Annotated in this window: 60 protein-coding genes, 1 pseudogene and 1 riboswitch (1 of these 62 only partly in view); of the genes and pseudogenes, 44 read left to right on the top strand and 17 right to left on the bottom strand. The window is 38.3% G+C overall.

What is annotated here, in order from left to right; translation table 11 throughout:
- Positions 1-32: 32 nt before the first annotated feature.
- The gene (locus tag MUN88_RS14935; protein ID WP_244716401.1) at positions 33-254 is read right to left on the bottom strand and encodes a KTSC domain-containing protein; all 222 of its coding nucleotides are present in this window, start codon (positions 252-254) and stop codon (positions 33-35) included.
- A gap of 169 nt (positions 255-423) precedes the next feature.
- On the opposite strand from MUN88_RS14935, the gene MUN88_RS14940 reads away from it, so the two are divergent.
- The gene (locus MUN88_RS14940) at positions 424-1,119 is read left to right on the top strand and encodes a YrrS family protein (protein WP_244716403.1); all 696 of its coding nucleotides are present in this window, start codon (positions 424-426) and stop codon (positions 1,117-1,119) included.
- Between the two features lie 27 nt (positions 1,120-1,146).
- Positions 1,147-1,842, top strand: a complete 696-nt coding sequence (gene mtnN / locus MUN88_RS14945; protein WP_244716405.1) for a 5'-methylthioadenosine/S-adenosylhomocysteine nucleosidase — start codon at positions 1,147-1,149, stop codon at positions 1,840-1,842.
- 26 nt (positions 1,843-1,868) lie between these two features.
- Here the strand turns inward: mtnN and sigK are convergent, their stop codons facing one another.
- From sigK to MUN88_RS14990, 9 genes are all read right to left on the bottom strand, one after another.
- Positions 1,869-2,567, bottom strand: coding sequence for an RNA polymerase sporulation sigma factor SigK (gene sigK, locus MUN88_RS14950; protein ID WP_244716407.1), 699 nt, complete (start codon positions 2,565-2,567; stop codon positions 1,869-1,871).
- Between the two features lie 877 nt (positions 2,568-3,444).
- Positions 3,445-4,665 (bottom strand): ISL3 family transposase, encoded by a 1,221-nt coding sequence (locus tag MUN88_RS14955; protein ID WP_244716409.1) that lies wholly within the window; start codon positions 4,663-4,665, stop codon positions 3,445-3,447.
- Positions 4,666-4,818: 153 nt separating this feature from the next.
- Positions 4,819-5,187, bottom strand: a complete 369-nt coding sequence (mnhG, locus tag MUN88_RS14960; RefSeq protein WP_244716411.1) for a monovalent cation/H(+) antiporter subunit G — start codon at positions 5,185-5,187, stop codon at positions 4,819-4,821.
- A complete protein-coding gene (locus tag MUN88_RS14965) occupies positions 5,168-5,458 on the bottom strand; it encodes a Na(+)/H(+) antiporter subunit F1 (protein WP_244716413.1) in 291 nt (96 codons plus the stop codon). Before MUN88_RS14965 ends, mnhG begins: the two co-directional genes overlap by 20 nt.
- On the bottom strand, positions 5,455-5,931 hold the full coding sequence (locus tag MUN88_RS14970) for a Na+/H+ antiporter subunit E (RefSeq protein WP_244716415.1): 477 nt from the start codon (positions 5,929-5,931) through the stop codon (positions 5,455-5,457). Before MUN88_RS14970 ends, MUN88_RS14965 begins: the two co-directional genes overlap by 4 nt.
- 6 nt (positions 5,932-5,937) lie before the next feature.
- Positions 5,938-7,422 carry a Na+/H+ antiporter subunit D gene (locus MUN88_RS14975; RefSeq protein WP_244716417.1) on the bottom strand — a complete coding sequence of 495 codons (1,485 nt, stop codon included), beginning with the start codon at positions 7,420-7,422 and terminating at the stop codon, positions 5,938-5,940.
- Complete coding sequence (locus MUN88_RS14980) at positions 7,415-7,753, bottom strand: Na(+)/H(+) antiporter subunit C (protein WP_244716419.1); 339 nt, start codon at positions 7,751-7,753, stop codon at positions 7,415-7,417. Before MUN88_RS14980 ends, MUN88_RS14975 begins: the two co-directional genes overlap by 8 nt.
- Complete coding sequence (locus MUN88_RS14985) at positions 7,754-10,090, bottom strand: Na+/H+ antiporter subunit A (RefSeq protein ID WP_244716421.1); 2,337 nt, start codon at positions 10,088-10,090, stop codon at positions 7,754-7,756.
- Between the two features lie 327 nt (positions 10,091-10,417).
- Positions 10,418-10,558, bottom strand: coding sequence for a sporulation histidine kinase inhibitor Sda (locus tag MUN88_RS14990; protein ID WP_244716423.1), 141 nt, complete (start codon positions 10,556-10,558; stop codon positions 10,418-10,420).
- 379 nt (positions 10,559-10,937) lie between these two features.
- Here MUN88_RS14990 and MUN88_RS14995 point away from each other — a divergent pair, with 379 nt between their 5' ends.
- The 9 genes from MUN88_RS14995 to MUN88_RS15035 all read left to right on the top strand — a co-directional run bounded on the left by MUN88_RS14995 (position 10,938) and on the right by MUN88_RS15035 (position 17,308).
- The gene (locus MUN88_RS14995) at positions 10,938-11,456 is read left to right on the top strand and encodes a YqeG family HAD IIIA-type phosphatase (protein WP_244716425.1); all 519 of its coding nucleotides are present in this window, start codon (positions 10,938-10,940) and stop codon (positions 11,454-11,456) included.
- Positions 11,457-11,458: 2 nt separating this feature from the next.
- A complete protein-coding gene (gene yqeH / locus MUN88_RS15000; RefSeq protein WP_244716427.1) occupies positions 11,459-12,559 on the top strand; it encodes a ribosome biogenesis GTPase YqeH in 1,101 nt (366 codons plus the stop codon).
- 21 nt (positions 12,560-12,580) lie between these two features.
- A complete protein-coding gene (gene aroE / locus MUN88_RS15005; protein ID WP_244716429.1) occupies positions 12,581-13,429 on the top strand; it encodes a shikimate dehydrogenase in 849 nt (282 codons plus the stop codon).
- A complete protein-coding gene (gene yhbY / locus MUN88_RS15010) occupies positions 13,426-13,719 on the top strand; it encodes a ribosome assembly RNA-binding protein YhbY (RefSeq protein WP_244716431.1) in 294 nt (97 codons plus the stop codon). The genes aroE and yhbY overlap by 4 nt, the downstream gene beginning before the upstream one ends.
- 15 nt (positions 13,720-13,734) lie before the next feature.
- Entirely contained in the window at positions 13,735-14,298 is a 564-nt protein-coding gene (locus MUN88_RS15015) for a nicotinate-nucleotide adenylyltransferase (protein ID WP_244716434.1), read from the top strand.
- 41 nt (positions 14,299-14,339) lie between these two features.
- Entirely contained in the window at positions 14,340-14,909 is a 570-nt protein-coding gene (gene yqeK, locus MUN88_RS15020) for a bis(5'-nucleosyl)-tetraphosphatase (symmetrical) YqeK (RefSeq protein WP_244716436.1), read from the top strand.
- A complete protein-coding gene (gene rsfS / locus MUN88_RS15025; RefSeq protein WP_244716438.1) occupies positions 14,902-15,246 on the top strand; it encodes a ribosome silencing factor in 345 nt (114 codons plus the stop codon). The genes yqeK and rsfS overlap by 8 nt, the downstream gene beginning before the upstream one ends.
- Positions 15,247-15,972, top strand: coding sequence for a class I SAM-dependent DNA methyltransferase (locus MUN88_RS15030; protein WP_244716440.1), 726 nt, complete (start codon positions 15,247-15,249; stop codon positions 15,970-15,972). It abuts the gene before it with no gap.
- 214 nt (positions 15,973-16,186) lie between these two features.
- A complete protein-coding gene (locus MUN88_RS15035) occupies positions 16,187-17,308 on the top strand; it encodes a DUF4145 domain-containing protein (RefSeq protein WP_244716442.1) in 1,122 nt (373 codons plus the stop codon).
- A 14-nt stretch (positions 17,309-17,322) separates the two neighbouring features.
- Here the strand turns inward: MUN88_RS15035 and MUN88_RS15040 are convergent, their stop codons facing one another.
- Positions 17,323-18,042, bottom strand: a complete 720-nt coding sequence (locus MUN88_RS15040; protein WP_369809997.1) for a YqcI/YcgG family protein — start codon at positions 18,040-18,042, stop codon at positions 17,323-17,325.
- Between the two features lie 167 nt (positions 18,043-18,209).
- On the opposite strand from MUN88_RS15040, the gene MUN88_RS15045 reads away from it, so the two are divergent.
- Positions 18,210-18,866: a type 1 glutamine amidotransferase domain-containing protein gene (locus MUN88_RS15045; RefSeq protein ID WP_244716446.1), complete on the top strand. Its 657-nt coding sequence runs from the start codon at positions 18,210-18,212 to the stop codon at positions 18,864-18,866.
- A gap of 73 nt (positions 18,867-18,939) precedes the next feature.
- Here the strand turns inward: MUN88_RS15045 and MUN88_RS15050 are convergent, their stop codons facing one another.
- The gene (locus tag MUN88_RS15050; RefSeq protein WP_244716448.1) at positions 18,940-19,143 is read right to left on the bottom strand and encodes a zinc ribbon domain-containing protein; all 204 of its coding nucleotides are present in this window, start codon (positions 19,141-19,143) and stop codon (positions 18,940-18,942) included.
- A 174-nt stretch (positions 19,144-19,317) separates the two neighbouring features.
- Here MUN88_RS15050 and MUN88_RS15055 point away from each other — a divergent pair, with 174 nt between their 5' ends.
- From MUN88_RS15055 to MUN88_RS15070, 4 genes are read left to right on the top strand one after another with little or no spacing between them, the layout of a single operon-like run.
- A complete protein-coding gene (locus MUN88_RS15055; protein ID WP_244716450.1) occupies positions 19,318-20,166 on the top strand; it encodes a patatin-like phospholipase family protein in 849 nt (282 codons plus the stop codon).
- 14 nt (positions 20,167-20,180) lie between these two features.
- On the top strand, positions 20,181-20,885 hold the full coding sequence (locus MUN88_RS15060) for an HAD family hydrolase (protein ID WP_244716452.1): 705 nt from the start codon (positions 20,181-20,183) through the stop codon (positions 20,883-20,885).
- Between the two features lie 22 nt (positions 20,886-20,907).
- The gene (locus MUN88_RS15065; RefSeq protein WP_244716454.1) at positions 20,908-21,636 is read left to right on the top strand and encodes a class I SAM-dependent methyltransferase; all 729 of its coding nucleotides are present in this window, start codon (positions 20,908-20,910) and stop codon (positions 21,634-21,636) included.
- Between the two features lie 46 nt (positions 21,637-21,682).
- Entirely contained in the window at positions 21,683-23,008 is a 1,326-nt protein-coding gene (locus tag MUN88_RS15070) for a CoA-disulfide reductase (protein ID WP_244716456.1), read from the top strand.
- A 762-nt stretch (positions 23,009-23,770) separates the two neighbouring features.
- Here the strand turns inward: MUN88_RS15070 and MUN88_RS15075 are convergent.
- Entirely contained in the window at positions 23,771-24,886 is a 1,116-nt protein-coding gene (locus MUN88_RS15075; RefSeq protein ID WP_244716458.1) for a DUF2515 family protein, read from the bottom strand.
- Positions 24,887-25,075: 189 nt separating this feature from the next.
- Positions 25,076-25,166: riboswitch (SAM riboswitch) on the top strand.
- 100 nt (positions 25,167-25,266) lie between these two features.
- Here MUN88_RS15075 and MUN88_RS15080 point away from each other — a divergent pair.
- Together MUN88_RS15080 and MUN88_RS15085 are read left to right on the top strand one after the other, a co-directional pair.
- Positions 25,267-26,373, top strand: coding sequence for a 5-methyltetrahydropteroyltriglutamate--homocysteine S-methyltransferase (locus tag MUN88_RS15080; protein WP_244716460.1), 1,107 nt, complete (start codon positions 25,267-25,269; stop codon positions 26,371-26,373).
- A 388-nt stretch (positions 26,374-26,761) separates the two neighbouring features.
- Positions 26,762-27,595 (top strand): metallophosphoesterase, encoded by an 834-nt coding sequence (locus MUN88_RS15085; RefSeq protein ID WP_244716462.1) that lies wholly within the window; start codon positions 26,762-26,764, stop codon positions 27,593-27,595.
- A 19-nt stretch (positions 27,596-27,614) separates the two neighbouring features.
- Here the strand turns inward: MUN88_RS15085 and ligD are convergent, their stop codons facing one another.
- Positions 27,615-29,351, bottom strand: a complete 1,737-nt coding sequence (ligD, locus tag MUN88_RS15090; RefSeq protein WP_244716464.1) for a DNA ligase D — start codon at positions 29,349-29,351, stop codon at positions 27,615-27,617.
- 105 nt (positions 29,352-29,456) lie between these two features.
- Here ligD and ku point away from each other — a divergent pair, with 105 nt between their 5' ends.
- From ku to MUN88_RS15105, 3 genes are all read left to right on the top strand, one after another.
- On the top strand, positions 29,457-30,305 hold the full coding sequence (ku, locus tag MUN88_RS15095) for a non-homologous end joining protein Ku (RefSeq protein WP_244716466.1): 849 nt from the start codon (positions 29,457-29,459) through the stop codon (positions 30,303-30,305).
- A 170-nt stretch (positions 30,306-30,475) separates the two neighbouring features.
- Positions 30,476-30,643 carry a hypothetical protein gene (locus MUN88_RS15100; RefSeq protein WP_244716468.1) on the top strand — a complete coding sequence of 56 codons (168 nt, stop codon included), beginning with the start codon at positions 30,476-30,478 and terminating at the stop codon, positions 30,641-30,643.
- Positions 30,644-30,725: 82 nt separating this feature from the next.
- Positions 30,726-30,905, top strand: a complete 180-nt coding sequence (locus tag MUN88_RS15105) for an H-type small acid-soluble spore protein (protein ID WP_244716470.1) — start codon at positions 30,726-30,728, stop codon at positions 30,903-30,905.
- A gap of 323 nt (positions 30,906-31,228) precedes the next feature.
- Here the strand turns inward: MUN88_RS15105 and comER are convergent, their stop codons facing one another.
- On the bottom strand, positions 31,229-32,050 hold the full coding sequence (gene comER / locus MUN88_RS15110) for a late competence protein ComER (RefSeq protein ID WP_244716472.1): 822 nt from the start codon (positions 32,048-32,050) through the stop codon (positions 31,229-31,231).
- A 77-nt stretch (positions 32,051-32,127) separates the two neighbouring features.
- On the opposite strand from comER, the gene MUN88_RS15115 reads away from it, so the two are divergent.
- From MUN88_RS15115 to MUN88_RS15125, 3 genes and pseudogenes are all read left to right on the top strand, one after another.
- Positions 32,128-32,727: a helix-hairpin-helix domain-containing protein gene (locus tag MUN88_RS15115; protein ID WP_244716474.1), complete on the top strand. Its 600-nt coding sequence runs from the start codon at positions 32,128-32,130 to the stop codon at positions 32,725-32,727.
- A 65-nt stretch (positions 32,728-32,792) separates the two neighbouring features.
- Positions 32,793-33,245: pseudogene (locus MUN88_RS15120) on the top strand (ComE operon protein 2); the annotation flags it as partial.
- A 32-nt stretch (positions 33,246-33,277) separates the two neighbouring features.
- Complete coding sequence (locus MUN88_RS15125; RefSeq protein ID WP_244716478.1) at positions 33,278-35,545, top strand: DNA internalization-related competence protein ComEC/Rec2; 2,268 nt, start codon at positions 33,278-33,280, stop codon at positions 35,543-35,545.
- 104 nt (positions 35,546-35,649) lie between these two features.
- Here MUN88_RS15125 and MUN88_RS15130 read toward each other — a convergent pair whose 3' ends face one another.
- Positions 35,650-35,784, bottom strand: a complete 135-nt coding sequence (locus MUN88_RS15130; protein ID WP_244716480.1) for a YqzM family protein — start codon at positions 35,782-35,784, stop codon at positions 35,650-35,652.
- A 365-nt stretch (positions 35,785-36,149) separates the two neighbouring features.
- Here MUN88_RS15130 and holA point away from each other — a divergent pair, with 365 nt between their 5' ends.
- Entirely contained in the window at positions 36,150-37,187 is a 1,038-nt protein-coding gene (holA, locus tag MUN88_RS15135; protein WP_244716483.1) for a DNA polymerase III subunit delta, read from the top strand.
- Between the two features lie 297 nt (positions 37,188-37,484).
- On the opposite strand, the gene rpsT is transcribed toward holA, so the two are convergent.
- Positions 37,485-37,751: a 30S ribosomal protein S20 gene (rpsT, locus tag MUN88_RS15140; protein WP_244716485.1), complete on the bottom strand. Its 267-nt coding sequence runs from the start codon at positions 37,749-37,751 to the stop codon at positions 37,485-37,487.
- Between the two features lie 233 nt (positions 37,752-37,984).
- Here rpsT and gpr point away from each other — a divergent pair, with 233 nt between their 5' ends.
- The 19 genes from gpr to yqfD form a co-directional block, all read left to right on the top strand.
- Positions 37,985-39,028 (top strand): GPR endopeptidase, encoded by a 1,044-nt coding sequence (gene gpr, locus MUN88_RS15145; protein WP_244724561.1) that lies wholly within the window; start codon positions 37,985-37,987, stop codon positions 39,026-39,028.
- 74 nt (positions 39,029-39,102) lie between these two features.
- Entirely contained in the window at positions 39,103-40,284 is a 1,182-nt protein-coding gene (gene spoIIP / locus MUN88_RS15150; RefSeq protein ID WP_244716487.1) for a stage II sporulation protein P, read from the top strand.
- Positions 40,277-40,606 carry a hypothetical protein gene (locus MUN88_RS15155; RefSeq protein WP_244716489.1) on the top strand — a complete coding sequence of 110 codons (330 nt, stop codon included), beginning with the start codon at positions 40,277-40,279 and terminating at the stop codon, positions 40,604-40,606. The genes spoIIP and MUN88_RS15155 overlap by 8 nt, the downstream gene beginning before the upstream one ends.
- Positions 40,607-40,698: 92 nt before the next feature.
- Positions 40,699-42,519, top strand: coding sequence for a translation elongation factor 4 (lepA, locus tag MUN88_RS15160; protein WP_244716491.1), 1,821 nt, complete (start codon positions 40,699-40,701; stop codon positions 42,517-42,519).
- An 85-nt stretch (positions 42,520-42,604) separates the two neighbouring features.
- Positions 42,605-43,750 carry a radical SAM family heme chaperone HemW gene (gene hemW / locus MUN88_RS15165; RefSeq protein ID WP_244716493.1) on the top strand — a complete coding sequence of 382 codons (1,146 nt, stop codon included), beginning with the start codon at positions 42,605-42,607 and terminating at the stop codon, positions 43,748-43,750.
- A 113-nt stretch (positions 43,751-43,863) separates the two neighbouring features.
- Positions 43,864-44,886: a heat-inducible transcriptional repressor HrcA gene (gene hrcA, locus MUN88_RS15170; RefSeq protein ID WP_244716495.1), complete on the top strand. Its 1,023-nt coding sequence runs from the start codon at positions 43,864-43,866 to the stop codon at positions 44,884-44,886.
- Positions 44,887-45,001: 115 nt separating this feature from the next.
- Positions 45,002-45,562, top strand: coding sequence for a nucleotide exchange factor GrpE (grpE, locus tag MUN88_RS15175; RefSeq protein WP_244716497.1), 561 nt, complete (start codon positions 45,002-45,004; stop codon positions 45,560-45,562).
- 31 nt (positions 45,563-45,593) lie between these two features.
- Positions 45,594-47,432 (top strand): molecular chaperone DnaK, encoded by a 1,839-nt coding sequence (gene dnaK, locus MUN88_RS15180; RefSeq protein ID WP_244716499.1) that lies wholly within the window; start codon positions 45,594-45,596, stop codon positions 47,430-47,432.
- 273 nt (positions 47,433-47,705) lie between these two features.
- Positions 47,706-48,833 carry a molecular chaperone DnaJ gene (dnaJ, locus tag MUN88_RS15185; RefSeq protein WP_244716501.1) on the top strand — a complete coding sequence of 376 codons (1,128 nt, stop codon included), beginning with the start codon at positions 47,706-47,708 and terminating at the stop codon, positions 48,831-48,833.
- A 43-nt stretch (positions 48,834-48,876) separates the two neighbouring features.
- Positions 48,877-49,827, top strand: a complete 951-nt coding sequence (gene prmA / locus MUN88_RS15190; RefSeq protein ID WP_244716503.1) for a 50S ribosomal protein L11 methyltransferase — start codon at positions 48,877-48,879, stop codon at positions 49,825-49,827.
- Between the two features lie 4 nt (positions 49,828-49,831).
- Positions 49,832-50,584 (top strand): 16S rRNA (uracil(1498)-N(3))-methyltransferase, encoded by a 753-nt coding sequence (locus tag MUN88_RS15195; protein ID WP_244716505.1) that lies wholly within the window; start codon positions 49,832-49,834, stop codon positions 50,582-50,584.
- A gap of 4 nt (positions 50,585-50,588) precedes the next feature.
- Complete coding sequence (gene mtaB, locus MUN88_RS15200) at positions 50,589-51,926, top strand: tRNA (N(6)-L-threonylcarbamoyladenosine(37)-C(2))-methylthiotransferase MtaB (RefSeq protein ID WP_244716507.1); 1,338 nt, start codon at positions 50,589-50,591, stop codon at positions 51,924-51,926.
- Between the two features lie 176 nt (positions 51,927-52,102).
- Positions 52,103-52,279: a 30S ribosomal protein S21 gene (gene rpsU / locus MUN88_RS15205; RefSeq protein ID WP_018931586.1), complete on the top strand. Its 177-nt coding sequence runs from the start codon at positions 52,103-52,105 to the stop codon at positions 52,277-52,279.
- An 18-nt stretch (positions 52,280-52,297) separates the two neighbouring features.
- Positions 52,298-52,744: a GatB/YqeY domain-containing protein gene (locus MUN88_RS15210; RefSeq protein ID WP_244716509.1), complete on the top strand. Its 447-nt coding sequence runs from the start codon at positions 52,298-52,300 to the stop codon at positions 52,742-52,744.
- A gap of 261 nt (positions 52,745-53,005) precedes the next feature.
- Positions 53,006-54,307, top strand: coding sequence for an NfeD family protein (locus tag MUN88_RS15215; protein WP_244724563.1), 1,302 nt, complete (start codon positions 53,006-53,008; stop codon positions 54,305-54,307).
- Between the two features lie 21 nt (positions 54,308-54,328).
- Positions 54,329-55,333: a flotillin-like protein FloA gene (gene floA / locus MUN88_RS15220; RefSeq protein ID WP_244716511.1), complete on the top strand. Its 1,005-nt coding sequence runs from the start codon at positions 54,329-54,331 to the stop codon at positions 55,331-55,333.
- Positions 55,334-55,371: 38 nt separating this feature from the next.
- A complete protein-coding gene (locus MUN88_RS15225; RefSeq protein ID WP_244716513.1) occupies positions 55,372-55,848 on the top strand; it encodes a YqfB family membrane protein in 477 nt (158 codons plus the stop codon).
- A gap of 429 nt (positions 55,849-56,277) precedes the next feature.
- On the top strand, positions 56,278-56,556 hold the full coding sequence (gene yqfC, locus MUN88_RS15230; RefSeq protein ID WP_369809998.1) for a sporulation protein YqfC: 279 nt from the start codon (positions 56,278-56,280) through the stop codon (positions 56,554-56,556).
- Between the two features lie 18 nt (positions 56,557-56,574).
- Positions 56,575-57,671, top strand: the 5' portion of a protein-coding gene (yqfD, locus tag MUN88_RS15235; RefSeq protein WP_244716517.1) for a sporulation protein YqfD. It continues 118 nt past the right edge of the window; the window shows 1,097 of its 1,215 coding nt (coding positions 1-1,097); it begins with the start codon at positions 56,575-56,577; its stop codon lies beyond the right edge, outside the window.

Below are 57,671 nucleotides of genomic sequence, written 5' to 3' on the forward strand. Positions count from 1 at the left end.
ATGTCTTGCCTAGACATCCATTTTATGTTTTTCTACGTTGTATATTGTAATGGTTTCAGTTTTGTTTCAATGAAATAATCTTTGTTCGTCGTTAAGATAAATTCAAACACCAGGTTTTCAGGGATAGAATCGAACTTTAGCGTGGTCTCATCGAGAAAGTGAATTATTAAAATTTGTTCCTCTTTATCATAGCTTATCGATTCGAAGGTTGTTAACTGCCATAGATTTCGGTCAAATGTAGTGGTTCTCAACATTGCGCACGCTCCTTACATTTTCGATCTTAGTTATTATATTCCATGTATATGGACAAACTCCTGCAAGTATGACAAAAAAAGAAAAAAATCGATCTAATTACCCAATATACCATTTGGTTTGGAGATATCCATCATTTTTTAGTATAATGACGGTGGGGAGGGTGAGAATATGTCAGATGAATTTGGAAAAATTACGAGGAAAAATCGCTTCGAAAAGAAAAGAACAAATACGAAAGCAATCACGTGGTTAACCGCAATTGGTGGCGTATTGGCAGTTCTTATTATAACGCTTGTAATGGTTGGTGGTGGAAATCAAGTGGAACCAACTGCATCAGGAGAGAACAGTGCTGACAATGAACCAGACAATCATGAATTGGATAACCAGTCTGATGAATCTACTGACATGTCACCTGACGAAGAGGCAAGCGAAGAGGAATTAGCAGTCGTAGAAGATGAAGAAAGTCAAAATCAAAAAGATGCAAATGAAGAATCAGACGAAGAAGCATCTTCTAATGAAGAAACAGAAACACAACAAGTAGAATCAAATGACAGTAATGTTAGTGAGGCATACGAAGGGAATTGGCAACCAGTTGACTCAGAACAAACAGAACCAGCGATGACGTTTGAGAAAGGATCTGTAGATTGGCAAGAGATGAAAAAAGCGGTCGAAGTAGCGACGGGCATACCAGTTGGAGAACAAGTAGTATGGTATCTCGGAAGAGCAGGAAATCAACAGGCAGAAGCTACCGTATCGCCTACTTCTAATCAGGACCAAACGTACCGAGTCTCCCTGAAATGGGCAGAAGGACAAGGCTGGCAGCCAACATTGGTAGAAGAATTAATGGAGAACGATAAAAAAACATAGAAAAAAGACACCTGAGGAGGATGAACAATGATTGGTATCATCGGGGCAATGGATGAAGAAGTTGAGCTGTTAAAAAGTAAAATGGAGATTAAGGATACGGAACATATAGCGAATGGTGAATTCTATATCGGTCAGTTAGAAGGAAAAGAAGTGGTGCTCCTGAAATCGGGTATTGGAAAAGTTAATGCTGCTATATCTACTACTATTTTATTTGAAAGATATCAACCTGATTTTGTTATCAATACAGGTTCAGCAGGAGGGTTTCATAGTGATCTAGAGGTCGGCGATCTTGTTATTTCGACAGAAGTCGCGCACCATGATGTGGATGTTACAGCCTTTGATTATAAGTACGGTCAGGTTCCAGGTTTACCTGCCACTTTTCACGCTGATCCTGTATTAATTGAAAAGGCCATGCTTGCTGCAAAGCAATTAACAGATGTTGCAGCAATGAAAGGCTTAATTAGTACAGGTGATACGTTCATGCAGGAGGCAGAACGTGTTCAGTTTGTAAGGGAGAAATTCCCTGACATGATTGCTTCTGAAATGGAAGCAGCAGCTGTCGCGCAAGTATGTTACCAATATAAACGACCGTTTGTTATTATTCGTGCCTTGTCAGACATTGCTGGTAAAGAGTCCTCCGTTTCTTTCGATGCATTCTTGGAAAAAGCAGCCACACATGCTGCTACTATTATTATTGATGTTGTCAAAAATATAGATGAATAAGGAAATAGCTGTCGAGTAATCGACAGCTATTTTAATTCGTTACGGTAATATTCATGAAAGACTTTCATTAAAGCTCTTTTTTCAATACGGGAGACATAGCTGCGTGATATTTTTAGTTTTTTCGCAATTTCACGTTGTGTTAATTCATCCGTTTTGCCCAATCCAAACCTAGCTATGATTACTTCTTTTTCACGTTTATCAAGTACACGTAAGTATTTTTGAATTTTTTTCAATTCCATATGAAGTTGGATAGCCTCAGTAATATCTTCATTTTCCGCTTCTAAAATATCAATTAAACTAATTTCATTGCCTTCTTTATCCTGGCCAATTGGATCTTGCAATGAGATATCCTTCTTCGTCTTCTTCATGGCTCGTAAATGCATCAGTATTTCGTTCTCAATACATCTAGCGGCATAAGTGGCTAGTTTGGTTCCTTTGCCACTAGAATAGCTCTCAATGCCTTTTATGAGACCGATCGTTCCGATGGAGATCAAATCCTCTGCATCTTCACCAGTGTTCTCAAATTTCTTAACGATATGAGCCACTAATCGTAAATTATGTTCGATTAATGTGTTGCGGGCGTTTTCATCGCCATCTTGCATTTTTTCAATCATTTCCGCCTCTTCTTTAGGAGAGAGTGGCTGAGGAAACGTATTGTTTTTAACGTAAGCAACAAAGAATAGTGCTTCCTTGATAATCGCTAAAATGCCAAATAAAATTGACAATATGACACCTCCTAGATAGTAGGTATTCGCCCATACTTCAGTTTATGCCGCACGTTTGTCCATTGTGTCATATGGTCAAGCTAATTATTCAGATTGCAGTTAGCAGTTCGTTAATCTTAAAAGTGAGTAGCTTAATTAAAAAAATAACTACTTAATAATATGGAATATGTAAGGTGAAGCTGTGTTACTGTGTGGACATTTTGAAATGTTTTATACAATTGGCAAAGCTCCGGGTATATGCTCCACGTCCTGTGGGGCACGGCTTCAGCTAGGCTACTACTTGAACAACTTCTTTGCTGCCTTGTGCCGAGGAAACCCACTTCGAAGCAATGCTTGTAGACACAGGCAAAGACAAAGTGGATCTTTAACTCGCCCTGCCGCATGCGGAGTCTACGCATATTTCCTACGCTTCAGTGAAGTGCTACAACGTATGGAACAGCTAAAAGCAGTAGTGCTAGGCATAATATTTTATAGGAATTATATGATAATTATTTATAAATACGGTGATTACCACTCCGTATGCTAACTCTTACATAAAATGTAGAGTCTGCACCTTAGTGCAGGCCAACCACGTAGACTCCCGCGGGATTGTGCAGGTGCTGAAGCTAACTTTGTAAAGAAGACCGCTTTACAAAGTTAGCTTCAGCCGTGCCCCGCAGGACGCGAAATGGTTGGCCGGATCGGTCTCCCAGCAAATGAATCATTTCAAAATTACCAGCAACTTGACATAATCCATATTATAAGAACCTACACTTTTATTTCATCAGTGCGAGTGGAAATTTTGTAAAGGAAAGGGTGGGGGATTATATATTTTCTTCGTTTCAAGAAAAAAAGGTTCTGCGTCAAATGTTGGGGTAGGAATCTTTGCTCCTATCCCTTAACCAACTTGAAAATCTAGGTTTTTAAATTGATGATGCAGTAATACACGTAACCTTAATCGATCGTATCGTTTAAAGCCAAATGCATTACGTTTAATAACCTTTGTTTGGTTATTTAGGCCCTCCACAAATCCAGTGTTGTAGTCAAAGGCAAAACTATTTAAAACTTCTGCTTGCCAGTTCTTGAGTGTACCAGCGGCTTTGATGAACTCATCTAGTCCTGCTTTTTCTACCTGTTTGTAATAGTTATACAGTCCTTGTTTTACTTCACCTAAATCTTTTGTTCCAACCTTTTTCGCTCCTTCAAACCAGGAGCGGAATGCTTCCTTTAAACCATAGGCCTGTCGTAAATCCTCCGACAAGCCTAAATATCTGTCTAAATACCAGTGTTGCTTACTACTCAGTTCTTCATATCGTTTATAAAAAATGTGTTTCATACGCTTGCACTTTTTGCGGTCGTAATCATGGAATTCTTTTTGAACACGTCTTCTCACTCGTTCTAAAGCCCAATAAATATACCGACAAAAGTGGAAGCGATCTGCAATGATGATGGGGTTCCCCAAAGCCTTTTGAACTGCTGACTTAAAGCTATAGCTCATATCCATGACAACCATCTTTACTTGAGATCCTTTTTTGGCTAAGTACTTTTTAATCGTACGTACAGAGCGATTCGGTAATATATCAAGCGGGACACCTGTTTCTCCATTTGCGATGATTACTTGGTATTTACCTTCTGTTGTATCCCCTTTATATTCATCGATAGCTATTACTGGTGGTAACGTGTCCACTTCTTTTAAACTAGTAGCTGCTAGTTGATCAAATCGACGAATAGCTGTTGTTTGAGAAGTTCTGAACTGACCAGCAGTATCTTTAAAGTTTTTCCCCTGGATAACACGAAGCCCTAGGGCTTGATTCCATTCCTTTGAATGTCTTTGATATCGCCCTACAACTTGGTTTTTCTCAGGAAACCTCTTTCCACAAGTACAAACGTATCTTCGCTTCCTATAAAACAGATAAGATGTTCGTTCAAAGAGCTTTAAGTGTTGTACCTTTTGTATTCTATAGTCATGGACGTGGCTTGTTCTTTCCCCACAAGCAGGACAACGGTGTTTCTTAACAGGCAACTTTATATGTAAGTAAAAGTCCCCCTCCAACTCCTCCATCTTAGTAACAATAACACTTTCTAATCCTGGTAAATTCATGTTAAACTGCATGTACACGCATCTCCTATCCCTTTGGTTTGTTTCTAGTCCATTCAAGTGTAAAGGATATAGGAGCTTGCGTGTTTTATTATGCTTAATTTTTTCAAACCCCAACATATATAATAGAGCCGAAAAAAATCAGTAAGATCAAGGTTGATCTTACTGATTCTTTCATTTGTCTTTTAGTGCGTCTGCGTATTCGTCTTTTGTATTACCATCCTGGCTCCATGGTTTTATGCCGATGGAATGGGCGGCGCGGCCGATCATATGGGCGGATACGGGAGCGGTTAGCAGTATGAAGATGATTCCTAAGATCAGCTTACCACTGACAATCTGATGCTCAACATATAAGAAGATAAAAGCACCGATCATGATTCCTGAAATACCAAGTGTTGCTGCTTTGGTCGAAGCGTGCAGCCTTGTATAAATATCGGGAAACCGAATCACACCAATAGATGCCGAGATGACGAAAAAGGTACCAGCAATTAAAAACACAATCACCAAAATATTCATAATGAATTCAGTCGTCGTCCCTGTCAATGATAACACCCTTTTCTAAATATTTTGCTAAACCAACTGTTCCAACAAATAACAGGATCCCGATTAATAAAATAACGTCATTCAGCCGAGTTGTGACGAGCAGAATAGCGCTTAGGCCAGCCATTCCCATTAAGTTAATGCCAATCGCGTCTAACGCTACAGCACGGTCGGGGTTAGTGGGTCCTTTTATTACGCGATATAATAAGAGTGCAATGGAAATGGTAACGACAATCATACAGACGATCGCAATCGTATTAATCAGTTCATTCATCTCGTCACCTCCATAATCGCCTGTTCAAATGTTGTTTTAATCGCTTCAATTGCTGTTTCGTTCGTGTCAATATCCATTGCGTGAATATAGATCACACTGTTATCGTTTGAAACAGCAACCGACAATGTACCTGGCGTCAAAGAAATTAAAGAGGTTAGTATCGTAATCTCCCAGTTGCTCTTTAATTCCGTAGGTAAGGCAAAAATGCCAGGTTTATAATCTTGTTTTGGTTTGTACACCCATTTTAAAATATCCCAATTCGCAATCAATAACTCTTTGATAAATAGAAAGACCAGTTTTATGATTTTCCATACACGCTTGAAATAAAACGTATCAGGAATAAACCGTCTTAACAGGAACAATAGCAGTATCCCCATGATATAACCTGACAAAAAGGATACGAAGGTATAGGTCTCCGTTAAAAACATCCACATGATAGCGATAATGACATTTAATACAATTTGAAGAGTCATATAGATTTACTCCTTTAATACAGATTGAATATATGTTTCCGGGTTCATCAGATAATCCCCGATTGACGCAATGCTTGGATAGAACCATTCTGCACCGACACCAAGCAATATAGAGAAAAATAGTAGAAAGACTACAGGTAATGCAAATCCTCTTGCAGCTTTTTTGTCAGGGATTATTGATTCGTCTTTCTCACCCCAGAAACCACGGACAAATATTCGCATCACAGATAATAAAATTAATAAACTACATGCTAACCCAATTAAGGCAACGATAATCTTATCAGCTTCTATCGCTCCTTGTAATAATAGCAGTTTGCCAATAAATCCGCTAAATGGCGGAATTCCAGAAAGCACCAATGCTGCGATGAAGAATATCCAGCCGAGGAATGGATAATGATGTATTAATCCTCGTATCTTGCGTAAATCGCTCGTTCCTGCCAGATAGGCAATCGCCCCAACTAGTAGAAAGAGGGCGGCTTTAATAATCATGTCACTTAATAAATAATAAACTGTTCCAGCATAACCTGTACTGTTGTAGACACCGATGCCGAGCAACATAAATCCAACTGCTGGAATAATATTATAGGCAACAATTAATTTAATGTTCTGCGTAGACATTGCTCCAATTGCACCAAAAATCAAAGTGAGTGCAGCAATCCAAATAAATAATTCATGGGTCACATCACTCTTGTGAACGAAAATTATCGAAAATACACGTAACAACGAGTAAATACCTACTTTTGTTAGCAGGGCACCAAACAATGCGGAAACGACCGGATTTGGTGCAATATATGGCTTAGGGAGCCAATAATAAAGTGGGAACAGTGCAGCCTTCGTACCAAATACGAAAAACAGCAAAATTCCGATCGCAGTTAAAACGCCAGTCTGTTCTACTTCGCCGACACGTTGTGCAATTTGTGCCATATTTACCGTACCAACGACGGAATATAAAAACGCGACTGTTGTGACAAAAAGCATAGACGAAAACAGGTTGATCAATACATATTTAATCGATTCACGCAATTGGACCTTATCTCCACCTAATACAATCAGTCCATAAGAGGCCATCAGCAGTACTTCAAAGAACACGAACAGGTTGAATAAATCACCTGTAATAAATGCTCCGGACACCCCTGATATCAAAAGGAAGTAGAACGTGTAAAAGTAAAATTCCTCTTGTTGATCACTTAAAGACTTTGGTGCATAAAATACACAAGCAAGAGCGATGATATTGGTGGTAAACACTAATACCACCGATAAGAGATCGGCAACGAGGACGATGCCGAATGGAGCCATCCAATCACCTGCTTCTAAAATGACGGCACCATTCTGACTGACATAAAATAATATATAACCGACTACAATCGTATTAACGGCTGTCAATATCTGAGCAAAACGTCTGACGATTGTCAGTTTACGGTTAATGAGTATGGCTATGACACCTGCGATCAGCGGTATGACTATTGGTAAAACAGCTAAGTTACTAATCATTTTCGTTTCCCCTTAATTTCTCCATATTATCTGTTCCATTCTCTTTGGAGGCACGATAAGCCAGCACGAGCAATAGACTTGTGACACCAAAGCTAATTACAATTGATGTAAGGATTAATGCTTGTGGAAGCGGATCGCTATAATTTACGATATCGTCACTAAGAACTGGTGGTTTCCCACGCTTTAGTTCACCCATTGTTAAAATAAATAAGTGAGCTCCATGGGAAATCAAAGCAGTACCAATAATAATCCGCAGCATCTGCTTTTGTAACAAATTGTAGATACCAGTTGTGAACAAAATCCCTGCTAGAATCGACATGACGATTTCCATTTATTTTGCCCCCTTTTTGTTGCGAAGCTTGATAAGACCATAAATGGCTAAAGCAGCTATCCCTAATACGACAATCTCAAATAAAGTATCAATCCCACGCATATCGACTAATATGACATTTACGACGTTATCACCGCCACCGATATCATGAGATGTCTCGAGAAAGTAATCTGATATTTTTTCAAAAAGTTTTGTACTGTGTGCTGAAATTGCAATGATCGTCATCATCGCACCAAAACCAACAGATATGATCAGATTGCTAAGTTTCTTCGTCTTGCTTTCGTTTCTTTCTCGAAGTTTCGGTAAGTGATAAAAACAAAGCAAGAATAAAGCTACCGTTATCGTCTCGACAACGAGCTGTGTTAAGGCTAAATCCGGTGCACTATAAAGAATAAATAACAAGGATAAGCCATAACCGACGACACCTAGGACTAAAATAGAGGCAACCTTATTTATTGTAAATATCGTAAAGATAGCAGCAACAGCCATGGCAGCAGCAATCAGTATCTCATGTAATGTAATTTCTGCCAGGTTGCTGGTATCCCAGGCAAATCCATCTGTAATCCAAAGTATTCCGAATGTACAGACGACAATCGCAATTAAAATCAGTGACATGTAACGGTTCAATGAACCATTCATATAACTGTTCGTAATTCTTGCTGACGTTTTCTCAAATTGATCTACGAGAAAATCGTATACTTTATTTAAACTTAGCTTACCAGGCAAGTACTGATAAATATTGCTCCAATGTTTGATCGTGAGTGCAAGCACTGTACCAAACCCGACAACCACTAATGACATATACAATGGTGGGCTGTTCCAGCCATGCCAAAATTGGACATGCTTTTCGACAGGAGCACCGTAGATTGCTTCCGCAGTATGAGCTAAAAAGGTACTGTTTACGAGATTCGGGAATAAGCCGATAATGACAACTCCTACGACTAGTATTATCGGTGAAATCAACATGCCAACAGGCGCTTCATGCGGCTTGGCTGGTAACTGATCTAACTTCTTTTTGCCCATAAATGTTCCAAACACTAAATACATGGAATAGACAAATGTGAAAATACTTCCAAAAACAGCTAAATACGGTATAGCCTGTGCTAAAACATTGGCAAATGCAATAGAGGATTCGTGTAATTCTAAGGAAGCATCAAAAAACAATTCCTTACTATAGAACCCATTTAAGAATGGTAATGGTACACCTGCCATAGAAAACGTACCGAAAAAGGCTAATGTTGCTGAAATAGGCATCAAGGTTGCCAGACCACCTAATTTGCGAATATCACGTGTCCCAGACTCGTGATCAACGATACCTGCTATCATAAATAAACTGCCTTTAAAAGTAGCATGGTTTAATATGTGAAAGACTGCTGCGTAAATTGCAAGTTTGGTACCAAAACCGAGCATCGCCATAATCATACCTAACTGGCTGATGGTAGAAAAGGCTAGAATACCTTTCAGATCGGTTTGACGAACCGCCATAAATGATCCCCAAATTAAGGTTATAATTCCAAAACCGCTAACCAATACAAAGAACCAGTCGCTTTCTGAGAAAATAGGTGAAAAGCGGGCAACAAGGAATATTCCGGCTTTTACCATTGTAGCGGAGTGCAAGTAAGCACTAACTGGCGTTGGAGCTTCCATCGCATCTGGCAGCCAGATGTGGAAAGGAAATTGAGCAGATTTTGTAAAGGCACCTAATAAAAGCAGTGCTAAAATTAATCCAAAATATGGACTGGATAGAATCGTGTCAGTTTGCTCGATCATTTCTTGAATACTTGTTGTACCTGTTATAGAGGTAAGTAAAATAAAACCACCAAACATGCTTAAACCACCAAAAATCGTGATCAACATTGATTTTAAGGCACCATAACGGGAACGTTCTTTATAATTCCAATATCCAATCAGCAGGAAAGATGAAATGGAGGTAAGCTCCCAAAATGCATAGAGCACAAATACGTTATCGGATAAAACGACACCAAACATGGCTGTCATAAAAATCAGGAGATAGACGTAAAATTGGTCCAGTCTTTCAGAGGTATGCAGATAAAAGATTGAATAAAGTGTGACTAGTGTTCCGATACCACTTATTAATAAGACAAATAATAAACTTAGGCCATCCAGATAAAAGTCAAAACCAATATCCATTGATGGAATCCAGTTGAAAGACTGGATAATGGGCGTAAAATCATTACCGATGTGTGGAATAAAATAAAGGAATACAGCGAGTGGCGCTAGTAATACAAAATAGCCTGTATGTATATTCTCCTTCCATTTACTTAAATATGGGATAAAGATTGCCAGCAATACTGGCAAAAAAACTGCGAACAACATCTAACGAGGTTCCCCCTTATGTTCAAATTAATAATAATGTTTTGTAAATTGCAGCATCTACTCTATTTTAATCTATAAAGTTCGTGGAATACAAGAGACGTGAACTGTTCTTTCTACTTGTTATTCCAAATTAGACGAGTAATATCCTATTTAAATATAAATTCAAAAAAAAATTTTGTGCGAGTGGAAGATAGAAAGTTATAATTGCTGCAAAAGAAAAAGAATGAAGTTTGTCGAAATGAGGGAAAATGGCAGATTAGATAAGGATGCAAATAAAAGAAAAAAACCTAGTCGTTACGCGACTAAGTTGATATTACTTAGGTTCATTTAATTAGTGTACTCTAGAAAATCCATTAATGAGCGGCGGATCATCTCTTCTTCCATTAGTTGTATAAATTCATAGCTGAGTTGAAGCTCGGTAGCTTTTTTGTAGGATTCAATTAGTAATTCATCGGATAAGTTTTCCAAAGCTTGTCCCTCCAATAGTTAGGATGTCTGCTACGTGTTATAGTAAATGTAGCATGAAATCAACATACGGACAACTGTTAACTTATCTACATACACCTGTTTATAACTTGTGTGTAAGTGGTGCATAAATGCTCAGGAAGTTGATGGAATAAGTGTGGATGATGTGCACAAAGTTATCCACAGGAAAAAGTTTGTAATAATTTGTCGAACGATTTTACGAATATAATACTTTTTTACTGTTATTTTAGGATCTATTGTCACATTTTATGTTATAATTTCGTCTTATCACAGATTTCTTTGAACAATAGGTGAAAATTGTTTATGATAGGAAAAGATATGTATATTTATAAGAAGAGATGATTGTAGAGGTGGACTACCATTGCTGACTAAATTTTTACCAAATGAACATGTAAAACGTGTTTTAGATATAACACCGGCGAAGCTCCGTGAGATGGGTATTAAAGGAGTAATTACTGATCTTGATAATACACTCGTTGCCTGGGACGTGAAAGATGCAACGGAAGAGGTCATAGAGTGGTTTAAAGAAATGAAAGAAAATGAAATAAAAGTTACAATAATTTCAAACAATGATAAGGAAAGAGTAAGTGTCTTTTCTGAACCATTGGAAGCACCATTCGTCTATAGTGCGAGAAAGCCATTAGTACACGCCTTTAAGCGGACGGCGAAGCATATGGAGTTGAAAAAAGAAGAAATCGTCGTGATTGGGGATCAATTACTGACAGATGTACTTGGTGGAAATTTTGCTGGATTTCATACCATTCTAGTTGTACCTATTGTAGAGACAGATGGTAAAATAACAAGGTTTAATCGTATGATTGAAAGGCGAATACTGAATTGGATGCATAAAAAAGGTATGATTACCTGGGAGGACAAATAATAATGGAGAAGTTATATTGTGAAGGCTGTGGAGCAGAAATACAAACAGAAGATAAGACAAAGTCAGGTTATGTTCCGCAAAGTGCATTGTCAAACGAACATATTATATGTCAACGTTGTTTTCGTCTAAAGCACTATAATGAAGTACAGGAAGTTGAATATACTGACGATGATTATTTGCGGATGATTCATCAGATCAGTGACACAAATAGTTTAGTCGTAAAAATTGTCGATATATTTGATTTTAATGGCAGTTTTATTTCTGGTTTACAACGTTTGACAGGTAAAAACCCAATTATATTGGTCGGAAACAAAGTGGATTTATTACCGAAATCAACGAACCACAACAAATTGATTCACTGGATGAAAAAAACAGCCAGTGATTATGGATTAACTGTACAGGATGTTTTTCTTGTTTCTGCATCAAAAGGGCAAGGTTTTGAGCAAATTGAAGCGGAAATCGAAGCAAGACGCAATGGTAAGGATGTTTATGTCGTAGGCTGTACGAATGTTGGAAAATCCACGTTTATTAATCAGTTGATTAATCGTTCAAATGGGGTGGAAGACGCGATTACCACATCGTACTTCCCTGGAACAACACTTGGTTTTATTCAAATTCCTTTAGATAAGAATTCGTTCATGTACGATACACCTGGTGTTGTCAACCGTATCCAGCTTGTGCACTATGTGACAGATAAAGACCTTAAATTGATTACACCAAAAAAAGAAATCAAACCGAAAGTATATCAGTTACAAGACAAACAGACCTTGTTTTTAGGCGGTTTTGCTCGTTTTGATTTCGAAAAAGGAATGAAACAATCCTTTGTGTGTTATGTTTCAAACCTTATGATGATTCATCGTACGAAATTAGAACAAGCGGATTCCTTCTATGAGAAGCATGTCGGGGATTTATTGCAGCCACCTAGTCCGGAAACACTGGAGATGCTGCCGCCATTAGTAAAACAAACGATTAAGATTCCACACGAAAAAACTGATATTGTCATCCCGGGTCTTGGCTGGATAACCGTACCTGAAGGAGGCGTTACGGTTTCGATTCATGTACCTAAAGGTGTCAATATTTCGTTACGTGCTGCTTTAATATAAAAAATAGGGGAGGAGAAGTAATTGGATTATAAATTAGGGTTAATTGGCCATCCAATCGGTCATTCGCTTTCACCTTGGATTCACGCACAATTTTTGGATTTAGCAGGATTAGATGGGGAATATAAATTATATGAAGGGGATCATCAACAGCTTCCCAAGGTTTTAAAACATTTAAAGCAGGAAGAATTAGATGGTTTTAATGTCACTGTCCCTTATAAACAAGTAATTGTTGACTTCCTCGATGAAATTGATGAGGATGCAAAAGTACTCGGTGCTGTCAATACAGTTGTATCAGTTAATGGAAAGTGGAAAGGGTACAGCACGGATGGTGCAGGTTATATCCGTTCTTTAACTGAACCATTTCCAAATCTTTTAAATAAAAACACATCTGTGTTATTATTAGGTGCTGGTGGAGCAGCCCGTGGCATTTATCGTGCATTGATTCAACAACAAATAGGACGTGTGGACATAGCGAATCGTTCTGCAAATAAGGCGGAACAATTAATTGCTTCCATGCGATTACCAGATATCGACTCACAAGTACTGTCCTTTCAAGAAGCGGAAGAACAGTTGGCCAATTATGACCTTATCATACAAACAACTTCTGTCGGCATGAAGCCGCACATAGCTAAGCAAGTAATTTCGCTAGCCAATCTATCTGCTGATGCTGTAGTAAGTGATATTGTGTATCAACCAATTATGACACAGTTGCTACAAGATGCATCTGCTCGCGGTGCAGCTATCCACCACGGGCACGCGATGTTGTTATATCAAGGACAATTGGCTTTCGAGAAATGGACCGGACATACGCTTGAAATTAATCATCTTGTAGATGAATTAGAGAAAAAATTAAGAGGTGAAAATAATTGAATTTAACTGGTAAACAAAAACGCTTTTTACGAGCGCAAGCACATCATTTGAACCCGATTTTTCAAGTCGGTAAAGACGGTGTCAACGATAATATGATCAAACAAATTTATGAAGCATTGGAAAAGAGAGAATTGATTAAAGTATCAATCTTGCAAAACTGTATGGAAGATAAAAACGACGTAGCAGATGCACTGGCTGAAGGTGCAGAGGCATTTGTTGTGCAACTTATTGGCAACACTATCGTATTATATAAAGAATCACAAGAAAACAAACAAATTACTTTACCTTAAAAGCAGGTGACCAGCATGAAACGAATTGGTTTATTCGGCGGCACCTTTGATCCGCCGCATTATGGTCATTTACTCATGGCGGAGCACGCTTATCAACAGATGGATTTAGACGAGGTTTGGTTTATTCCATCTTTTAAGCCGCCGCACAAAGAAGAAGCAAATACGACAGCAAAAGACAGAGTGGAAATGACACGAATCGCGATACAAGATCATCCTGCTTTTTCCGTTAACACGATAGAAGTAGACAGAGAAGATAAATCCTATACGGTTCATACCATCAAGTTACTGCAAAAACAGTATCCTGACTTCCAATTTTACTTTATCATTGGTGGCGATATGGTGGAATATTTGCCGAACTGGTATCGAATTAATGAATTAATGAAGCTAGTCCCTTTTATTGGCGTGAAACGGCCCGGATATACGTTAGATACGATTTATAAGGTAGAAGAAGTGGAAATGCCTTTAATCGAAATCTCATCTACCATGATTCGTGATCGGCTCCAGTCTGGTGAGTCTATAAGGTATTTGACCTCTCCGGAAGTCATTGCAATGATTAATAAATATCAATTATATTCATAAAATGTAGTAATCCTTTTTTTAGTAAAAGGGAGTGCAAAGAAATGAACAGAGCAGAAGCATTGAAAATAGTAGAGAGACAATTAACAAAAAAAAGGTACGAGCACACGGTTCGCGTGATGGAAACGGCATTAGACATAGCAGGCCATTATCAAGTTGATCGTCAAAAAGTTGAACTAGCTGCTATCTTTCATGATTACGCAAAATACCGTCATCCAGAAGAAATGAAAAGATGGATTATACAAGAAAAACTGCCTCATGATCTGTTAGAATACCACCAGGAATTATGGCATGGACCGGTAGGATCTGTCATGATCGAACGTGAAGTGGGGATCTCGGACCCTGAAATACAGAGCGCTATTTATTGGCATACTACTGGTAAGCGTAATATGACCTTAATGGATAAGATTATTTTTATTGCAGACTACGTAGAGCCTGGCAGAGAGTTCGCGGGTGTTGAGGAAGTCAGAGGGCTGGTATTCGAAAATATCGACAGGGCATGCTGGTTAGCAGCCAGGAATACCATTCAGTTTTTAATGGGAAAAGAACAACCGGTTTATCCTGATACATTTCAATTATATAATGAAAAAATAGGGAGGAACATGAATGGATAGTAAACAATTAGCTGATCAAGTAGCAAAAGCATGCGATGACAAAAGAGCAGAAGACATTGTTATTATGGATATGAAAAATGTTTCGCTAATCGCTGATTATTTTTTAATTTGTCAGGGAACAAACGAACGCCAGGTACAAGCAATTGCTCGGGAAGTGAAAGATCTTGCACAAGAAGAAGAAATTGAAGTGAAACGATTGGAAGGTTTTGATCAAGCGAGATGGGTATTGGTTGATCTTGGCGACGTGGTATGTCACATTTTTCATCGTGATGAACGGCAATATTACAATTTGGAGAAATTGTGGGGAGATGCTCCACAGCTTGAAGTGAAATTATAAATGGTTTACTCTAAATTAGCTTATATTTACGATATGTTAATGGATGACGAATTGTATGACAATTGGCAGGCTTTTGTTGAACAATTCATTAAAGGTGGCCAACTTCTCGATTTAGGATGTGGTACGGGAAGAATGAGCAAGCGCTTTGCAAATGCTCATTTTTCTGTAACTGGTGTAGACCTTTCGGAAGATATGCTGGCATACGCGCAATCCAGTTCATCTGGAATTCAGTATATTCAACAAGATATTCGAGAATTAAATGGATTACATGGATTTGATGCTGTGGTCAGTTTGTGTGATGTCATCAACTACATTACATCCACTAATGATTTAGAAACAGTTTTTAGAAATGTCCGGCATTGTCTTGTGGATGGTGGTTATTTCATATTTGATATACACAGCCTTAAGCATTTTGCCGAGGATATGATTGGTCATACATTTTCTGAAATATATGAAGACATTACCTATGTCTGGTTATGTGAACAAGGTGAAGAGGTGGGGAGTGTCGAGCATGATCTCACCTTTTTTCTGCTGGATGAATTGACCGGTCAATATCAGCGTTTTGATGAACAGCATGTTCAACGTACGTTTGCAGTAGACACGTATGTTCAATTATTAGAGCAAACAGGGTTTGATTTGCAAGGCATTTATGGCGATTTCTCAGTAACAGAAGCAGAGAATCCAGAAGAAAACGAACGAATTTTTTTCGTTTGCAAGAAGAACTAAAAGCTCTCCATACCGTCATAGATAAATGTGCCTGCGGAATTTCGGAGGAGGAGTTGCTCGGATATGCCCCCGGTATTTCAAATTGCTCAAACGACAGTACTAATTGCAAGTAATAAACGAGGTAGAAGGATTACTTTCTGACCTCGTTTTCTCATGTTTTCGTGAGAAATTCATTTGGACTGAAAAAAGACAACAAGAGAGGTAACGAATCAAGATGGAAGATGTGAAACAGAACTATTTTTATTATTTTCTTAACGAATTATCCCATGATTTAGCGGCAATTGCACGGGAATTAGAATTTAGCGTATTTTCCAGTCCGAGAACGATGTTGACTCATTCACGAGCATTTATCGAGAATCTTGTACAACGTGTATTACGAATAGAAGAAATTGATGCTGGGGAGTCCAACAATCTAAACGACCAAATCAAGTTATTGCAAACGAATGGATTGTTAACCGAGAGCCCATATGAAGCGTTGGATAGAATTCGACATTTAGGTAACCAAGCAGCTCACCAATTACGCGCATTTCGTTATCGTGAAGCACTGGAAGCTTGGGAAGCTTTATATGTTGTGATGAAGTGGTATGTGGAGGTGTATGGATCACCTTCCATTACCGTCCCAACCTATCAGGAGCCGAGCCTTACAACAGATCATAAATACGACATTCAAGAACTAGAACTGAAATTACATGCATTGGAACAACGTCTTGTCGACCATTTTCAGTCTATGACAGAAACAGAGGTTCAAGAAGAGCGTCATTTCACTGAGCAAACTGTCAGTCTGCCTGGTGAAACAATTATTAGAACAATTACCTACAAGCAACAATCCATTGACATTCCCTATTTTTTGCGAGATGCATTCTTATTGCCACAGCGATTTGAAAATTCTACCAGATTTATGGTAGCTTTAGGAGGTGTCCAGCAAGCACGGATTATGAGTGAGCTTCCAGAAGACTTGGAGGGCATTTCAACTTTCGTAAAACGATATAAGGCCGAAAATGAGCAGCAGATGTATGATGATTTAGTTCGATTTGTCAAGCAGGAATGGACCAGAAGAAAAATAGCACATCAACGTCCTGGAGAGCTTTTATTGTTTTTCCGAAATCAACACCTTATTATGACGGAACGTTTGGCCAACATTCCTTTAACTGATTCATATTTCACGGGCTTTCCTTATTTCTTGCGGCAAATGCACCATGATGGAATCGAATATGTCGGACAATTGCCTCAGGAATTATTCATATTGGCTAAATACGACCGTGTCGGCTCCACAACAGTTGAAAAGTTCTTTACCCAAATACAAGCATTGGCGCAGGCAAACAACGAACACAAATAGTGAAGTCCACCATATTATCGATGGAAAGGACATTTTGATAATGAGCTGTTGTCATCTCGTAAAAAATATTGCCTCCATTCAAAGTTATCAGATTCACCGTAGCTATTTAATGCAGAGTGAATAGTGAGTTGGTCATAGTTATCTATCCGTTTTCTGATTTGTTGTTTTATCTTTTCTGCATGCTTTGGACTACTATTAAATTGCTCTAATACCCATCGAGGGGTGATAGCGAGCATGAAACTATCAAATTGTCTGCTCATCCGATTTTTATGTGCCGGTGTAGCGCAGAACATGAAATACCGCTCACCATGAAAACAATACTCCCAAGCGGGATGGTGGGGGTCTGTTGGAATATCTGATGGCCATTCCTTCTCATCGTATTTATTTAGTCGTTCTAAATGATTCCAAAAGATTTTTTCGAAATTTTCTACTGATGGAGAAAGCTCAGCATTCTCAGAAATTTGAAAGAATATAATAAGCGAAGTATAGCGTCCATATGCTCTCGACTGTTTTGTGTAGGCTGTAAGCAATGCTGCTACATCGCGAATGGTTGAATCAACAGCAGGATCGCCGACAAAGCCGTACCGTAATTGATTCGTAGCAAAACCAATGGTTGCCGGAATGCATGGAAAGGGACGTTGCCGATCAGTCATTTTTTGTTTGAAGCTTTCCAAGACCGTTTGTTCCCAACTGGAAAGTTTTTGCTGATCGGGATATTGATATAAACGAGTGATGGTAATCACCTCCAACCTGTCGTGCTTTAGTATATTCCACTAACATGTCTTATGGGTGAATAACCAGATAAAATGGGTGATCGCCTAATAGATGATGTTTGAGCACATCAGACAAACGGGTATGATGAATTATGGAAGCAACATAAGGACTTGCTAGGAGGAATAATGTGACAAAACAAGTTTTAATGGTCGTAACCAATCATACAAAAATAAGAGATCAGCATAAAACAGGGCTTTGGCTAGAAGAATTCGCCGTCCCTTATTTAGTATTTAAAGAAAAAGGTTACCGTGTAAAGGTGACAAGTATCGAAGGTGGAGAAGTAGCACTAGATCCGAACAGTGTCGAGGACAAGCCGGAATGGAATGAAGCAGAAGCAGAACTCAAAGATACTGCGAAGGTAAGTAAAGAGGATGTCCATGGATTTGACGCGATCTTTCTGCCAGGTGGTCACGGAACAATGTTTGATTTTCCAGAAAATGAAACATTACAATATTTACTTCAGCAATTTGCTGAAGATAATCGGATCATTGGTTCCGTTTGTCACGGACCGGCAGGTTTAGTGAATGCCACTTATCGAAATGGTACGCCATTAGTGAAAGATAAGCATGTCACTTCTTTTACGGACAGTGAAGAAAAAGAAATGCAATTAGATCAATATATGCCCTTTTTACTGGAGACGAAGATACGAGATAATGGTGCCCACTTCTCAGCGAAAGAAAACTGGTCTGATCATGCGATTAGAGACGGTTTTTTAGTAACAGGACAAAATCCGCAATCCAGTAAAAGTACAGCTGAAAAAGTAGTGGAGGCATTAGAAGTGTAAAGAAAACCCCAAGCAAAACTGCTTGGGGTTTTTCAAGTTTTATGGGTTAGTTAATGTTCTGTCAGTCAAACGATTATCCAAAAAATAAATCAAGGATATTGGATCCTTTAGATGCTTGTTTATTATAAAACTCTGAATAACCGCAATCCTCACAGTATACGACTAAAAATTGATTGTTTTGCACATCAAACATTTTCGATAATCCTGTTCCAGTCATCGACACTTCTTTTTGATTCGCATTTGTACTTCCGCATTTTACACATCCGTGCTGGCTCATAAGTAACCTCTCCTTTTCCATTTACTTGTAAGTATACCAAATTTTTTGGTATTGAAAAATGATTCCCGTCAGAATCATTTTTTCTTCCTATACAAAATGTATGATTGGAAATTATTTGTTTTTTGTTAGATAATGAGAAGAGATGAATATAATAAGAGTTTCGAGGCGATATAAATGAAAAATATTGGATTAGTATTAGAAGGCGGAGGCAGCAGGGGTGTTTTTACTGCCGGTGTTCTAAACTTTTTAATGGAACAGAATATTTACATACCATACGTAATTGGTGTATCTTCAGGAGCATGTAATGGATCCTCCTATATCTCCAGACAAATCGAACGCAATAAAAAGGTTAATATTGATTATGTCAGTCATCCAGATTATTTATCCTTACGCAACTGGGTAACAAAGAGGCAGTTATTCGGAATGGATTTTCTGTTTGATACGCTTCCTAATCAATTGGTTCCTTTTGATTATCACACATTCCAATCTGCAAAAGAAGAATTTGTCGTTGGTACAACGGATTGTTTAACAGGAGAGCCTGTCTTTTATAGTAAAGCGGAATATGCCCAGGATATGATGACGGTAATTCGTGCATCTAGTTCACTGCCTGTTGTAGCACCTCCGATTAATTTTCAGAGTCGAGTTTTAATGGATGGTGGTATAGCCGATCCGATTCCTATTGTACAATCGATGAAGGATGGCAATCAGAAAAATGTTGTTGTGTTGACTAGAAATCGTGGTTATTTCAAAAAGCGTGCAAGTCAAAACTGGTACATTAAGCGAAAGTACAAAGACTTTCCAGGATTGATTAAAGCGATTGAGAAACGTCATCAGGTATACAATGACACATTGCAGTATTTGTATGAACAAGAAAAACAGGGAAATGTTTTTATTATTTCTCCAAATGAGAAGTTAACAGTGGGCAGGGTAGAAAAAAATAAAAATAAATTGATGGATTTGTACAGGAAAGGTTATCAAGATACGAAGAAACTGAAAGCCCCTTTACAAGAATTTTTAGCTTAGGGAAGGAAGAAACCATGAAGACCATTATTTTTGATGTGGATGATACATTGTATGATCAGTCATTATCGTTTCATCATACATTTCGCAAGATTATAGCTAGCTATTATTCCTACGATGAATTGGATCAGATTTACCGTCGAAGCCGGGAGTATAGTGAAATTTTATTTGACAAGAGTGAAGCAGGAGAAATTTCTATATACGAATGGCAGACAGGTAGAATTATAAAAGCGTGTCAAGATTTTAATATTGTCATTACTGAAGCGCAAGCAGCCAGCTTTCACCAGCAATACAAAAGGGAACAGGCCAAGATTCAACTTTTTCCGGAAATGGAACAGCTCTTAACTTATTTAAAAGATTCCGGTAAACAGATGGCAATATTAACGAATGGCGACACGGAACATCAGACAATGAAAATAAAGCAATTAGGTCTGGAGCAATGGATTCCAGCAGATCATATTTTTATTTCTGGTTCGTATGGAGTGGCAAAACCGAAATTGGAGATCTTTCAAGTGGTAGAACAAGCTCTTGGTTGTCATCCAGATGATACAGTCTATATTGGTGACTCCTTCGAAAAAGATATAGAAGGGGCAAAACATGTGGGGTGGAAGGCAATCTGGATGAATCATCGTAAGCGGACCGTTAGCAATACTGTTTACGAAGCAGACCAGGAAATACATCATGCCAGCGAATTGCTGGCACATTTTCAAGTAGCACGTTAATTCTCTAGGAAAAGGTGAATGTATGAATAATCCGATCGAGAGTGTATTTGACCAGTTGGCCAGTATTTATGAGAATTCAGTCGATACAGATAGTCTATACAATACGGAATATGAACGACCAGCAATGATGAATCTATTACCAAAAAAGATGGACGGGCTCAAAGTATTAGATGCCGGTTGTGCGGCAGGCTGGTATACCAAAACATTATTGCAACGAGGTGCAGAAGTAATTGCAATTGATGTTAGTAAACAAATGGTAGAAGCAGCCAAAAGACGAGTAGGTGATCAAGCTGACATTCGCCAATTAAGTTTGGCAGAGCCACTCCCTTTTGAGCAAGATCGTTTTCATTATGTTATCAGTTCCTTAACACTCCACTATCTGGAAGAATGGCAGCCGACATTTCGAGAATTCTCTCGGATACTAAAACCTGGTGGAAAACTGCTGTATTCGATCCACCATCCTTTAACAGAGATTCGACTCGCTGAACAACCTGACTATTTTTCGGTAGAGGCTTATATTGATCAATGGAAAAAGCAAGGAGAGTCCTTTCAGGTTCCAATGTATCGAAGGCCGTTACAGCGAGTAATTAATGATACGATTCGTTATTTTAAGCTCGATCAGGTAATCGAACCATTACCAACGGATGTGTTTAAACAACGATTTCCTGACAAATATAAAAAGATTCGGAAGCAGCCAAACTTTTTAATGGTTCAATCATCGGTAATACCTGACAATGATTCCAAGGCTTAAAATACCCATATTTGGGGAACATCTCTATTAAGAGGAGGTAATGATTATGAAATATGTGATTATTGGTGGTGTAGCAGCCGGAATGAGTGCAGCAATGGAAATCGTTCGAACAGATAACAATGCTGATGTAACCGTGTTAGAACGAGGTGCTGATTATTCCTATGGTCAATGTGGTTTACCTTATGTTATAAACGGACTCGTCCCATCAACTGAATCTGTCATAGCACGTTCTGTAGAGACGTTTCGAAATAAATACGGGATTGATGCCAAAATACATACAGAAGTTATCGATATTGATGTCACCAGTCAGACAGTTCGGTATAGAGTGAATCAACAAGGCAAGCACGAAATTACATATGATCGTTTATTAATTGCTACTGGTGCAGATCCGATTATGCCAGAATGGGAAGGGAGTGATCTAGAAGGGATTCATTGTTTAAAAACAATACCTGACACAAAAGCTATTATGGCTGATTTATCAGAGAAAGTGGAGCAGATAACGATTGTTGGTGGTGGCTATATTGGCTTGGAAATGGCAGAAAGCTTCACTTCTCTTGGAAAAAAAGTAAGGTTGATACAAAGAGGAGATCAACTCGCCAGCATTTTCGATAATGAAATGGCTGCTCTCATTGAAAATGAGGCGCGTAAGCACAATGTTGAAGTCATTTTAACGGAAGAGGTCACAGGTTTTAGCGGCAACCAACGAGTCCAGAAAGTCATAACAGATAAATCTCAGTATCCTAGTGATTTGGTTCTAATTAGTGCTGGAGTCAAACCTAATACAGAATTCCTTGCGCATTCTAATATCCAGCGTAATGAAGAAGGAGCTATTCGCGTTAATCCGTATATGCAAACTTCGGCAGCCAATGTTTTTGCAGCGGGGGATTGTGCGACAGATTATCATATTGTAAAACAGTTGGAAGATTATATTCCACTTGGAACGACAGCAAATAAACAAGGCAGGATTGCAGGAGCAAATATGGCGGGGAATCCGTTAACGTTTAAAGGGATTGTCGGAACTTCTATTATCAAATTCTTTGACTTATCATTAGCGAGAACTGGATTAACGGAAGCAGAGGCGACGAAATTACAAATACCGTATGAAGCACTTTCGAGAAAGAGCACTAATCATGCAGGATATTACCCTGGTGCTGATCTATTACATATCAAGCTATTATATCATCGCCAAACCAATCAATTATTGGGGGGGCAAGTGATTAGTGAAGAAGGGACAGATAAGCGAATTGATGTACTTGCTACTGCTTTGTATAATAAAATGACAATTCAGGAACTGCAAGATCTGGATCTTTCCTATGCGCCACCCTACAACAGTGTTTGGGACCCTATTCAACAAATTTCCCGTAGAACTTAAATACAATGAAGCTTGTCATAACCGAAGCGCGCGTACTAGAAAACGACCGGTTTTATTATGAAGTGATATAGAGTTGAAGCAAACTACGAAGTAATGCAACTATTTGCTAACAAGAGTTGAGTTGATTTTGACAGATTTAATGTGCTAGGATACCGCTCCGGCCAGCCACTCCGCGTCCTGCAGTTCCGTGGAGTCTACGTGGTTGGCCTGCGCTAAAGTTTAAGTTCTACAACTGATAGAAGTGCTAGCATATTAATCTATTACATTAAGATCTATATAAAACAATTACATGAGGTGAAAAAAGCTTTGCACCAATGCTTATAGATGTTCCAATCGTTGTGGAGTTTCACTTAAGCGTAGGAAATATGCGGAGACTCCGCATGCGTCAGTACGAGCTGAAGATCCACTTTATCTGTGCCTGTGTCTACAAGTTATCGCTTCGAAGTGAGCTTCTTCGGCACAAGGCAACAAAGAATTAGTCCAAGTAGTAGCCTAGCTGAAGCCGTGCCCAACAGGACGCGGAGCATATTCCCTGAGCTTTGCTACGCACATAAAATATTTCATAATAGCAAAATTGTTATACAACTTCTTTCACATCGACAGTAATTAGAGTATATAAGAGAATAACCGAAGATAATCTTCGTGATCATAAACTGCATATGATAGGATTTAGTTGCAATATGTTGCAACAATTGAAATGCTATCAATATTCCCCCGAACAATTGCTTAGAATTGTAGGTTAGTACCGTCATCTGCTTGCCTTTACTTTCCGATCCACTCTTTGATTTTTACCGCCAGTTGAAGTTTCGCTAGTGTTTGATGGTATGCCGGTAGTATGTCTGGATTTTTCGGAGGGTTCATCTGATCTAGTAAATATACAGTGTGCCAGTCTGTATACCAATCTTCCTTTTCGCTATTCGGGTGTTGAATATCTGTCCAAACATCGCTTAGCTTCGGACTGAATAATGGTTTCAACCGCCAGGCAGCTGGAGTTTCCCTTTCTATTCTTATTAACGGATCATGGCAACTTTCGCGAAAGACTGATGGCCAATAATCTTTTCTTGATCCAGAATGAGGCGTTTTAACCGCGAATTGATAAATGGCTGCATAATATTTTGGGTGAAATAATACTTGATAAAGTTGTTTTCCGATGTCAATTCGGTTAGGTAATGACTCAAAGCGATGGACATTTAACCCGACTAACTGGACCTTATGCTCTTTCTTGTAAGGAAACATAATTTGGTTCATTTGCATCATCTGCTGAACGATAAATTCGAGCGCCTCCATATTCGTTCTAGCATATTGTGGGTTGTTAATGACACGGTTTTCGATGTAATTTTGTTCGTTGATAATCAAAGCATTGGTAATCAGAGAACGTTGTCTATTTTCATAAAAGTAATCCCATATCACTTTCATAAAGTAGGAAACTCCAAATAACGGAAGCATGTAAAACATATTCTTGCTAAGGCGGATACTCGCTTCGTATAAGCGCAACTGAGGATAGGCATCTTGAAATATCAGCCAATTGTTCCGTTCTAAAAAATGAAAAAAGTATTGCTGCTGTTCTTTTGTCAGTAGTTTGGATAATAGACTGCCTTTAAGATCGGTCATATTCCAACCGGCATTTCTTGATACCATATGCGCCAAAAAGCTCCATTCGACTTCTGGAAATTGCTGATAAAAGCGAAAATAAGCTTCTGTACGTGTGACGTTATTTCGATTATATTGTCTGGTGTCATGGTTAATCTGATTAATTAGTTTTTGCTCAGGTTCAGATAACTGATCTTTAATTGCGTAATAGCTTTTTTTGTTTTGTAATCGATGTTTTATTATATTTAATGGATACGGAAGAGGATAAGATGGCTTAATGATTGCCACCGTCCTTTCAAATTCATTTTTCTAGAGTAATTTCTTCAGGTTAATCATTTATCTAGGATTGCTTTTAAACTGGGAGTTTATGCGGAGAATGAGGAAATTGTAAGACTTTTTGAAATTTTTTAACAAATATGGGTTGATCCAATCTCTGTTATGTAGTAATATGTGTTTGTGGTAATAATTTCAGATAATTTCTTATCCAGAGAGGCGGAGGGATTTGGCCTAATGATGTCTCAGCAACCAGTCTATACGAAGACATGGTGCTAATTCCAACAGATAAGAGGAATAAGTTTTTAAACGTTAAAGACCTTCTTCTTATAGGGGGTCTTTTTTTACTGGATAAGAATTATTGCAAACAATTAGCTGAAGGAGAGGATTGCAGTATGTCTACAAAAACAGTAACAGCACCATTTCGAGCAGATCATGTAGGAAGTTTGTTACGTCCAGAAAGTTTATTGGAGGCAAGAAAAGCGTATCAGGAAGGAAATATAAGTGCAGCAGAATTGCGAGAAGTAGAGAACAAAGAAATTGCACACATTGTCGATAAGCAGATTGAAGTTGGTCTGGAATTAGTATCTGATGGGGAGTTCCGCCGCCGCTTCTGGCATACGGATTTCTTGGAACATTTGAATGGAATTGAAGGTTATGTACCAGAAGTTGGTTACATATTTAACGGAAACGAAGAAACAGAGCGTTACAATATTCGCAATAATGGAAAAATCTCTTTTAATCAAGATCATCCATTCTTACAAGATTTTAAGGAATTTAATGAGATCGTCAATGGCCGTGCCGATGCTAAACAAACGATCCCAAGTCCGAATCAATTATTTAATATAGGGATTCGTAATGAAACCATTTATCCGGATATTGAGGATTTTGCAAGTGATGTCATTCAGGCATACCGTGATGCCATTAAAGCTTTTTACGATTTAGGTGTACGATATTTGCAATTTGATGATGTTTATATTGCTGGATTATCGTCACCGGACATTCCTTTTAATGATGGTGCGTATGACAGAGATTATTTAATTGATTTAGCTTTACGTGTAGTGAATGGTGTTTTAGAAGACAAACCGGAAGATTTAGTTGTGACCACGCATTTATGTCGTGGAAATTACCGTTCTAATTGGGCTTTCTCTGGAAGTTATGATCTCATTGCACCGACACTGTTTGCAAAAGAGAAAGTGGATGGATTCTTCTTGGAGTATGATGATGAACGTTCTGGTGGATTCAAGCCGCTAGACTATATTCCAGATGGCGGTGCTCGAGTGGTATTGGGCTTATTCACTTCAAAAACTGGTGAATTAGAAAATAAAGAACAAATCAAAGCAAGAGTAGGGGAAGCTGCCAAATACGTACCACTTGAACAGTTGTGCTTAAGCCCTCAATGTGGATTTGCATCGACTCATCACGGTAATAAATTGACAGAAGAAGATCAGTGGAAAAAACTGAAATATATTGTAGAAGTAACCAAAGAAATCTGGAATTAATGAGTAAAGCAAAAACCTCTTAAGCATGTCATAATGTGCTTAAGAGGTTTTTCTGTAGTGAGTGAAGAAAGTATATAAGTACAGTCATAGAAGTAATCATGCTGAACATGAAGATATATGGACTATGTCTAGCGTTGAAGTCATTTTGAAATGCTTAGCTGGCATACCGCTCCGGCCAACCACTTCGCGTCCTGCGGAGGCATATTTCCGGAGCTTTGCTAAGCAAATGAATCTATCAAAATTACCACAAAGTCAAACAGTTCCACTTTACATAATCCATATTATAGGTAGTTGTATATTATTTTGTTAGTTAGGACCGGGTGGGCTTTCCCAGTTTTTCTTACAGGTATGAAGTTAATTCAAAGCGAAAATGTCTGGAGTAGAGGGAATGAATAACAAAAAAATGTATGGAATCTTATTGATTATTACAGGATGTATGATAGCAATAGTTGTAGGTATTAAAGTTTATTATGATACAAATGCGTTAAAAGTAGCGGAGGTTCAATTGTCGAATGAAAAATTGAATCGAAACCAGTCCATTCAGATATTACAGATATCAGACTTGCATAATAAGCAATTTGGTGAAGATAATCAAAAATTACTTGAGAAAGTTATCCAACTTGAACCAGATGTGGTTGTGCTGACAGGGGATATTGTGGATCGCAGTACGGAAAATATCGATGATGTCCTCTCATTTGTTGAACAGTTATCGATCAGTCAATCTCCGGTATTTTATGTTTCAGGAAATCACGATTGGGACAATCCTTTACACGAATCGTTATTTAAGGGTCTCCGTGAAGCTGGCGTGAACATATTGGATAATCAGAATGTGCAAATACTGTTAGGCCATACTAGTTTCCAGATAGCCGGTGTGGTGGATCTATCAACTGGGCAAAGTAATATCGAGCATGCAGTGAAAGGTCTGGATCATCAAATCTTTACTGTTTTATTATCACACACCCCCCCGGTGAATCAAGGTCCGTTACCGAATGAGATTGACTTGATCATAAGTGGCCATACACACGGGGGACAAGTTCGATTGCCGTTTATTGGAGCTGTAGTTGCCCCGGATCAAGGATTCTTTCCAACTTATGACCAAGGCTTGTTCGCGCTTTCTGTTCGTCAGCAGCTCTATATAGATAGTGGAATTGGTACGAGTATGCTTCCTATACGATTTCTCAATCAGAGCCAGATCACTTTAATCACTATTTCAGGTGCATGAGGGTAGAGAGTTAGTCTTGCTATTCAAGATGCCTATAAAAATCAAAGAAAGGGCAACCTTTTTCTCGGATTCTTTGCAATACGGATCGGATAGTGAAAATGGTTGGATCCAATGTTTCGGTAACTTCTTCCCAAAATAAAGGCGTAGCTACGGTTGCTTGATTTGTTGCACGTGTGGAATAAGGAGCAATGATTGTTTTTCTCTCTGCATGCTGCACATAATCAATATACAGACGATTTCCACGATTCTTTATCAATCTTTCACTGGTAAACTGATCCGGATAGGCTTGTATTAATACATTACTTGTAGCTTCCATTAATTCACGTGTCTGCTGGTACGTCCAATTATTGACAGGGATATGAATTTGTAGTCCAGTTTTTCCGGAAGTCTTGATGTATGGCTTCAATTTTTGATGCTCCATCATTTCTTTGATTAATAATGCTGCCCGAACAGCAAGATAGAACTCCTTAAGGCTAGGAGGATCTAAATCAAAGACAATCTGATCCGGCTGATGATGCTGTTGTTTGTTAAAAGGAATATGAAACTCCAAGCCTCCATGGTTACCAAACCACAGAAGGCTTTCAAAATTCTGGCAATATATAGCAGCATCACCACCGACTGAATGCTTTGGTCTGAGAAAGGAAGGTGCATAGTCAGGTAAATGTTTTTGATAGAAAGATGGTTCACTTACACCATCAGGATAGCGAATAATCGTTAATTTTCGATCGTTTATCCAAGGAAGCATGTATGGAGCCATCGTTCTTAAATAACACAAAAAATCTAATTTAGAGTATTCAGGAAATAGCAATTTGTCCAATTTGGACACCGATACTCGTTCCGGAATTTGTGCTAACCCAAATTTGATCGCTTCAGTATTGCAATGTTCTGGCTCTATATCAAAACGGAATGCTGAGAAATGCGGTTCACGTAATTCTTCTTTACTGGCGTCAAGACATTGAATATCCAAACAGATTGATGGTGACACATTCCAAGTTGTACCGTTTACTTTCTTTCCATTCTGTTTAATAAATGTTTGTAACGTATCTTTTTCTTCCTTTTTCAATCCGTTTTTACATTTCCCTAACGTTTGCAGCTTATTGTCCATATAATAACTAACTGTAAAGTAGTCATTATTACTATTCCACTTTGTTACAACCCCTTGGACGGTACGATAGTTTTTAATCTTTAACCAGGATTCACTGCGCTTTCCTTCTTTATAGGGTGCGTTTTTTTTCTTGGCGACAAACCCTTCTGCCTGGTGCAAAGCAACCAATTTTTCCACATCTTCCAACTGTTCAAAAGTAGGTGCTTTTTGGATAGTTTCGATATTTTCCTCGAATAAGTGATGCAGAGTTCGATCCCTTACTGTGAATGGTTTATTACGTAAATTGGTCGCCTCGCACGTCAGCAGATCGAAGACGATAAACGTTACGTTATGCTGTTCTTTCTTGTTTCGTTTTGTCTTCGATCTTCTTTGAATTTGACTGAAGTCACAGCGGTATGGAGTTAGTAACAGAACAATTTCTCCGTCCAACTGTAGGGGGAAATATCTTTCGTAAAAGTCACGATGCTCCTTACACCAAAGGGTAATTTCAGGGAAGCTAGCTGTCAGATCGTGACCATTACGACTTATTATAGTGATTTCTTTTTTATCCCAGTATAATCCACAACGGAATCCATCATATTTTATTTGATATAACCATTGATGACCTGTTGGTACTTGGCTTGTAAGAGTTGGCAACATCGGTTTCCACACGTGGACAACGCCCCTTGTTTTTATATCTTTTATGTTATTTTTTCCGTTCGTTTGCATGATTATGTGAGAATTTGAAAAACTAGTTAGAAAAAGAGGTGTTAAGAGATGCATACGATTTGGAAAGGAACGATTAGTTTTGGTTTAGTAAATATCCCGATAAAACTACATTCTGCTACAGAAAACAAAGACATTAAACTGAAAAATCTGCATAAGGAATGTCATTCACCGGTTAAATATGAGAAGGTATGCCCGGTTTGCGAAAAGGAAATTTCCCAGGAGGATATGGTTAAGGGTTACGAGTATACCAAGAATAAGTTTGTCGTGTTGGAGCAGGAAGATCTAGAAGCACTCAGAGAGGAAAATGAAGAGAAAGCAGTGGACATTATTGAATTCGTCAAGCTGGAGGAAATTGATCCGATTTATTTCGACCGTAGTTATTATTTATCACCGAATGAAGGTGGAACAAAAGCTTATGCATTGCTAAGAAATGCGCTAGAGGAAACGGGTAAGATCGGATTGGCGAAAATCACGATTCGTTCTAAGCAACATTTGGCGGTAGTTCGTATTTATCACAACACGTTGATTATGGAAACCATTTATTTTCCGGATGAAGTGCGTGATTTTAAGGAAGTTCCAAATGTTCCAGAAGAACCAGCCATTGTAGAAAAAGAACTAGAAACGGCTAAATTGCTGATTGATCAACTCACTGCAACATTTGAGCCAGAGAAATATCATGATGAGTACCGTACAGCCTTATTAGCATTGATTGAGCAGAAAAAACAAGGCGAAGAGGTAACTACAGCAAAAGAGCCACCACGTAAAGATAATGTAACAGATTTAATGGAAGCATTGGAGAAATCACTAAATAAATCAAAAACGAAGAAAAAGAAAACGACTGCTAAAAAATCGAAAACAACGAAAAAATCCTCTGGACAAAAAGCAAAAGCAAATTAAGATAAAATATCCATATGAAGCACAAATACTTTTTATCCCTTTCTGCAGGCATGCTGCGGAAAGGCTACATAATTCTGATGCTCTGGTGCTCTACACTTTAAAAGTCTCTAAACAGCTTGAACACTCCAATATGCTACAATAGATGAAAAGTCTGTTGGGGGATGAATGACATGAATATGAAAAAAATGGTCATAATGGAACTGATCTATTCGATGGTGATTGGTGTCATACTTGGCTTTCTGCTGGAAAATATGTTAATTGGTTTGGCGTTCGGTTTCGGGATCGGATTAGTGATGATAGTGATCCTATATTTGGTCAATAAGTTTTATATTAAATAATAGTTAGTCTGAGGAAAATACATACCTTTCCAAGATATGAGTATACTACAATTCGTTACCACTATAAAGAGGAGGGGAAATAATGGATGCACAACGCGCACAGGAAATCATGGACTCTTCAGACATGTGTCATGTAACATGTAAAGGAGATCAAGTGTACATCGAACATGTAGATCAGGGCACTGGTCATGCGACAGTTCATGCACTGAATAAGCCAGAACAGAAATACATGGTGTCTGTAGATGAGTTAATGGAGCAGTAAGGTTAGAATGGATTCGTTAGCAACTGGAACAGGATTGTGTCCAGTTGCTAATTACTTCATCCTTGTTCCGGTGAATAAAAGAAAGTAGATGTTTTTAACATTTTTTTATTGTAGCAGGAATTTCGTCATTCTTTATCGAATAATAATATAAAATAGGTTAGCTATTTATAGGGACAATTGACATGCTGTAGGAGCAGTAATTTGGCATCATTCTACCATTTCTGCATAATATATCATATATTGTCTTTTATTTGATCAAAACTAGTCGTAATTTGCGGTTTCCCGGGCAATTTTTTTAGGTAACTTCTAATATTTCCTTTTCGTTAACCTTCCATCAACTTTGCTATCATCTCTTTATCTTCTGAGAATTTTCCGTGAGTTGCTTTGACTAATTCCGGAAATAGTTCATTAAGGTTTGCTTCCATTGCAGCAATTCCAACTCCAGTTATGCCACCTTTTACACATACTTTTTCGATTAATTCACTTAACGTAAAATGATTCTCCGAAAGTAATTTACCAAATCCAATAAACATTTTTTCCATTAATGCTGTTGCCTCTTCTGTTGTTATATCAGTTAAACTTGCTGCATGATGAATGTAATTTTCCGCCAAAAAAGAAAAAAAAGCAGGACCGCAAGATACAATGTCAGAAGTAATTCGAATTGTATTTTCTTCTATTTCAATTGGCTCAGAGAATCGTTGGCAACGCTTGATAAACAACTCTTTTCTTGACGAATCGATTCGATTTCCGAATGTCAGTAAAGTGACGCCAGCAAGTGCATAATTTGTAATACTAGGTACCATTCTAGCTACCTGACAATCAACTATTGATTCAATTTCTTCTACGGACATTCCGCTTGTTATGGATACGAGTAATTGATTGTCAGCAAGTACTGGTTTTATTTCTTCTAACACATCCACCATATCTTTCGGTTTCACGCAAAGAAAGAGGGTATCTACTTGATCCACTAATTCAAATAGATTCTTTTCTACATGTATATCTTTATAGCGATGTTGAATAGCTTCTGCTTTCTCAATCGTTCGGTTCGTAATATATAAGTCATTTTGTGACAGCACGTTAGATTCGAGAAAAGCAGTTACTAAAACGGTCCCCATATTTCCAGTTCCGACTAGACCCCATTTCATCAGAAATCGCCTCCTGCATATTTTCTAACACTATCCTATGAACAACTTTACTATTCTATGATAAAGGAATGATAATCATGAGTTGGATTTTGAAAAATTGGTATGTGATAGTCATTGTTGCCGCAATTGCAATTTGGCTAATTGTCGATCCATCCGTAGATAAGGCTGATCAGAATGGGGAAGAAATCATGATAAATGAGACGCCAGCTTCAGCCACTGTATCAGAAGGTAAATCCAAACCTTCTACAGAAGTGATGGTCGATATTAAAGGAGAAGTACAACAACCAGGTGTATATGTAATGGATGAAGATGATCGGGTACAAGATGTTGTTCAAAAGGCAGGTGGCTTTACCAATAAGGCAAATCAACAACTCATTAATTTAGCAGAAAGGGTATATGACGAAATGATTGTGCAGGTTCCTGATAAAAACACTTCAGATAATGTATCGATGGAGCTTGGTGTTGCTTCAGAAGATAATGAAGCAAAAATCAGGATTAATATTGCGGATGCTACTGAGATTCAAACGATCCCAGGTATTGGAGAAGTAAAAGCACAAGCAATTATTGAATATCGAGAAACTAATGGTCGATTTAAAACACCTGAAGAACTAACAAAAGTTACTGGAATTGGTGAAAAAACATTAGAAAACATGAAAGAATTTATTCTTGTGCCATAGATATTGACGCTTTAAAGTTTCAACGTTACACTTTATTATATTGTGATTGGAAAGGGATGAATGGAATGGAGAGAATTTCTTGGCACCAATATTTTATGGCACAAAGTCATTTGCTAGCGTTGCGCAGCACATGTCAACGTTTAATGGTAGGAGCTACTATTGTCAGGGACAAGCGTATTATTGCCGGGGGCTATAACGGTAGTGTCTCCGGTAGTGTTCATTGTATTGATGAGGGATGTTATGTGATTGATGGGCATTGTGTCCGAACGATACATGCTGAAATGAATGCCATCTTACAGTGTGCTAAATTTGGAGCTTCAACGGAAAACGCAGAAATATATGTGACCCACTTTCCGTGTTTAAATTGTTGCAAAGCCATTATTCAAAGTGGTATTAAAACCGTTTATTACGCGGAAGATTACAAAAATCATCCATATGCCATCGAATTATTTGAAGAAGTTGGTGTGCATGTCGAGAAAGTGGAATTAGATCAATCTTGCATTTCCTTAAAACCTCAATAGAACATCGTGAATAAGGGAGGTGATATGGATTGTATCAACGTCTGCATTGGTATGTCATCATCTATTTAGTTTGTTTTATATTTAATGATGGGAATTTCTTATGGCTGTTGCTTGTTCTGGCGATGCTGGGGCTGTTTATGCATTATTGCTTTCGATTTACCAATCTTTTTATTGCCTCTCTGATTCTTTTCGCTTTTTTAGCTTATTTCCAGATTCCATCCTTAGAAATAAGTAAACCATTAAACACTTCCTCACAAACGCTTCAAGGCACGATCGTTTCTATGATAGAAGAGCAAAGTCAATTCCTCCGGTTTACATTAGAAACTGCTGATGAAATGCTTGTTCAAGTTTATTTATATCCTTCCACAGATCAATCCCAACCAAATATCGACATATTTCGCACGGGAGCATCCTGTAAGCTAACTGGTAAGTTCGAAACAATCCCTACAAAGAGAAATCCTGGACAATTTGATTACAAGTATTATTTAGCTTCACAAGGAATTCATTATCAATTTGTTATTGAACCAACATTTGAAAGTGACTGTGAAGGTCAGTCGTTTCTCCAAAATGTTTATGATGCTAGAAAAAAGCACTTAAGCCACATGAAAGAGCGCCTAAGTACTTTTACTTTCTCCTGGTATGCTGCGTTATTGTTTGGTGATCGGCAATATTTAGATGAAGAGGTAGTATCTCTTTTTCAGGATTGGAACCTTTCTCACTTACTTGCTATTTCAGGTTTACACGTAGGTTTTATTATAGCGATTACTTATTTTTTGCTGCTTTTTCTATATCGCATTACATTGGAAAGGGCACAATTATTAGTTGTTTGTTTATTGATTTTGTACCCGTTAATGGCAAGTGGAGCTGCTTCTGTATGGCGTGCGAGTTTACTGGCAATTGTACTGATAGCGATACATAAATCACCTGTAAAATTCGCCATCACCGATAGTCTAAGTATCGTCTTTTTGTTTATGGTATTATTCCATTCTTATAGTATCTATTCATTGGCCTTTCAATTCAGCTTTATGGTAACGTTCGCAATAATACTTTCTAGAAAAGTAATCGCCGGATCGTTAAACTACATATGGATAGTCTTAAGAATCTCTCTCGTTAGTATGCTCATCATTTTACCATTACAGCTTTTGCATTTTTATCAGTTCCAACCTCTTTCGGTTTTGCTAAATCTTATCATCATACCGTATTTTACGGTTATAGTCATGCCATTTTTATTGTTTATATTATGTTTGTCATTCTTACCCAATGTGCTGTCCCTAGCGGATCGTCTTTTTTCCGAATTGCATTATGTTATGATTGAAAATATTCATATCATTAATGATTGGGTAAGTGTTCCATGGGTTACAGGTGAATTTCCAACCGAATTTATTTTGCCGTATTACTGTCTGATGTGCGGTATGCTTTATTTTTTAGAAAAACAGCAATTTATGAAGTCATTTTGCTTAAGTATGGCATTGGTTACTTTGTTAGTAATCATCAATATCAAACCGTATTTAAATGAGTATGGGTACGTAACGATGCTCGATATCGGTCAGGGAGATGCGATTGTGGTGGAATTACCATACCGAAAGAGAGTCATAATCATTGATGCAGCAGGAACTATGTCAGCAGATTTTTCATCGCCCTCATCAAAGAATTTTGACCAAATTATCGATCCGTTTTTAAAATCAAAGGGAATTACTGAAATCGATGCCGTCATCGTCTCTCATGCAGATCATGATCATATTGGAAGTGTTTCCGATATTCTTAAGCATTACAACGTGCAAGCAATCATAACCAGCCCGTTCTTTGATCAAACTAAATTGGCTGAGTGGCGGAATATTAGCCAAGCAGATTTTATTACGGTTGAAAGTGGAGACCAATTCCTTATTGATAAGCAATCGTTTCAAGTGATGTCGCCAATATCGGATTTGTCTGATTCTAATGAAAATTCTTTGGTGATGAAAACTGTATTCGGGAAGCTTACCTGGTTATTTACTGGTGATATAGGAGAAAAAGGAGAAACTGCATTAGTCCGTCAGTTTCCATTTGAAAAGATTGATGTGTTAAAAGTGGCACACCATGGCAGCAGTACGTCAAGCTCTAAAAATTATTTAGACACGATCCAACCTGAACTTGCGTTAATATCTGTTGGTGTTAACAACAGATATGGCCATCCGGATCAAGAAGTAGTCGATCGTTTGACCGCTCATGGAGTACAGATCTTAAGAACGGATATAAATGGTGCAATTATCTATAAATTTTCTTCAGATAGTGGAACAGTTTCCACTTACTTACCATAGGATAATGTAGCAAGAGCAAGGAATGGTTTAGAATGGTTTTCTCACGATCGCTAGAAGGATTGGCCGTAAAAAAAACGAGACTAAAGAAATTAGCCTCGTTCCTGTTATGATGCAATTGCGTCAAAAACAACGCCGATAAAGAAAATGATCATGAAAAATACAAATGAAAACACAAAACCAAATCCTGCATCAAAAATGTCGTGACGTTTCGACTGTACGTCCTTTTCAAATTCATTCATTTTGTCTACCTCCTTTTGCATCTAAGTATCTCTAAAACCTTGGCGTCGCATGCACTTTAATTATTTCATCCTTGTCACAGGATTCCCTTACTTAGCAAGAGTTAACACCTATATATTTGGGTTATTAGGTCAATCTATATGTAAGAAAATATCGCAACTTGATTAGATACCTGGGGCTAGTGAAGTTGCGTTGATATAGATTGAGGAGGGAAGGATGATGACGCTTCCCTCTTTTATTATTATGTATTCAAATAAGTAGTTACATGCTGACATCTTTTCATTACATCAATCTTATTATACAATAAAACATATTGAAGTTTTTTTCAACTTTTTATTAAACAGTTTATATAGTTGGAGTGGAGCGCATGAGTTACATAAGTTGTATAGAAGAAATGAAAAAACAGAAATTTGCTCCTGTTTATTATTTTTACGGAACAGAGACATATATGATTGAGGCCTTAAAACAAGCTTTAATATCCAATGGCTTAGAAAAAGAAGAGAAGGATACCAATTTCGAGGTATATGATTTAGAAGAGACATCGATTCAGGAAGTGATCACAGATGCAGAAACATTTCCTTTTTTTGGTGAAAGAAAAATTATTTTGGCTACGAATGCGTCATTTTTAAAGGCAAAACCTCCCAAAATGGAAGTTGATCACCGGCCGGATGTATTGATTGAGTATTTGGAAAATCCAGCACCGTATTCGATCGTTGTATTAATTGCACCATACGAGAAAGTCGATGAACGTAAAAAAGTTGTCAAGCGATTAAAAAAAGAGACAAAAGCCGTTTCTTGTGAACCCCTAAAAGAACGGGAGTTACAGAAAGTGATTACTTCGATTGCGAATCAGCATAATGTGAAGCTTTCTGAGCAAGTGATAACTTATTTTATAAATGAAATTGGGACAAACATGATGATTATCCATTCCGAAATGGAAAAACTCGCTTTATATGTCGGCGAAGGGAACGAAATAAGGCTAGAAGACGCCAAGTTGTTGTTGTCCAGTCAAGAGAGTAGTTCGTCTTTTAAATTAATGGACGCCATCATGAATAATGATCTAGCAAAAGCGATTGATATTACAAAGGATTTAGAAAAAATGAATGAGGAACCCATTGCGTTAATCGCCCTTATAGCATCTCAATACAGGACACTGATGCATGTAAAAATATTAAAGCAAAAGGGGTATACGCAGCAACAAATGGCATCGCAACTTAAGGTACATCCGTATGTGGCTAAGCTATCGATGCAAAGACAAGCAAAGTTTCAATTAAAAGAACTTAAACGTGCGATCGATCTTCTCACTGAAACGGATGCCCAAATAAAATCAGGCAGGATGGATAAATCGTTAGCATTCGAACTATTGCTTTACCAATTAATTGCAACAAGACAACGTGTATCATAATTAAAAAGCATTTCAGTCAAATGAAAAGCCGAACATAAACTGAAATCTCATGAATCAAGATTCCAGTTGCGTTCGGCTTTTCCTCAAATCAGTAAATCGAAATAAAATTTTTCCGGATGGTTCTATAAATCGATTGTCATTACTTCGTAGCGTTTCCTTTAATTTTATATTGCTCGTAACTAGAACAGTACCTGTTTATGGTTTGATTATTCGTTTTGCTAGCATACCAATTTCTGTTTGTCCCGGCCTTTTCCAGGTAATAAAAACCACAACAGTTTAGTCTGTTGTGGTTATTTATTATGCGCTCAGGTTGTTAACTTGCTGAGCTAAGCGGGATTTTTGACGGTCACCTTTGTTTTGGTGAATTAATCCTTTTTGTACCGCTTTATCAATTTTCTTAATTGCTGTTTGAAGAGCAGCTTTTGCATTTTCAACATCTTTACTTTCCACTAATGCTTCCACTTTCTTAATATGGGAACGCATGTCTGCTTTAAATGATTGGTTTTGTAGACGATGTTCTTCGTTAACACGTACACGTTTGATAGCTGATTTAATATTAGCCAATGTCTTCACCTCCATCTTACTTCATAGCCTATCTTATGTTAGGTCAAATGACATTTTACCAAAGCTTCGGCTACTTTTCAATAAAAATCGTCGCTAATTCTGAAATAACGTTACGTGTATCAATTTGGATTCAGTCGGTCAAACTATAAAAAATAAAAGCAGAGAGGTGTTTTCAGTTGGAAAATCAAGAACATTTTGAAGTTCGAACAGACCTGGCAGTTGAGGCGAAAGAAATGTATGTTAATCAAAATCAAAACAAAGATCAAAATCTAGAAATTGAAGGAGTTACCATTAGGGAAGACAAAATTGGAAATATCGGTTTAACAAATGTAGATGTCGATGAAAATGGTGCTAAACAAATTGGAAAGAATCCAGGCTCATACAGAACGATCTACTCAGAAGCCATTAAGAAACAAGATACTAAACTTCAGGAAGAAACGGCAAAAGTTGTTGCCAAGCAAATCATTGAGCTGTTAGACAAAAATAATATTCCTGCAGATGCAGCAGGCTTGGTAGTAGGTCTGGGAAACCGCAATGTTACACCGGATGCACTAGGGCCACTTGCTATTGAAAAAGTATTGGTCACGAATCATTTGTTTGTGCACGAACCGCAATATGTTCAAGATGGTTATCGTAAAGTAGCAACCATTGTACCAGGGGTAATGGGGGTTACAGGGATTGAAACGAGTGACATTATCAAAGGTGTGATAGAGAAATATAAACCAGGATTTGTTATTGCAATCGATGCATTAGCATCTCGATCAATAGAACGAGTCAATGCCACGATACAGCTATCGGATGCCGGCATCCATCCAGGTTCCGGAGTAGGTAATAAAAGAAAGGAACTAAGTGAATCCACCCTTGGAATTCCTGTGTTTGCAATCGGTGTTCCTACCGTTGTCGATGCAGTAACGATTACAAGTGATGCCATTGATTATGTACTAAAGCATATTGGTAAAGAATGGCGTGAGAAGGATAAACCATCCAAATCTTTAACACCTTCCGGTATGTCATTTGGAAATAGAACGTTAACGGATAAGGATCTTCCATCCATTGAGAAACGGGAGAAGATTTTTGGAATGATAGGCTCTCTTTCAGACCAGGAAAAACGTTCGTTAATGCAAGAAGTACTGACGCCACTCGGACACAATTTAATGGTGACACCAAAAGAAGTGGATGGATATATAGAAGATATGGCCCATTTACTAGCAGAAGCAATCAATGCTGCGATGCATAAAAATGTAGATATTAATAATTTTGCACAATATACAAGGTAATATAAGGTTCTACTTTCTATCGAATCATCATAGAATTTACTAGATATGATAGAGGAGATAGGAAGGAGAACGCTATGCAACGACCTAACCGCTTTCGCAAAAGAGTATATTTCTTTTCCCAGCACAAATTACTGATCATTATTTCATCATTTATAACGGCTTTTTTTGCAATGTTTATTTTGATTGGGATGTTAACAAGTGTCGATCCCAGCTATCGCGTTGCATCTAACACAGTGAAAAAATGGACAACCAATGTTACAGAAGAACATTTTTTAACGTTAATGTCAATGGAAAATAGGATGTTTAAAGAAGCATTACCGGAGGATAAGCCGCCGATAGACATGTGGAAGGTAATGTTTGAATTAGGGACGAATGTACGCATGCATGATGTTCGCAGTTTACTTGGACGAGAACTACCAGGTTTCGAAATGTATGACAGACAAATTTTGATAGCTGGGGAAGGAACCGATTATACAAATTTAACAGTCGAATCAACGCCTCCTCTTGATATTGTACTTGAGGAGAGAGAAGCTACCGAACCAGAAGAAAAGCAAGACAACAAACCAGTAGAAGAACAGGAAAAAACAACAGGAGAGCGGAATGTAGTCTTTATCTATAATACCCACAACCGGGAGTCTTTCCTGCCTTATTTGCCTGATACGGATGACCCGAATGATGCCTTTCATCGTGAGGTGAATATTACAAAAGTAAGTGAACAGTTAGCCAAAGATTTAAAAAGGTTCGGTATTGGAGCGCAAGTGGACAAGACCGATATCGGCTCCATTCTGAATGAAAAAGGTTGGGACTATTCAGCGGATTCCTATCGGGCTTCTAAAGAAGTAGTCGAAGCGGCACTTACAGACAATAAAGATGTTAACTTTATTTTCGACCTTCATCGTGACAGTATGCGAAAAGATGTTACAACGATTGATATTAACGGGAAATCGTACGCGAAAATGATGTTTGTCATCGGTGGAGACAACCCTGAACATGAAAAAAATGCAGCATTGGCTAAAGCATTACAGGACAAACTTGATAAAGAATACCCTGGATTAAGTCGTGGTGTTGAAATGTACGGTGGAGCAGGAAGAAACGGTGTATATAACCAAGATTTATCTGAGAACGCCTTAACTATTGAATTCGGTGGTGTTGATAACACGATGGAAGAATTGTACAACACCTCAGAAGTTTTTGCAGAAATCTTTAGTGAATATTATTGGAATGCAGAAAGAGTTTCTGGAGAAGGGGATGAGTAAGGTGAAGTATTTTTTCTATCTGTTGTTATTAAGTATATGCTTTTCCATTGGTATGTATCTTGGAATTGACCGTAGTGGCGAAACTGCCACTGCGGAAGGTTCAAAAGCCGAACAGGCATCTGAAGAAGTTTCCACTAGTCAGTTTGATCAGATGAATCGAGCGGCAATTATGGAGGAAGTGGAAAAGAACGGTGTTACAGAAAATGAATTAGAGCCTGCATTTATCCATTCAGTAGCCAATAAAGGGGAAACGGTTGTCAAACATTTTTTTAATCAGATTGTCCATGCAACGTATGCAATTGTAGATGGTTTGTTTTCATGAGTCCAAATAGGTAATCGCATATATTTATGTTGAACATCCACGGTTTCACTGCTATAATCAATGCTAGTATTGTGGTCAAATATAGGAGTTGAATGACATTGACGAACATTAGAAATCAAAAAAATGTGCGTAATTTTTCCATTATCGCACATATTGATCACGGAAAATCTACTTTAGCTGATCGTATTCTGGAAAAAACGAAAGCTTTAACATCTCGAGAAATGAAAGAGCAATTCCTGGATGCGATGGATTTAGAGCGTGAACGTGGAATTACCATTAAATTAAATGCAGTACAGTTGAAGTATCACCGTGATGATGGAGACGATTATTTATTTCATTTGATTGATACACCAGGACACGTCGATTTTACATATGAAGTATCTCGAAGCTTAGCGGCCTGTGAAGGTGCAATTCTTGTTGTGGATGCTGCTCAGGGGATCGAGGCACAGACATTAGCGAACGTCTATCTTGCACTTGATAATGATCTTGAAATAATACCTGTTATTAATAAAGTGGACCTTCCTAGTGCAGATCCGGAGCGGGTTAAACAAGAGATTACCGATGTGATTGGTATTGACGGTGATGAAGCAATTTTGGCCAGTGCCAAATCTGGTATCGGTATTGAAGAAATTCTTGATGCGATTGTAGAAAGAATACCAGAACCACAGGGGGATCCTGAGGAACCGTTGAAAGCCCTTATTTTTGATTCGTTGTATGACCCTTATCGTGGTGTTGTCGCATATATTTGTGTGAAGGAAGGTTCAGTAAAGGTTGGCGACAAGATCAAAATGATGGCGACCGGTAAAGAATTTGAAGTGAATGAAGTCGGTGTGTTTAATCCAAAACCAATTAAATTAGATGAACTAACGGTTGGAGATGTTGGTTATTTAACGGCATCTATTAAAAATGTAGGAGATACACGCGTCGGGGATACGATTACCTTAGCTAGCAACCCTGCACCAGAGCCATTACCAGGCTACCGTAGATTAAACCCGATGGTATTCTGTGGACTATATCCAGTTGATGCAGATAAATATAATGATTTACGTGAAGCGCTCGAAAGGCTAGAGTTAAATGATTCTTCCTTGCAATATGAAGCGGAAACTTCTCAAGCTCTAGGTTTTGGTTTCCGTTGTGGTTTCCTTGGGCTGCTTCATATGGAAATTATTCAAGAACGTATTGAACGTGAATTCGGTATTGATTTGATCACGACGGCACCGAGTGTAATTTATCAGGTGATCAAGACAGATGGTGAAGAAGTATCGATCGATAATCCATCCTTTATGCCTGATAATCAGTCTGTTCAAGAAGTACAAGAACCATATGTAAGTGCAACGATTATGGTACCGAATGATTTTGTAGGCCCAGTAATGGAGATCTGTCAGAAAAAACGCGGCGATTTTATGGATATGCAATATTTAGATGATAATCGGGTGAACGTTGTGTACGAAATCCCGCTATCTGAAATTGTCTACGACTTTTTCGACCAATTGAAATCACAAACGAAAGGATATGCTTCGTTTGATTATGAAATGATTGGTTACAAAACGTCTAATCTAGTGAAAATGGACATCTTATTAAACGGTGATACCATCGATGCACTATCTTTTATTGTACACAGAGATTTTGCTTTTGAACGCGGAAAACAAATAGCCGATAAGCTCAAAAAATTGATTCCCCGTCAGCAATTTGAGGTTCCGATTCAAGCAGCAATCGGTAATAAAATTGTTGCCAGAACCAATATTAAAGCAATGCGTAAAAACGTTCTAAGTAAATGTTACGGTGGGGATATTTCGCGAAAACGTAAACTGTTGGAGAAACAAAAAGAAGGTAAAAAACGCATGAAAATGGTTGGTTCAGTAGAAGTTCCACAAGAAGCATTTATGGCAGTACTAAAAATGGATGATGAGTAAACCATCTAAACCCTTGTCAGTCGACAAGGGTTTTGCCGTACGCCTTCATAGTTTCTGTCACAGCTAAGAAAAGGAGGAAAGAGAAGTGGTCTCATCCGTATATATTCATATTCCCTTCTGTGAAAAGATCTGTCATTATTGTGATTTTACGAAGTTTTTTTATGATGAAAAAATGGCAGATGATTATTTAATCGCATTAGAAAAGGAAATGAAAGCCTATATCCATAAACCAAAAAAGAAAATGAACACAATTTTTGTCGGTGGAGGTACACCGACAGCATTAAATGAGAAGCAGTTAACGAAATTGGTGCAAATGATTGCTCATTATTTTGATGTAGCATCCGTCAGCGAGTATTCTTTCGAAGCGAACCCAGGGGATTTAACAAATGAGAAAATTAATATATTACGTGCTTACGGTGTCAACCGGATTTCCATGGGTGTCCAGGTACTTGATGACGAAATGTTGGAACAACTCGGAAGATTACACAGAGTGAAAGATGTCTATGAGAATGTCAATGGCTTGGTACAAGCAGGTATTGATAATATTAGTATTGACTTAATGTACAGTCTCCCCAATCAATCTATCGAAGGATTCAACAAAACCTTAAAGGAAGCATTACAGTTCAATCTGCCGCATTATTCAGCTTATTCGTTGCAAATAGAACCGAAAACGATCTTCTATCAGCGATATATGAAAGGAAAACTATCGAAGCCACCCGAAGAAATAGAGGCGGATATGTATGCATTGCTTCGAAGTGAAATGCGTGCTAATGGCATTCATCAATATGAAATTAGTAATTTTGCCAAGCCGGGGTTTGAAAGTCAGCATAATCTTGTGTATTGGAATAACCAATATTATTTCGGTTTCGGTGCAGGTGCTCACGGGTATTTACCAGGTGAGCGCATTATAAACATTCGTCCATTTCCGAAATATGTGGAGGCTGCGAATGATTCGGGAAAACCAATACTTCATATTGAACAAATTGGACGTAAGGAACAGATTGAGGAAGAAATGTTTCTTGGATTGCGAAAGAGTGAAGGAGTTTCTGTGAGTGCCTTTGAAAAAAAATATCAAATTCCGCTAAGAGACTTATATGGCGAGGAATTGGACACCCTAAAACAAAAGGGATGGATAGATGTCAACAGCAGTTTTGTAAAACTGACAGAGGAAGGTAAACCCTTTGGCAATGAAGTTTTCCAAAGCTTTCTGTTAGATGATAATGCGTTCTAGCCTGATAATCTTCATTTTTCTGTGTTTCTTAATTGACAATTAAGAATGGATTTGATAATTTATTAGTAGAATTAGCACTCAAGTAATTAGAGTGCTAACAGAGGTGATCATCGATGCTTACAGATAGACAAATACAAATTTTGCAGGTTATTATTGATGAGTTCATCCAGACGGCACAACCGATTGGATCAAGGGCAATTGCGAAAAAAGAAACTATTTCTTTCAGCCCCGCTACAATTCGAAACGAAATGGCAGATTTGGAAGAAATGGGATTTATTGAAAAAACCCATACCTCTTCTGGTCGGGTACCTTCAGAAAAGGGTTACCGTTTCTATGTCGATCATTTAATTTCACCCTTTCGATTATCGAGTCATGACGTGAATATGATTAAACATACGTTTGAGCGGGAAATGATAGAATTTGAAAGAGTTGTTCAGAAATCAGCAAGAATCATGTCTGATTTGACCAATTATACGTCGATTATTCTTGGTCCGGAAGTGTTTCATACCACGTTAAAACAAATACAGCTGATCAGTTTATCCAACAGTACTGCAGTCGCGATCCTGGTAACAAACACAGGGCATGTGGAGCACAGGTATTTTAATGTACCTGCTTCGATGTTGTCATCTGATTTGGAGAAGTTGGTTAACATTTTAAATGATCGTCTGGTAGGAGTGCCAATTATTCAATTGCAGCATAGATTATTTGGAGAAGTCGCGCAGCTTTTACAACGATACAGTGCTGATTTCGAAACGACTTATTCCTATTTGCACGAAGCATTGCTAGAGAAACAGCCGGTGAAGCTTTATATGGATGGGAAAACCAATATTATGTTACAGCCCGAATTTCATGATGTTCATAAGATACAATCATTGTATTCCTTGATGGAGCGTGAGGATGAAATGGCCAATCTGCTCCGGACATCTGGCCAAGGGTTAAAGGTAGTAATCGGGCAAGAAAACCATATAGACGCAATGCAGGATTGCAGTTTAATCACTGCCACATACTCACTGGGTGAGGACCAATTTGGGACGATCGCCTTGTTAGGACCTACTCGAATGGAATACTCCAGAGTGGTTTCACTGTTAAATGTCCTGTCAAAGCAATTAAGCAAGACGTTTGATTCATGGTACTAACATGTGAAAGGGTATGGTGGAATCCGTACTCTTTTCACTTGTGTGTATAAAGTTTGATTCTTTTAAGAAAGTATGTTTAGCTATACAATGGTTTTTTATCTAGGAGGTGACAGTAATGCAAGAAAAAGATATCAATCAAAACGAACAAGAAGAAGTAATTGAAGATGCAGAACAAGAATTGGTGAGTGATGAGGAAACAGCTACAGCGACGCAACCGGATGTAAGTGAAGATGACATTCAAGCACTTCAAGCTGAAAAAGACGACTTACAGAACCGTCTTCTTCGGGTTCAGGCAGAGTATGATAATTTCAGAAAACGAACCAAAAAAGAGAAAGAAGCGGACTTAAAATATAAATCTCAATCAGTTGTCACTGAATTGCTACCCGTACTCGATAACTTTGAGCGTGCCCTGCAGGTTGAAATTGATGACAAGGCAGCTAAAGGTGTGGTAGAAGGTTTAAAGATGGTCTACCGTCAGTTGAAGACAGTGTTAGAAAATGAAGGTGTATCTGAAATTGAGACAGATGGTCAATATTTTAATCCGAATCTTCATCAAGCCGTAATGCAAGTGGAAGAAGAAGGTTTTGAATCCAACGAAATTGTCGAAACTATGCAAAAAGGCTATCAATTGAAAGACAGAGTAATTCGACCAGCAATGGTAAAAGTAAATCAATAATTACATATGATGTGAAGGAGGAATTTTAGTTATGGGTAAAATCATTGGTATTGACTTAGGTACAACAAATTCATGTGTAGCAGTAATGGAAGGTGGAGAATCTAAAGTAATCCCGAATCCGGAGGGGAATCGTACAACACCTTCTGTTGTTTCTTTCAAAAGTGGAGAACGTCAAATTGGTGAAGTTGCGAAACGTCAAGCAATTACAAACCAAAATACGATTCAGTCTATTAAACGACATATGGGTACAGATTATAAAGTAGAAATTGAAGGAAAAGAATACACTCCTCAAGAAATTTCTGCAATCATTCTACAACATTTGAAGTCATACGCAGAGGACTATTTAGGTGATACAGTTGATAAAGCTGTTATTACAGTGCCAGCTTACTTTAATGATGCGGAGCGTCAAGCTACGAAAGATGCTGGTAAAATTGCTGGACTTGAAGTAGAACGTATTATCAATGAACCTACTGCTGCAGCATTGGCATATGGTATTGATAAAGCTGATCAAGATCAAACAGTTCTGGTATATGACCTTGGTGGTGGTACGTTTGATGTGTCTATTCTGGATATTGGAGAAGGTACATTTGAAGTAGTATCTACTGCAGGTGATAACAGACTAGGTGGGGACGATTTTGATGAAGTATTAATTGACCACATGGTAGCAGAGTTCAAGAAAGAAAATGGCATTGACCTTGCTCAGGACAAAATGGCATTGCAACGTTTGAAAGATGCAGCAGAAAAAGCGAAAAAAGACCTTTCAGGTGTTGCGCAAACACAAGTATCTCTACCGTTTATTACAGCAGGAGATGCTGGACCACTTCACTTGGAAATGAATATTACACGTGCTAAATTTGATGAGCTATCAGCAGATTTAGTGGAAAAAACAATGGGACCTACTCGTCAAGCATTGCGTGATGCAGATCTATCTGCTAGCGACATTGACAAAGTATTGTTGGTTGGTGGTTCCACTCGTATTCCAGCAGTACAAGAAGCCATTAAGAAAGAAATTGGTAAAGATCCTTCTAAAGGAGTTAACCCAGATGAGGTTGTTGCATTAGGTGCGGCGATCCAGGGTGGTGTTTTACAAGGTGATGTTAAAGATGTTGTATTACTTGATGTTACACCATTATCACTAGGGATCGAAACAATGGGCGGTGTTACGACAAAATTAATCGAGCGTAACACAACAATCCCAACTAGCCATTCTCAAGTTTTCTCAACTGCAGCAGATAATCAAACAGCGGTTGATATCCACGTGCTTCAAGGTGAACGTGAAATGGCACAGGATAACAAAACATTAGGTCGTTTCCAATTAACGGATATTCCAGCGGCTCCACGCGGTGTACCGCAAATCGAAGTATCATTCGATATTGATGCGAACGGTATTGTAAATGTTCGTGCGAAAGATTTAGGAACGAATAAAGAACAGTCTATTACGATTAAATCTTCTTCTGGTCTATCTGACGATGAAGTGGAACAAATGGTAAAAGATGCAGAAGAAAATGCAGAAGCAGATAAACAACGTCGTGAGGAAATTGAGCTTCGTAATGAAGCAGATCAGTTAGTTTTCCAAACAGATAAGACTTTAAAAGATCTTGGCGAAAGTGTAACAGATGAAGAAAAACAAAAAGCGGAAGCTGTCAAAGAAGAATTGAAAAAAGCTTTAGAAGATAATGATCAAGATCAAATTAAAGAGAAAAAAGAAGCTTTAGAACAAGAAGTGCAAAACTTAACAGTGAAAATGTATGAGCAAGCACAACAACAGCAGCAGACAGAAGGCGGCGCTGATGCTGGTCAAGAAAATGCAGAAGATGTAGTCGATGCCGATTACGAAGAAGTAGATGACGAAGATAAAGATAAAAAATAAGATAGTTCACGTAACATGATGGAAAAGTCAAAGTCAGAATTCTCGGCTTTGGCTTTTTCCATGAGGTAGGTGTCGTTTCATACTGCTAATCCATGAATATATTAGTAGATAACGAGAATGGAGCTATGTAAATGGCGGACCCTGCAGCCCATTTAAATGTGGCGAGAAGGTAGGTGTGCCACTCTCTTACAAGTGAAATAATGTTTGCTAATCAGTATAAATAAATGTTATGATAATGTTTATGCAATAAACGAGCGGGAGCGTGATCAGTCAGTGAGTAAACAAGATTATTATGAGGTTTTAGGTGTGTCCAAAGACGCATCGAAAGATGAAATTAAAAAAGCTTATCGTAAACTTGCAAGGAAATATCACCCAGATGTGAATAAAGATGAAGGCACGGACGAAAAGTTTAAAGAAGTGAAAGAAGCTTATGAAGTATTGGGCAACGAACAGAAAAAAGCTCAATATGATCAATTCGGTCATGCTGGTCCACAAGGTCAAGGTGGCTTTGGTGGATTTGGAGGCGGTGCTGAAGATTTCGGTGGATTTGGTGACATTTTTGATATGTTCTTCGGTGGTGGCCGCCGACGAGACCCAAATGCCCCTCGTCAAGGTAACGATCTGCAATATACGATGACATTAGAATTTGAGGATGCCATTTTTGGAAAAGAAACAGATATTCAAATTCCTAAAGAAGAAGAATGTGACACGTGCCACGGTTCTGGTGCAAAACCAGGTACACAGCCTGAAACGTGTAGTAATTGTAACGGAAGTGGACAACTAAATGTAGAGCAAAATACACCATTTGGTAGAGTCGTAAACCGAAGAGTATGCCATCACTGTCAAGGTACCGGAAAGCAAATTAAAGACAAATGTGGAACTTGTGGCGGTCAAGGTAAAGTGAAGACACGTAAAAAGATTCATATTAGCATTCCAGCCGGGATTGATGAAGGACAGCAAATTCGAGTTGCTGGCCAAGGGGAACCTGGTATAAATGGTGGTCCTGCGGGAGATCTGTACGTTGTTATTCAAGTGAAAACTCATGAATTTTATCAACGTGAAGGTGACCACATTTTCTGTGAAATGCCGGTCACATTTGCGCAAGCTGCATTAGGGGATGAAATTGAAGTGCCGACACTTCACGGTAAGGTGAAATTGAAGGTGCCAGCTGGTACACAAACAGGGAAAACCTTCAGACTTAAAGGTAAAGGTGCGCCGAATGTGCGAAGTAATGTTCATGGAGATCAACATATTAAAATCCGTGTAATAACACCAACAAACCTTAGTGATCGCCAAAAAGAATTGTTGAGAGAATTTAATGAAATTAGTGGAAATCAGCCGACAGACGAACACGAAAATACATTTTTTCAACGAGTAAAACGTGCTTTTAAGGGCGAATAATTAACCATAGTAACAAATTTTAGATAGAAATGAGTTGATCTGCTTGAAGTGGACAGAGCTGAGTATCTATACGACAAATGAAGCGATTGAACCTATTTCAAATATTATTCACGAAGCAGGAGCAAGTGGCGTAGTAATAGAAGATCGTCAGGATCTTGAACGTATTTGGGAAGGTCGCTTTGGAGAAATTTATGACCTTAATCCGGATGATTATCCGGAAGAGGGAGTTCGGTTAAAAGCTTACCTCCCTGTTAATAGTTTTCTGGGTGAGACTGTTACCGAAATAAAGCAAGCCATTAACAATTTATTGTTATACGACATCGATATTGGCTTAAACAAAATTACACTGAGTGAAGTGAATGAAGAAGAGTGGGCAACAGCCTGGAAGAAATATTATAAGCCTGCAAAAATATCGGAACGTGTAACCATTACCCCCACATGGGAAGATTATCAGCCTGTCTCAACAGATGAACTTATTATAGAGTTAGACCCAGGAATGGCATTTGGAACAGGGACACATCCTACAACTGTTTTAAGTATTCAGGCATTGGAAAGTCATTTGCAGAACGGAGATACTGTTTTTGATGTCGGGTGTGGATCTGGTGTTTTAAGTATTGCTGCTGCACTATTAGGTGCTGATAAAGTTTATGCTTATGACCTGGATGAAGTTGCAATCCAAAGTACAAAACTGAATGCTAAAGTAAATAAAGTGGATGATAAAATGCAGGTCAAACAAAACAATTTACTGCAGCATGTTACAGGTACAGCTAATGTTATTGTAGCGAATATTTTGGCGGAGATCATTTTGCGTTTCGAAAAAGACGCGTTTGATCGACTTGTTCCTGGAGGTATTTTCATTACTTCCGGAATTATCCAAAAAAAGAAGTTAGCTGTAAAGAATGCACTAGAAGAAGCTGGTTTTGAGATTATTGAAACCAATCAGATGGAAGATTGGATCTCCATCATTGCCCAAAAACCCGAAGAAAGCAGGTAATGGGATGCAACGCTATTTTATTGACAGTAATAATTGGAATGATGACGAGGTAAAGATTACAAATGAGGATTTTCATCATGTTGTTCATGTGATGAGGATGCAAGAAGGGGATACTTTCATTGCCAATCATCCCGATCAGGATGCAGCTAAGTGTAAGATTACCTTCATTGATGAAAACCAGGTCGTAGCAGTAGTGGAAGAATGGCTCGAGGAAACGAAAGAATTACCTGTTCACATTACTATTGCCCAAGGATTGCCGAAAGGAGACAAGTGGGAGTTTGTCTTGCAGAAAGGAACGGAGTTAGGTGCGGTTCGCTTCGTTCCAATTCAAGCGGCACGTTCTGTCGTTAAATGGGATGCAAAAAAACAACAGAAAAAAGTAGCGAGATGGCAAAAAATCGTAAAAGAAGCGAGCGAACAAGCCCACCGTAACAAGTTACCTGACATTGATCCTGTTCTGTCTGTTAAAGATTTTGTGAAGCAGTCTGCTTCTTATGATTGGAAATTTTTCGCTTATGAGGAAACGGCAAGACAGTATCCGACTGTTAAGTTACACCATTATTTTTCACAGATAGAAGTAGGTCAGTCGGTGATGGTTTGTATCGGACCTGAAGGTGGGTTCGATGAGGATGAAGCCATTAGATTGAAACAAAATGGGTTTCAAGCGATTCGGTTAGGGCCAAGAATTTTAAGAACAGAAACAGCACCTCTTTATGTGCTTGCTAACTTGTCTTACTACTTTGAAGAAATGAGGTGATGAAATGCCAACAGTGGCTTTTCATACATTAGGATGCAAGGTAAATCATTATGAAACAGAAGGAATATGGCAGAAGTTCAAAACCGAAGGATATGAACGTGTTGAGTTTGATCATCATGCGGATGTATATGTGATTAATACATGTACCGTCACGAACACAGGGGACAAAAAAAGTCGACAAGTTATTCGTCGTGCCATTCGCAGTAATCCTGAGGGAGTAGTATGTGTAACGGGCTGTTATGCGCAGACCTCTCCAGGTGAAATCATGGAAATCCCAGGAGTTGATGTCGTTGTTGGTACACAAGATCGTGGAAAAATGATCCAGTATATTGAAGAACACCAAGAACATAGACAACCGATTAACGGTGTATCGAATATTATGAAAAATCGTACATTTGAAGAAATGGATGTGCCACAATTCTCTGATCGTACTCGTGCATCATTAAAAATACAAGAAGGTTGTAATAACTTCTGTACTTTCTGTATTATTCCTTGGTCTCGTGGATTATTACGTTCAAGACAGCCTGAGAATGTTTTGAAACAAGCGCGTCAACTAGTGGAAGCCGGCTATAAAGAGATTGTCCTTACAGGTATCCATACTGCCGGGTACGGTGAAGACATGAAGGAATATAATTTTGCGCAATTATTACGTGACCTTGAAAGCAAAATAGATGGACTCAAACGTATTCGTATTTCCTCAATTGAGGCAAGTCAAATCACAGATGAAGTTATTGAGGTACTTGATGCATCAAAGAAAGTAGTACCGCATTTACACATTCCATTACAATCAGGTTCTGATACCGTATTAGAGCGGATGAGGCGTAAATATACAACTGATTTTTACAAAAAAAGAGTGGCAAAAATTCAAAAAGCCCTTCCGCATCTAGCAATTACTTCAGATGTAATTGTAGGGTTCCCGGGAGAAACAGAACAAGAATTTCAGGAAACGATGGATTTCATAAAAGAAATCGGCTATTCAGAATTACACGTCTTCCCATTCTCTAAAAGAACCGGTACTCCTGCAGCCCGAATGGATAATCAGGTGGAAGATGATGTGAAGCATCAACGTGTGCAAATGTTGATTGAACAGTCGGATCAGCAAGCCCTTGCTTATGCTAAGAGCTATGAAGATGAAGTAGTAGAAGTAATTCCTGAAGAATCATTTAATGAAGAAGAACCTAATATGCTGGTAGGTTATTCAGATAATTACTTGAAGGTTAAATTCGATGGTACTAAAGAGATGATCGGCGAAATTGTTCGTGTAAAAATCACAAAAGCAGGGTATCCATATAATGAAGGTACTTTCGTCCGTGTCATGGATGATGCTGCATTATCGGTATAACTTATTTGTATAGGTAATGCCATTGCCCGCATGAAAATGGCAATCAAGAAGATGCCACTTTTCTTGTGAAAATGGTTGACCTGGTTAATAACGTATATTATAATTGCAAAGAGACATATGTATGATTACATATGTGGGATTATTTTTTTGTATGCTTCGGAGGGAGGGAAATTAGCATGTCTAACACAACTCGCGTTCGTAAAAACGAGTCTCTTGAAGATGCTCTTCGTCGCTTCAAACGCAGTGTATCTAAATCAGGTACATTGTCTGAATACCGTAAGCGTGAATTTTATGAAAAACCTAGTGTTCGCCGTAAGAAGAAATCAGAGGCAGCTAGAAAGCGTAAATTTTAAAGAGGGTGTAATGAGATAATGGCAATCGTTGAACTTTTGAACCAGGATATGAAACAGGCGATGAAGGCCAGAGATAAAGAAAAATTAAGTGTTATTCGAATGGTCAAAGCATCGATGCAGAATGAAGCCATTAAATTACAGAAAGATGCATTGTCTGAAGAAGAAGAACTAACCGTTTTAGCTAGAGAGCTAAAACAGAGAAAAGATTCCCTCCATGAATTTAAAGAAGCTGGACGCGAAGATCTTGTAAGCAATTTAGAAACTGAAATTGACATTATACAAGCTTATATGCCTGAACAGCTATCTGATGATGAATTAGAGAAAATTGTTGTTCAGACGATCGAGGAAGTTCAAGCTCAGTCTAAAAAAGACATGGGAAAAGTAATGAGCGCACTTATGCCTAAAGTAAAAGGTAAAGCAGAAGGCTCAAGAGTGAATCAATTGGTTCAGAAGAACTTATCATAGAACGAACATAATGATTTCATTCAACAATAAAGGCCCTTGGCTTATTAATAAGCTAAGGGTCTTTTTACTATTTATAAGTCTGTTGCTTGACATCGATGTATTTTAACAGTATGTTCGAAACTAGTATAGCTATCTGAATGCGATACCATCTTTTTTTTACGTCTTGAAACTTTTCGCCTGGCTGATTCGTACATAGTAGAGGCGTAGTGGGAAGGAGGTCATTTATTGAAACGTATCTTTACAAAGCTTATAACCGCTGTCATGCTGGTGATTGTTTTTGGAACTGTATTTCTGAACAACCATCAAGTGTTTGCTGCAGATAACGGAGAAGGTAAGCTTGTTTACATCATTCCAATTGAAAATGAAGTAGAAAGAGGCTTGGAAGCTTTTATTCGCCGAACAACGACAGAGGCAACAGAAGCAAATGCGGATCACATCATTTTTGAAATTAATACACCTGGCGGCCGGGTTGATGCTGCACAGAATATCGGGGAAATCTTACAGGATCTTGATGTACAAACAACATCATTCATCACGGTAAAAGCGCTGTCGGCGGGTTCATTTATCGCACTTAATACCGATAATATTTTTATGAAATCACAAACAAGTATGGGCGCAAGTGGTGTGATTAATTCAGATGGGACAGCTGCAGACAAAAAAGCCCAATCAGCTTGGATTGCCAGCATGCGAGGAGCTGCCAGTTCGAAAGGGAGAGATCCGTTATACGCCGAAGCTATGGCGAATGCTGAACTAGACCTGTCGGAATATGGAGCCCCTAAAGGAAAATATTTAACTCTGGATGCAAACTATGCGACGGAAGTAGGGTACGCAGATGGCATTGTTTCACATCGTACCGCTTTGTTAAATGAGCTTTCCTTATCCCAGGCGAAGGTAGTTGAAACGGCGCCTACTGCGGCAGAAGTGCTTGCCAGATTTCTTACAAGTCCAGTTGTAGTACCAATCTTATTGTCATTAGCAAGCATTGGCTTAATTGTGGAATTATATTCCCCTGGATTTGGTATTCCTGGATCGATTGGACTTGGCTCCTTAGTACTGTATTTTTATGGACATATCGTAGCCGGATTAGCTGGCTATGAATCGATTGTATTACTTATTATTGGCATTGTCTTGATTATTATCGAGATTTTTGCACCAGGAGGAATACTTGGTTTTATTGGTGTGGGCGCAATAGTGGGGGCTTTGTTTATGTCCACGGATGATGTGGGAAATATGACGCTCAGTATTGCTATTGCGCTGATTGCTAGTATAATCGTCTCTGTGATTCTTTTTAAAACTATTGGTTTGGAGAAAGGTGCGTTTCGCCACGTTATTTTAAAGGATGCGACGAGAACCGAACAAGGGTATGTTTCGACTGTCAATCGTAACGAGTTACTAGGGCAGGAAGGCATATCGGTTACACCATTAAGACCTGCTGGATCTGCTGAATTTGGTGAAGAACGATTGGACGTCGTTTCCGAGGGTAGTTTTATTGAAGTGAACAGTCCGATCACTATTGTGAAAGTCGAAGGGTCAAGGATAGTTGTACGAAAAATCAAATCATAATTTATTGAGGAGGAATGTATTATGTCAGAACAATGGGAAGTAATTTTTCCAATCATTATTATTGGTTTAATTGTTATTGCTGTAGCGGTATTATTTACCTTTATCCCGGTGATGCTGTGGATTAGTGCACTCGCAGCTGGCGTGAAAGTTAGTATCTTTACATTAGTGGGTATGCGTTTAAGAAGGGTTGTACCGTCCCGTGTTATTAATCCCCTAATCAAAGCGCACAAAGCTGGGATTGATGTCACAACAAATCAGCTCGAGAGTCATTTTTTAGCTGGAGGTAACGTCGATCGAGTTGTCAATGCGCTAATCGCTGCGCAACGAGCAAACATTGAATTAAGCTTTGAACGCTGTGCTGCGATTGACCTTGCGGGTCGTGATGTACTTGAAGCAGTTCAAATGAGTGTAAATCCAAAAGTTATTGAAACACCTTTTATTGCCGGTATCTCCATGGATGGTATCGAAGTGAAAGCAAAGGCAAGAATTACGGTACGTGCTAACATTGACCGACTCGTTGGTGGTGCTGGTGAAGACACGGTAATCGCCCGTGTAGGTGAAGGTGTTGTCAGTACGATTGGTAGTTCAGAAGATCATAAAAAAGTATTGGAAAACCCGGATTCGATTTCACATAATGTTTTAAATCGAGGTTTAGATGCTGGTACAGCGTTTGAAATCTTATCGATTGATATTGCTGATGTAGATATTGGTAAAAACATTGGTGCAATCCTACAGACAGATCAAGCAGAAGCTGACAAGAATATTGCGCAGGCTAAAGCCGAAGAGCGTCGTGCAATGGCGGTTGCTCAAGAGCAGGAAATGGTTGCAAAAGTGCAAGAAATGCGTGCAAAAGTAGTAGAAGCAGAAGCAGAAGTACCACAAGCATTGGCAGAAGCATTACGTTCTGGTCATATGGGTGTAATGGATTATATGAATTATAAAAATATTAATGCAGATACTGATATGCGTGATTCCATCGGAAAATTAACTGACACGGACAATGAGGAAGACGAAAATCGCAGTTAATGAAAAATTCATCCGCAACAAAGAAAGGATGATGAAAAATGAATGAGATTCTAAGTTTTATCGTCCCGATTATAGCTGTTGTTGTTTGGTTATTTGGTCTTGGCAAGTCAGACCAAAAAGAGCAGCAGAAACAAAAGCAGAGCCCTGCAAAGCCTGTTAACCCTTCAACTATGCAGCAGAGTAAGCCGACGATAAGTGAAAGGTCTGAAGAGGTATCTACCGAATTGGATACTACATTTGCTCAGCAAAAAGAGCAGCAAATGGAGAAGTTAAAGGCAAAACTTGGCCAATCAGGTGCTTCGCAGGAACAAAGTGAACAGCCATTAGGTGAGCACAATGCATTAAAAGATAAGCCTTTATCCAGACCGAAAAAGCAACAAACAGAAAAAGAGGTCACACTTTCCATTGCGAAAAATCTTAATAAAAAAGGTATTGCTCAAGGAATAATCATGGCAGAAGTACTTGGCCCACCTCGAGCATATCAAAACAGAAATAATACAAGAATCAACCGATAGTCAAAACCGAATGGTCTAATCCATTCGGTTTTTTCATGCTAAAACAGCATTAGGGGCAATTAAAGATGTAAAATGGCTTATTCTTATAATTACTACCTCATTTCTTATTTGTAGAGCCTAAATATTAGCGCTGGCCAACCACTCCCCGCAGGACGCGGAGTAGTTGGCCGGAGCGGTATCTCAGTACATGAATCATTTCAAAATTACCTTTAAACTGCTAGTTAACATAATCCGTATTAAACGAAGTTATATATCCTTATTTAGTTTTGTTTGGCTGGTTGATCACAGTTTTTTTATGTTGAAATAAATATTGCGCTGGAATATTGCTTTCGTGCTTGATTTATCAACTGAACTTTCACCTAAACTGTTCTGAAATCTATTTAAGTTCATAGAATAGACATGAGGGGAGGCATTTGTATTGTGAAAAAAATGAAAGAAAAATTTATGAGAGCTTTAACACGTACATTTGATTTGCCTTCTGAAGTGACACTTGAATTACCTCGAATTACCATGATTGGTTCTATTCATGCATACATAGAAAATCATCAAGGACTAGTAGTATTTTCATCCCAGGAGCTGCTCTTAAAAGTACATCAAGGATTTGTCAGAGTCAAAGGGGATGAATTTGTATTAAAAATGATGATTGATAAAGATATATTGTTAGAGGGTAAGATTCAAGATGTTACCTTTGAAAAAGATAAAGCTTAATATCGGAGGGAAAGTCTTATGTTTTTCCATCGCAAAAATTGGCTGGCAGGTTATATAACAATAGAAATTAAAGGACAATATCCAGAACATTTCTTTGACATGTGTGCAAGGTATGACATTCCGTCCTGGGACATACAAAAAAAAGACTCAACTACTTCGACAGGAAAAATAAAATTATCGGATTTGCCCAAACTAAGAGCAGTAAGAAGGAAATCCATATATAAAATATATTTTAAAGACCGAATGGGGTTACCTTTTTTTCTTCGCCAATTAGTTTATCAAAAACCATTTTTGATCAGTATCGCGATTGCTTTGTCTGTTATATTTTTATTATCTAACGTTGTCTGGAAAATCGACGTAGTTGGCCTTGATGAGGAATTAGAAAGGAAAGTCAAGATCCAGATGGAGGAATATGGACTTGAAAGAGGCAGTTTACAGTGGAACGTTGATTCTCCTGGCACATTACAACAACGTTTATTAGCAGATGTTCCCGAGCTGTTGTGGATAGGTGTAAAGAAGAATGGCTCAGCATATCACCTTGAAGGAGTGGAGAAAACAACTGTTGAGAAAAAAGAAGAGGAAGCTGTAGGACACCTGGTTGCTGCAAAAGAAGGTGTTATTGTCGATTTATATGTAAAAAAAGGACAACCCCTCGTACAGCCTAATGATGTGGTTTATCAAGGGGATACTCTTGTATCAGCATTTCTGAACGAGTCAGAAGATGAGGATGAAGACGATGAGCCAAATAAGTCCAATCCGGTTGCTGCTGATGGGGAAGTGATTGCCGAAGTTTGGTATAAGAGCGAAGTCACTGTTCCTTTAAATAATGAATATGCTGTACTTAATGGAATATCAGAGAAAAAGCATTATGTTCATATGTACAACTATTTAATCCCAATTTGGAATTTTAAAAAGCCGGAATTCAAGGACTACCAAATGGATGTTGAACAAAAGGAATTTTATTTCTTGAAATGGAAATTGCCCATCACTTATGTTGAACAAACTATTTATCAAAAAGAAGTAAAGAAAGAACAACTAACTGAGAAAAAAGCAAAAGAAATTGCCTTAGAACAAGCAAGAAGAGAATTGCGAAGTCAAATTTCGCAAGAAGCAGA

This window comes from Gracilibacillus caseinilyticus (assembly GCF_022919115.1).
GTDB classification, from domain to species: domain Bacteria; phylum Bacillota; class Bacilli; order Bacillales; family Amphibacillaceae; genus Gracilibacillus; species Gracilibacillus caseinilyticus.

Coding starts and splice junctions, on each gene's coding strand:
- MUN88_RS14935 (WP_244716401.1), bottom strand. CDS start 254: ATGTTGAGAACCACTACATTTGACCGAAATCTATGGCAGTTAACAACC.
- MUN88_RS14940 (WP_244716403.1), top strand. CDS start 424: ATGTCAGATGAATTTGGAAAAATTACGAGGAAAAATCGCTTCGAAAAG.
- mtnN (WP_244716405.1), top strand. CDS start 1,147: ATGATTGGTATCATCGGGGCAATGGATGAAGAAGTTGAGCTGTTAAAA.
- MUN88_RS14965 (WP_244716413.1), bottom strand. CDS start 5,458: ATGAATGAACTGATTAATACGATTGCGATCGTCTGTATGATTGTCGTT.
- MUN88_RS14970 (WP_244716415.1), bottom strand. CDS start 5,931: ATGACTCTTCAAATTGTATTAAATGTCATTATCGCTATCATGTGGATG.
- MUN88_RS14975 (WP_244716417.1), bottom strand. CDS start 7,422: ATGATTAGTAACTTAGCTGTTTTACCAATAGTCATACCGCTGATCGCA.
- MUN88_RS14980 (WP_244716419.1), bottom strand. CDS start 7,753: ATGGAAATCGTCATGTCGATTCTAGCAGGGATTTTGTTCACAACTGGT.
- MUN88_RS14985 (WP_244716421.1), bottom strand. CDS start 10,090: ATGTTGTTCGCAGTTTTTTTGCCAGTATTGCTGGCAATCTTTATCCCA.
- yqeH (WP_244716427.1), top strand. CDS start 11,459: ATGGAGAAGTTATATTGTGAAGGCTGTGGAGCAGAAATACAAACAGAA.
- MUN88_RS15015 (WP_244716434.1), top strand. CDS start 13,735: ATGAAACGAATTGGTTTATTCGGCGGCACCTTTGATCCGCCGCATTAT.
- yqeK (WP_244716436.1), top strand. CDS start 14,340: ATGAACAGAGCAGAAGCATTGAAAATAGTAGAGAGACAATTAACAAAA.
- rsfS (WP_244716438.1), top strand. CDS start 14,902: ATGGATAGTAAACAATTAGCTGATCAAGTAGCAAAAGCATGCGATGAC.
- MUN88_RS15030 (WP_244716440.1), top strand. CDS start 15,247: ATGGTTTACTCTAAATTAGCTTATATTTACGATATGTTAATGGATGAC.
- MUN88_RS15035 (WP_244716442.1), top strand. CDS start 16,187: ATGGAAGATGTGAAACAGAACTATTTTTATTATTTTCTTAACGAATTA.
- MUN88_RS15050 (WP_244716448.1), bottom strand. CDS start 19,143: ATGAGCCAGCACGGATGTGTAAAATGCGGAAGTACAAATGCGAATCAA.
- MUN88_RS15055 (WP_244716450.1), top strand. CDS start 19,318: ATGAAAAATATTGGATTAGTATTAGAAGGCGGAGGCAGCAGGGGTGTT.
- MUN88_RS15060 (WP_244716452.1), top strand. CDS start 20,181: ATGAAGACCATTATTTTTGATGTGGATGATACATTGTATGATCAGTCA.
- MUN88_RS15065 (WP_244716454.1), top strand. CDS start 20,908: ATGAATAATCCGATCGAGAGTGTATTTGACCAGTTGGCCAGTATTTAT.
- MUN88_RS15070 (WP_244716456.1), top strand. CDS start 21,683: ATGAAATATGTGATTATTGGTGGTGTAGCAGCCGGAATGAGTGCAGCA.
- MUN88_RS15080 (WP_244716460.1), top strand. CDS start 25,267: ATGTCTACAAAAACAGTAACAGCACCATTTCGAGCAGATCATGTAGGA.
- MUN88_RS15085 (WP_244716462.1), top strand. CDS start 26,762: ATGAATAACAAAAAAATGTATGGAATCTTATTGATTATTACAGGATGT.
- ku (WP_244716466.1), top strand. CDS start 29,457: ATGCATACGATTTGGAAAGGAACGATTAGTTTTGGTTTAGTAAATATC.
- MUN88_RS15100 (WP_244716468.1), top strand. CDS start 30,476: ATGAATATGAAAAAAATGGTCATAATGGAACTGATCTATTCGATGGTG.
- MUN88_RS15105 (WP_244716470.1), top strand. CDS start 30,726: ATGGATGCACAACGCGCACAGGAAATCATGGACTCTTCAGACATGTGT.
- comER (WP_244716472.1), bottom strand. CDS start 32,050: ATGAAATGGGGTCTAGTCGGAACTGGAAATATGGGGACCGTTTTAGTA.
- MUN88_RS15115 (WP_244716474.1), top strand. CDS start 32,128: ATGAGTTGGATTTTGAAAAATTGGTATGTGATAGTCATTGTTGCCGCA.
- MUN88_RS15130 (WP_244716480.1), bottom strand. CDS start 35,784: ATGAATGAATTTGAAAAGGACGTACAGTCGAAACGTCACGACATTTTT.
- holA (WP_244716483.1), top strand. CDS start 36,150: ATGAGTTACATAAGTTGTATAGAAGAAATGAAAAAACAGAAATTTGCT.
- gpr (WP_244724561.1), top strand. CDS start 37,985: ATGTATGTTAATCAAAATCAAAACAAAGATCAAAATCTAGAAATTGAA.
- spoIIP (WP_244716487.1), top strand. CDS start 39,103: ATGCAACGACCTAACCGCTTTCGCAAAAGAGTATATTTCTTTTCCCAG.
- MUN88_RS15155 (WP_244716489.1), top strand. CDS start 40,277: ATGAGTAAGGTGAAGTATTTTTTCTATCTGTTGTTATTAAGTATATGC.
- lepA (WP_244716491.1), top strand. CDS start 40,699: ATGACATTGACGAACATTAGAAATCAAAAAAATGTGCGTAATTTTTCC.
- hrcA (WP_244716495.1), top strand. CDS start 43,864: ATGCTTACAGATAGACAAATACAAATTTTGCAGGTTATTATTGATGAG.
- grpE (WP_244716497.1), top strand. CDS start 45,002: ATGCAAGAAAAAGATATCAATCAAAACGAACAAGAAGAAGTAATTGAA.
- dnaK (WP_244716499.1), top strand. CDS start 45,594: ATGGGTAAAATCATTGGTATTGACTTAGGTACAACAAATTCATGTGTA.
- MUN88_RS15195 (WP_244716505.1), top strand. CDS start 49,832: ATGCAACGCTATTTTATTGACAGTAATAATTGGAATGATGACGAGGTA.
- mtaB (WP_244716507.1), top strand. CDS start 50,589: ATGCCAACAGTGGCTTTTCATACATTAGGATGCAAGGTAAATCATTAT.
- rpsU (WP_018931586.1), top strand. CDS start 52,103: ATGTCTAACACAACTCGCGTTCGTAAAAACGAGTCTCTTGAAGATGCT.
- MUN88_RS15210 (WP_244716509.1), top strand. CDS start 52,298: ATGGCAATCGTTGAACTTTTGAACCAGGATATGAAACAGGCGATGAAG.
- MUN88_RS15215 (WP_244724563.1), top strand. CDS start 53,006: ATGCTGGTGATTGTTTTTGGAACTGTATTTCTGAACAACCATCAAGTG.
- floA (WP_244716511.1), top strand. CDS start 54,329: ATGTCAGAACAATGGGAAGTAATTTTTCCAATCATTATTATTGGTTTA.
- MUN88_RS15225 (WP_244716513.1), top strand. CDS start 55,372: ATGAATGAGATTCTAAGTTTTATCGTCCCGATTATAGCTGTTGTTGTT.
- yqfC (WP_369809998.1), top strand. CDS start 56,278: ATGAAAGAAAAATTTATGAGAGCTTTAACACGTACATTTGATTTGCCT.